The organism is Mycobacterium sp. Aquia_213 (assembly GCF_026625985.1).
In the GTDB taxonomy this organism is placed as follows: Bacteria; Actinomycetota; Actinomycetes; order Mycobacteriales; family Mycobacteriaceae; genus Mycobacterium.
Map to the genome: position 1 here is coordinate 4,981,373 of NZ_CP113116.1, position 55,183 is coordinate 5,036,555.

The 55,183-nt window shown below is 66.1% G+C and carries 65 protein-coding genes and 1 pseudogene (2 of these 66 cut by a window edge); 14 read left to right on the top strand and 52 right to left on the bottom strand.

Annotation, left to right across the window (positions count from 1 at the left end; genetic code table 11):
• Positions 1-895 carry the 5' portion of an alpha/beta hydrolase fold domain-containing protein gene (locus LMQ14_RS23095; protein ID WP_267731963.1) on the bottom strand. 14 nt of this gene lie to the left of the window's left edge, so the window shows 895 of its 909 coding nt (coding positions 1-895); the start codon lies at positions 893-895; its stop codon lies off the left edge, out of view.
• A 94-nt stretch (positions 896-989) separates the two neighbouring features.
• Here LMQ14_RS23095 and LMQ14_RS23100 point away from each other — a divergent pair, with 94 nt between their 5' ends.
• Complete coding sequence (locus LMQ14_RS23100; RefSeq protein WP_267731964.1) at positions 990-1,583, top strand: TetR/AcrR family transcriptional regulator; 594 nt, start codon at positions 990-992, stop codon at positions 1,581-1,583.
• Here the strand turns inward: LMQ14_RS23100 and rplO are convergent.
• From rplO to LMQ14_RS23165, 13 genes are all read right to left on the bottom strand, one after another.
• The gene (rplO, locus tag LMQ14_RS23105; RefSeq protein WP_267731965.1) at positions 1,580-2,023 is read right to left on the bottom strand and encodes a 50S ribosomal protein L15; all 444 of its coding nucleotides are present in this window, start codon (positions 2,021-2,023) and stop codon (positions 1,580-1,582) included. The two genes, LMQ14_RS23100 and rplO, sit on opposite strands and share 4 nt — an antisense overlap.
• The gene (gene rpmD, locus LMQ14_RS23110) at positions 2,020-2,202 is read right to left on the bottom strand and encodes a 50S ribosomal protein L30 (protein ID WP_267731966.1); all 183 of its coding nucleotides are present in this window, start codon (positions 2,200-2,202) and stop codon (positions 2,020-2,022) included. Before rpmD ends, rplO begins: the two co-directional genes overlap by 4 nt.
• The gene (gene rpsE, locus LMQ14_RS23115; RefSeq protein WP_267731967.1) at positions 2,199-2,888 is read right to left on the bottom strand and encodes a 30S ribosomal protein S5; all 690 of its coding nucleotides are present in this window, start codon (positions 2,886-2,888) and stop codon (positions 2,199-2,201) included. Before rpsE ends, rpmD begins: the two co-directional genes overlap by 4 nt.
• Before the next feature lie 22 nt (positions 2,889-2,910).
• Positions 2,911-3,312, bottom strand: a complete 402-nt coding sequence (gene rplR, locus LMQ14_RS23120; protein ID WP_267731968.1) for a 50S ribosomal protein L18 — start codon at positions 3,310-3,312, stop codon at positions 2,911-2,913.
• A gap of 2 nt (positions 3,313-3,314) precedes the next feature.
• Positions 3,315-3,854 carry a 50S ribosomal protein L6 gene (gene rplF, locus LMQ14_RS23125; RefSeq protein ID WP_267731969.1) on the bottom strand — a complete coding sequence of 180 codons (540 nt, stop codon included), beginning with the start codon at positions 3,852-3,854 and terminating at the stop codon, positions 3,315-3,317.
• A 10-nt stretch (positions 3,855-3,864) separates the two neighbouring features.
• On the bottom strand, positions 3,865-4,263 hold the full coding sequence (rpsH, locus tag LMQ14_RS23130; RefSeq protein WP_066818230.1) for a 30S ribosomal protein S8: 399 nt from the start codon (positions 4,261-4,263) through the stop codon (positions 3,865-3,867).
• Positions 4,264-4,349: 86 nt separating this feature from the next.
• Positions 4,350-4,535 (bottom strand): type Z 30S ribosomal protein S14, encoded by a 186-nt coding sequence (locus tag LMQ14_RS23135; protein WP_090600437.1) that lies wholly within the window; start codon positions 4,533-4,535, stop codon positions 4,350-4,352.
• A 4-nt stretch (positions 4,536-4,539) separates the two neighbouring features.
• Positions 4,540-5,103 carry a 50S ribosomal protein L5 gene (gene rplE / locus LMQ14_RS23140; RefSeq protein WP_267731970.1) on the bottom strand — a complete coding sequence of 188 codons (564 nt, stop codon included), beginning with the start codon at positions 5,101-5,103 and terminating at the stop codon, positions 4,540-4,542.
• The gene (rplX, locus tag LMQ14_RS23145; RefSeq protein ID WP_267731971.1) at positions 5,103-5,420 is read right to left on the bottom strand and encodes a 50S ribosomal protein L24; all 318 of its coding nucleotides are present in this window, start codon (positions 5,418-5,420) and stop codon (positions 5,103-5,105) included. Before rplX ends, rplE begins: the two co-directional genes overlap by 1 nt.
• Complete coding sequence (rplN, locus tag LMQ14_RS23150) at positions 5,421-5,789, bottom strand: 50S ribosomal protein L14 (RefSeq protein ID WP_085233453.1); 369 nt, start codon at positions 5,787-5,789, stop codon at positions 5,421-5,423.
• Positions 5,790-6,083: 294 nt separating this feature from the next.
• Positions 6,084-7,037: a DUF4436 domain-containing protein gene (locus LMQ14_RS23155; protein WP_267731972.1), complete on the bottom strand. Its 954-nt coding sequence runs from the start codon at positions 7,035-7,037 to the stop codon at positions 6,084-6,086.
• 135 nt (positions 7,038-7,172) lie between these two features.
• Positions 7,173-8,072: a formylglycine-generating enzyme family protein gene (locus tag LMQ14_RS23160; protein ID WP_267731973.1), complete on the bottom strand. Its 900-nt coding sequence runs from the start codon at positions 8,070-8,072 to the stop codon at positions 7,173-7,175.
• A 30-nt stretch (positions 8,073-8,102) separates the two neighbouring features.
• A complete protein-coding gene (locus tag LMQ14_RS23165) occupies positions 8,103-8,984 on the bottom strand; it encodes a DUF4436 domain-containing protein (protein ID WP_267731974.1) in 882 nt (293 codons plus the stop codon).
• A gap of 486 nt (positions 8,985-9,470) precedes the next feature.
• On the opposite strand from LMQ14_RS23165, the gene pstS reads away from it, so the two are divergent.
• Entirely contained in the window at positions 9,471-10,598 is a 1,128-nt protein-coding gene (pstS, locus tag LMQ14_RS23170) for a phosphate ABC transporter substrate-binding protein PstS (protein ID WP_267731975.1), read from the top strand.
• Positions 10,599-10,611: 13 nt separating this feature from the next.
• Here pstS and LMQ14_RS23175 read toward each other — a convergent pair whose 3' ends face one another.
• The 14 genes from LMQ14_RS23175 to rpsJ all read right to left on the bottom strand — a co-directional run bounded on the left by LMQ14_RS23175 (position 10,612) and on the right by rpsJ (position 20,331).
• Positions 10,612-11,541, bottom strand: coding sequence for a DUF4436 domain-containing protein (locus tag LMQ14_RS23175; protein WP_267731976.1), 930 nt, complete (start codon positions 11,539-11,541; stop codon positions 10,612-10,614).
• 87 nt (positions 11,542-11,628) lie between these two features.
• Positions 11,629-12,285, bottom strand: a complete 657-nt coding sequence (locus LMQ14_RS23180) for a hypothetical protein (RefSeq protein WP_267731977.1) — start codon at positions 12,283-12,285, stop codon at positions 11,629-11,631.
• A 43-nt stretch (positions 12,286-12,328) separates the two neighbouring features.
• Positions 12,329-14,689, bottom strand: coding sequence for an arylsulfatase (locus tag LMQ14_RS23185; RefSeq protein WP_267731978.1), 2,361 nt, complete (start codon positions 14,687-14,689; stop codon positions 12,329-12,331).
• A 142-nt stretch (positions 14,690-14,831) separates the two neighbouring features.
• Positions 14,832-15,176, bottom strand: coding sequence for a 30S ribosomal protein S17 (gene rpsQ, locus LMQ14_RS23190; protein ID WP_267731979.1), 345 nt, complete (start codon positions 15,174-15,176; stop codon positions 14,832-14,834).
• The gene (gene rpmC / locus LMQ14_RS23195; protein WP_267731980.1) at positions 15,176-15,421 is read right to left on the bottom strand and encodes a 50S ribosomal protein L29; all 246 of its coding nucleotides are present in this window, start codon (positions 15,419-15,421) and stop codon (positions 15,176-15,178) included. The genes rpsQ and rpmC overlap by 1 nt, the downstream gene beginning before the upstream one ends.
• On the bottom strand, positions 15,421-15,837 hold the full coding sequence (gene rplP, locus LMQ14_RS23200; protein ID WP_096284779.1) for a 50S ribosomal protein L16: 417 nt from the start codon (positions 15,835-15,837) through the stop codon (positions 15,421-15,423). The genes rpmC and rplP overlap by 1 nt, the downstream gene beginning before the upstream one ends.
• 3 nt (positions 15,838-15,840) lie before the next feature.
• Positions 15,841-16,671 (bottom strand): 30S ribosomal protein S3, encoded by an 831-nt coding sequence (rpsC, locus tag LMQ14_RS23205; protein ID WP_267731981.1) that lies wholly within the window; start codon positions 16,669-16,671, stop codon positions 15,841-15,843.
• The gene (gene rplV / locus LMQ14_RS23210; protein ID WP_267731982.1) at positions 16,671-17,219 is read right to left on the bottom strand and encodes a 50S ribosomal protein L22; all 549 of its coding nucleotides are present in this window, start codon (positions 17,217-17,219) and stop codon (positions 16,671-16,673) included. Before rplV ends, rpsC begins: the two co-directional genes overlap by 1 nt.
• The gene (gene rpsS / locus LMQ14_RS23215; protein WP_025738376.1) at positions 17,216-17,497 is read right to left on the bottom strand and encodes a 30S ribosomal protein S19; all 282 of its coding nucleotides are present in this window, start codon (positions 17,495-17,497) and stop codon (positions 17,216-17,218) included. Before rpsS ends, rplV begins: the two co-directional genes overlap by 4 nt.
• Before the next feature lie 18 nt (positions 17,498-17,515).
• A complete protein-coding gene (gene rplB, locus LMQ14_RS23220) occupies positions 17,516-18,358 on the bottom strand; it encodes a 50S ribosomal protein L2 (RefSeq protein ID WP_267731983.1) in 843 nt (280 codons plus the stop codon).
• Positions 18,359-18,387: 29 nt separating this feature from the next.
• Positions 18,388-18,690, bottom strand: coding sequence for a 50S ribosomal protein L23 (gene rplW / locus LMQ14_RS23225; RefSeq protein ID WP_108925332.1), 303 nt, complete (start codon positions 18,688-18,690; stop codon positions 18,388-18,390).
• Positions 18,690-19,358: a 50S ribosomal protein L4 gene (gene rplD / locus LMQ14_RS23230; protein ID WP_267731984.1), complete on the bottom strand. Its 669-nt coding sequence runs from the start codon at positions 19,356-19,358 to the stop codon at positions 18,690-18,692. The genes rplW and rplD overlap by 1 nt, the downstream gene beginning before the upstream one ends.
• Positions 19,358-20,011, bottom strand: a complete 654-nt coding sequence (gene rplC, locus LMQ14_RS23235) for a 50S ribosomal protein L3 (RefSeq protein WP_036466700.1) — start codon at positions 20,009-20,011, stop codon at positions 19,358-19,360. Before rplC ends, rplD begins: the two co-directional genes overlap by 1 nt.
• A gap of 14 nt (positions 20,012-20,025) precedes the next feature.
• Positions 20,026-20,331, bottom strand: a complete 306-nt coding sequence (rpsJ, locus tag LMQ14_RS23240) for a 30S ribosomal protein S10 (protein ID WP_003873519.1) — start codon at positions 20,329-20,331, stop codon at positions 20,026-20,028.
• A gap of 104 nt (positions 20,332-20,435) precedes the next feature.
• Between rpsJ and LMQ14_RS28190 the strand changes: the two are divergent.
• Positions 20,436-20,618 (top strand): annotated as a pseudogene (locus LMQ14_RS28190) (hypothetical protein); the annotation flags it as partial.
• 161 nt (positions 20,619-20,779) lie between these two features.
• On the top strand, positions 20,780-22,030 hold the full coding sequence (locus LMQ14_RS23245; protein ID WP_267731985.1) for a cytochrome P450: 1,251 nt from the start codon (positions 20,780-20,782) through the stop codon (positions 22,028-22,030).
• On the opposite strand, the gene LMQ14_RS23250 is transcribed toward LMQ14_RS23245, so the two are convergent.
• Entirely contained in the window at positions 21,996-22,604 is a 609-nt protein-coding gene (locus LMQ14_RS23250; protein WP_267731986.1) for a TetR/AcrR family transcriptional regulator, read from the bottom strand. The genes LMQ14_RS23245 and LMQ14_RS23250 overlap by 35 nt on opposite strands.
• 186 nt (positions 22,605-22,790) lie before the next feature.
• Between LMQ14_RS23250 and LMQ14_RS23255 the strand changes: the two genes are divergently transcribed.
• Positions 22,791-24,329 carry an MFS transporter gene (locus LMQ14_RS23255; protein WP_324291078.1) on the top strand — a complete coding sequence of 513 codons (1,539 nt, stop codon included), beginning with the start codon at positions 22,791-22,793 and terminating at the stop codon, positions 24,327-24,329.
• A 160-nt stretch (positions 24,330-24,489) separates the two neighbouring features.
• Positions 24,490-25,449, top strand: coding sequence for a 3-keto-5-aminohexanoate cleavage protein (locus LMQ14_RS23260; RefSeq protein WP_267731988.1), 960 nt, complete (start codon positions 24,490-24,492; stop codon positions 25,447-25,449).
• Between the two features lie 22 nt (positions 25,450-25,471).
• Here LMQ14_RS23260 and mftG read toward each other — a convergent pair whose 3' ends face one another.
• From mftG to mftA, 7 genes are all read right to left on the bottom strand, one after another.
• Positions 25,472-26,905 carry a mycofactocin system GMC family oxidoreductase MftG gene (mftG, locus tag LMQ14_RS23265; RefSeq protein ID WP_267731989.1) on the bottom strand — a complete coding sequence of 478 codons (1,434 nt, stop codon included), beginning with the start codon at positions 26,903-26,905 and terminating at the stop codon, positions 25,472-25,474.
• 8 nt (positions 26,906-26,913) lie between these two features.
• Positions 26,914-28,326, bottom strand: a complete 1,413-nt coding sequence (gene mftF / locus LMQ14_RS23270; protein WP_267731990.1) for a mycofactocin biosynthesis glycosyltransferase MftF — start codon at positions 28,324-28,326, stop codon at positions 26,914-26,916.
• The gene (gene mftE, locus LMQ14_RS23275; RefSeq protein ID WP_267731991.1) at positions 28,323-29,054 is read right to left on the bottom strand and encodes a mycofactocin biosynthesis peptidyl-dipeptidase MftE; all 732 of its coding nucleotides are present in this window, start codon (positions 29,052-29,054) and stop codon (positions 28,323-28,325) included. The genes mftF and mftE overlap by 4 nt, the downstream gene beginning before the upstream one ends.
• A gap of 253 nt (positions 29,055-29,307) precedes the next feature.
• The gene (gene mftD, locus LMQ14_RS23280; protein ID WP_267731992.1) at positions 29,308-30,498 is read right to left on the bottom strand and encodes a pre-mycofactocin synthase MftD; all 1,191 of its coding nucleotides are present in this window, start codon (positions 30,496-30,498) and stop codon (positions 29,308-29,310) included.
• A gap of 2 nt (positions 30,499-30,500) precedes the next feature.
• Complete coding sequence (mftC, locus tag LMQ14_RS23285; protein ID WP_267731993.1) at positions 30,501-31,691, bottom strand: mycofactocin radical SAM maturase; 1,191 nt, start codon at positions 31,689-31,691, stop codon at positions 30,501-30,503.
• Positions 31,688-32,017 (bottom strand): mycofactocin biosynthesis chaperone MftB, encoded by a 330-nt coding sequence (gene mftB / locus LMQ14_RS23290; RefSeq protein ID WP_267731994.1) that lies wholly within the window; start codon positions 32,015-32,017, stop codon positions 31,688-31,690. Before mftB ends, mftC begins: the two co-directional genes overlap by 4 nt.
• Positions 32,002-32,091 (bottom strand): mycofactocin precursor MftA, encoded by a 90-nt coding sequence (mftA, locus tag LMQ14_RS23295; protein WP_267731995.1) that lies wholly within the window; start codon positions 32,089-32,091, stop codon positions 32,002-32,004. The genes mftB and mftA overlap by 16 nt, the downstream gene beginning before the upstream one ends.
• A 98-nt stretch (positions 32,092-32,189) precedes the next feature.
• Here mftA and mftR point away from each other — a divergent pair, with 98 nt between their 5' ends.
• From mftR to LMQ14_RS23315, 4 genes are all read left to right on the top strand, one after another.
• Positions 32,190-32,786, top strand: coding sequence for a mycofactocin system transcriptional regulator (gene mftR, locus LMQ14_RS23300; protein WP_267731996.1), 597 nt, complete (start codon positions 32,190-32,192; stop codon positions 32,784-32,786).
• Complete coding sequence (locus LMQ14_RS23305) at positions 32,783-33,844, top strand: DUF2332 domain-containing protein (RefSeq protein ID WP_267731997.1); 1,062 nt, start codon at positions 32,783-32,785, stop codon at positions 33,842-33,844. Before mftR ends, LMQ14_RS23305 begins: the two co-directional genes overlap by 4 nt.
• A gap of 67 nt (positions 33,845-33,911) precedes the next feature.
• The gene (locus LMQ14_RS23310; RefSeq protein ID WP_267731998.1) at positions 33,912-34,433 is read left to right on the top strand and encodes an RNA polymerase sigma factor; all 522 of its coding nucleotides are present in this window, start codon (positions 33,912-33,914) and stop codon (positions 34,431-34,433) included.
• Entirely contained in the window at positions 34,430-35,704 is a 1,275-nt protein-coding gene (locus LMQ14_RS23315) for a VOC family protein (protein WP_267731999.1), read from the top strand. Before LMQ14_RS23310 ends, LMQ14_RS23315 begins: the two co-directional genes overlap by 4 nt.
• Here LMQ14_RS23315 and LMQ14_RS23320 read toward each other — a convergent pair.
• From LMQ14_RS23320 to LMQ14_RS23365, 10 genes are all read right to left on the bottom strand, one after another.
• Positions 35,701-36,684: a D-2-hydroxyacid dehydrogenase family protein gene (locus LMQ14_RS23320; RefSeq protein ID WP_267732000.1), complete on the bottom strand. Its 984-nt coding sequence runs from the start codon at positions 36,682-36,684 to the stop codon at positions 35,701-35,703. The two genes, LMQ14_RS23315 and LMQ14_RS23320, sit on opposite strands and share 4 nt — an antisense overlap.
• Positions 36,685-36,689: 5 nt before the next feature.
• On the bottom strand, positions 36,690-37,862 hold the full coding sequence (locus LMQ14_RS23325; RefSeq protein ID WP_267732001.1) for an NAD(P)/FAD-dependent oxidoreductase: 1,173 nt from the start codon (positions 37,860-37,862) through the stop codon (positions 36,690-36,692).
• 25 nt (positions 37,863-37,887) lie between these two features.
• Complete coding sequence (locus tag LMQ14_RS23330; RefSeq protein ID WP_267732002.1) at positions 37,888-38,715, bottom strand: mycofactocin-coupled SDR family oxidoreductase; 828 nt, start codon at positions 38,713-38,715, stop codon at positions 37,888-37,890.
• 78 nt (positions 38,716-38,793) lie between these two features.
• Positions 38,794-39,618: an SHOCT domain-containing protein gene (locus LMQ14_RS23335; RefSeq protein ID WP_267732003.1), complete on the bottom strand. Its 825-nt coding sequence runs from the start codon at positions 39,616-39,618 to the stop codon at positions 38,794-38,796.
• Between the two features lie 95 nt (positions 39,619-39,713).
• Entirely contained in the window at positions 39,714-40,499 is a 786-nt protein-coding gene (locus LMQ14_RS23340; protein WP_267732004.1) for a PE family protein, read from the bottom strand.
• Positions 40,500-40,670: 171 nt separating this feature from the next.
• Positions 40,671-41,861: an elongation factor Tu gene (gene tuf / locus LMQ14_RS23345; protein ID WP_267732005.1), complete on the bottom strand. Its 1,191-nt coding sequence runs from the start codon at positions 41,859-41,861 to the stop codon at positions 40,671-40,673.
• A gap of 100 nt (positions 41,862-41,961) precedes the next feature.
• Entirely contained in the window at positions 41,962-44,067 is a 2,106-nt protein-coding gene (gene fusA, locus LMQ14_RS23350; protein ID WP_267732006.1) for an elongation factor G, read from the bottom strand.
• Positions 44,068-44,155: 88 nt separating this feature from the next.
• Positions 44,156-44,626, bottom strand: a complete 471-nt coding sequence (gene rpsG / locus LMQ14_RS23355) for a 30S ribosomal protein S7 (protein WP_267732007.1) — start codon at positions 44,624-44,626, stop codon at positions 44,156-44,158.
• Entirely contained in the window at positions 44,626-45,000 is a 375-nt protein-coding gene (gene rpsL / locus LMQ14_RS23360; protein WP_007167812.1) for a 30S ribosomal protein S12, read from the bottom strand. The genes rpsG and rpsL overlap by 1 nt, the downstream gene beginning before the upstream one ends.
• A gap of 279 nt (positions 45,001-45,279) precedes the next feature.
• On the bottom strand, positions 45,280-45,927 hold the full coding sequence (locus LMQ14_RS23365) for a TetR/AcrR family transcriptional regulator (protein ID WP_267732008.1): 648 nt from the start codon (positions 45,925-45,927) through the stop codon (positions 45,280-45,282).
• Positions 45,928-46,117: 190 nt separating this feature from the next.
• On the opposite strand from LMQ14_RS23365, the gene LMQ14_RS23370 reads away from it, so the two are divergent.
• Together LMQ14_RS23370 and LMQ14_RS23375 are read left to right on the top strand one after the other, a co-directional pair.
• On the top strand, positions 46,118-46,495 hold the full coding sequence (locus LMQ14_RS23370; protein ID WP_267735648.1) for a DUF3060 domain-containing protein: 378 nt from the start codon (positions 46,118-46,120) through the stop codon (positions 46,493-46,495).
• A 38-nt stretch (positions 46,496-46,533) separates the two neighbouring features.
• Positions 46,534-47,007, top strand: a complete 474-nt coding sequence (locus LMQ14_RS23375; protein ID WP_267732009.1) for a DUF3060 domain-containing protein — start codon at positions 46,534-46,536, stop codon at positions 47,005-47,007.
• A 17-nt stretch (positions 47,008-47,024) separates the two neighbouring features.
• Here the strand turns inward: LMQ14_RS23375 and LMQ14_RS23380 are convergent, their stop codons facing one another.
• The 5 genes from LMQ14_RS23380 to LMQ14_RS23400 all read right to left on the bottom strand — a co-directional run bounded on the left by LMQ14_RS23380 (position 47,025) and on the right by LMQ14_RS23400 (position 52,169).
• Positions 47,025-47,792, bottom strand: coding sequence for a crotonase/enoyl-CoA hydratase family protein (locus LMQ14_RS23380; RefSeq protein ID WP_267732010.1), 768 nt, complete (start codon positions 47,790-47,792; stop codon positions 47,025-47,027).
• Positions 47,789-48,511 carry a PaaX family transcriptional regulator C-terminal domain-containing protein gene (locus LMQ14_RS23385; RefSeq protein WP_267732011.1) on the bottom strand — a complete coding sequence of 241 codons (723 nt, stop codon included), beginning with the start codon at positions 48,509-48,511 and terminating at the stop codon, positions 47,789-47,791. The genes LMQ14_RS23380 and LMQ14_RS23385 overlap by 4 nt, the downstream gene beginning before the upstream one ends.
• Positions 48,512-48,513: 2 nt before the next feature.
• A complete protein-coding gene (locus LMQ14_RS23390) occupies positions 48,514-49,452 on the bottom strand; it encodes a crotonase/enoyl-CoA hydratase family protein (protein WP_267732012.1) in 939 nt (312 codons plus the stop codon).
• An 8-nt stretch (positions 49,453-49,460) separates the two neighbouring features.
• Positions 49,461-51,089 carry an acyl-CoA dehydrogenase family protein gene (locus LMQ14_RS23395; protein ID WP_267732013.1) on the bottom strand — a complete coding sequence of 543 codons (1,629 nt, stop codon included), beginning with the start codon at positions 51,087-51,089 and terminating at the stop codon, positions 49,461-49,463.
• A 321-nt stretch (positions 51,090-51,410) separates the two neighbouring features.
• A complete protein-coding gene (locus LMQ14_RS23400) occupies positions 51,411-52,169 on the bottom strand; it encodes a deoxyribonuclease IV (RefSeq protein WP_267732014.1) in 759 nt (252 codons plus the stop codon).
• Between the two features lie 118 nt (positions 52,170-52,287).
• On the opposite strand from LMQ14_RS23400, the gene LMQ14_RS23405 reads away from it, so the two are divergent.
• Positions 52,288-53,184: a nucleoside phosphorylase gene (locus LMQ14_RS23405; RefSeq protein WP_267732015.1), complete on the top strand. Its 897-nt coding sequence runs from the start codon at positions 52,288-52,290 to the stop codon at positions 53,182-53,184.
• On the top strand, positions 53,181-54,956 hold the full coding sequence (locus tag LMQ14_RS23410) for a hypothetical protein (protein ID WP_267732016.1): 1,776 nt from the start codon (positions 53,181-53,183) through the stop codon (positions 54,954-54,956). Before LMQ14_RS23405 ends, LMQ14_RS23410 begins: the two co-directional genes overlap by 4 nt.
• 128 nt (positions 54,957-55,084) lie before the next feature.
• Here LMQ14_RS23410 and LMQ14_RS23415 read toward each other — a convergent pair whose 3' ends face one another.
• Positions 55,085-55,183, bottom strand: the end of a protein-coding gene (locus LMQ14_RS23415; protein ID WP_267732017.1) for a DNA-directed RNA polymerase subunit beta'. 3,852 nt of this gene lie beyond the right edge of the window; 99 of the gene's 3,951 nt are visible here — the last part of the coding sequence; its start codon lies off the right edge, out of view — the gene reads right to left on this strand; it ends in the stop codon at positions 55,085-55,087.

Sequence of the window (55,183 nt, forward strand, 5' to 3'; positions counted from 1 at the left end):
TTTTGCGCAGCCAGTCGCCGATCTCGGCGATCGCTTCGTCGACCTCGGGCACCCAGCCCGCGCCGATGATGAAGGAGTGCTGGCCCCCCTCGACCTCGCGCACCAAGACGTCGTTTCCGGCCGCTTCCAGGCGGCGGGCGAACTCGGCGTCCTCACCGGCGAGCAGTTCGTCGCTGCCCCACGACACCGCGATCGGCGGCAGCCCGGACAGGTCGGCGAACAGCAGGCTCACCCGCGGATCTTCGGGGCTCACGCCGGTTCCGTCCAGCCAGGACGACCGGAAGAACTGCGCCAGCGGAAGCGAGAGCAGCCGGTCGGAATCCGCATTGCTGGTGTAGGTCTCGTTCGTCAGCGTCAGGTCGACCCACGGCGAAATCGACACGATCGCACCCGGCAGCGCGGACCCTTCGTCCCGCAGCGCGATCGCCAGGCCGACCGCGAAGTTCCCGCCGACCGAATGCCCTACGCTGGCAATGTTTTCCGGCCGGTAACCCTGCTGCAGCAGCCAGTTGTAGGCGTTGCGCACATCCTCGAGCTGGGCGGGGAATTTGTTTTCCGGCGAGCGCCGGAAGTTGAGCACCAGGGACCGCGCGCCCGCCGCCTTCGCGATGTGCGCCGCGGCCTTGCGGTCAGAATGCATGGACGCGACGACGGTGCCGCCCAGGTGGTTGTGCAGCAGCACGCGGTCCGGGTCGGCATCGACGGGAATGCACCACAGCGCCTGCACGCCGCCGGCGTCCACTTCGGCGTAGGTGACACCCTCGGGTTCCTTGGTGGCGACGTGCATGGTCTCGATGACGTCCCGGATCGTTTCCAGGTCGAAATTGGGGTTGGCGGACCGCGCGCTCAGAGCGCCGAAGAATTCGGCGAACTCTTTCGCCTGCGTGCTGACCATCGGGATGCCTTTCGCCGGATTATTGAATAACGATCGTTATCGTAACGGACGTTATCCTATGATGGTGTGAGCGTCAAGTAGAAGGGCGGGACCAGTGCGATACCCACCAGGCCAGAAGGCACGCGCGCGCGACGCACTCGTGCGCGCCGGCACCCGCTCGCTCAAGACGAGCGGGTTCAACGGCATCGGCGTGGACGGGCTGGCCGCCGCCGCGGGCGTCACGTCGGGCGCTTTCTATTCGAACTTCCCGAACAAGACGGCGATTCTCGAGGCCGTCATCGAGGCGGGGCTGGGCGAACCCTTCGTCACGGACACGGACGCAATGACCCGTACCGAGGCGCGGGCGCACATGATCGCGTTTCTCCACGAATACATGAACACCGATCACAGCCTCGATGTGGCGGGTGGGTGCGTGATGCCCGCGCTGAGCGCAGACGTGTCCCGTGCCGAACCGCCGGTCAAAGAGGCTTACCAGCGCAAAATGATCGCACTGATCGACCGAATCACCGAACTGCTCGACGGAGAGGAATCCGACCGCCGGCAACGGGCATGGAGCATCGTCGCCTTGATGGTCGGATCGGTCCTGATCTCGCGCGGTATGCCCGAAGACAGCGAAAACCGAAGCGCGCCACTAGATTCCGCGCTCAGTACGGCGTCCGCACTAATGGACGCCGAACCGCAGGGCTAGGAGAGCTCGGTGGCCGAGCCGCCCGCGGCGGTGATCTTCTCGCGGGCGCTGCCGCTGAACTTGTGCGCCGACACGTCGACCTTGACGGCCAGGTCGCCGTCGCCGAGGACCTTCACCAACGAGTTCTTGCGAACCGCACCCTTGGCAACCAGCTCGGCGACGCCGATGGCACCGCCCTCGGGGAACAGCCGACTGATGTCACCGACGTTGACGATCTCGTATTCGGTGCGGAACCGGTTCTTGAACCCCTTGAGCTTGGGCAGCCGCATGTGGATCGGCATCTGACCACCCTCGAAGGTCACCGGCACGTTCTTGCGCGCCTTGGTTCCCTTGGTACCGCGACCGGCGGTCTTACCTTTGGAGCCCTCACCGCGACCGACGCGAGTGCGCGCCTTCTTCGACCCGGGGGCCGGCTTCAGGTCGTGCAATTTGATGGTCATTTGGTCTCCTCCACCTCAACCAGGTGGCTCACCACCGCGATCAGCCCGCGGGTCTGGGGGTTGTCCTCGCGAACCACCGACTGGCGAATCTTTCGCAACCCCAGGGTGCGCAGGGACTCGCGCTGTTTCCAGCGCGCCCCAATGATGCCGCGCACCTGGGTGATCTTCAGCTGGCTCATTGCTGTGCCGTTCCTTCTCGCGCGGCACTGGCGGCCAGCGCTTCGCTTTCCCGTCGCGCCCTCAGCATCCCGGCCGGGGCGACATCCTCGATCGGCAGACCGCGGCGAGCGGCCACCTCCTCCGGGCGCTGCAGCAGCTTGAGCGCGGCCACCGTGGCGTGCACCACGTTGATCGCGTTGTCACTGCCCAGCGACTTGGCCAGGATGTCGTGCACCCCGGCGCATTCCAGCACGGCGCGCGCCGCACCACCGGCGATCACACCGGTACCCGGACTGGCCGGGCGCAACAGCACCACACCCGCGGCCGCCTCACCCTGCACCGGGTGCGTGATGGTGCCGCCGATCAGCGGGACCCGGAAGAAGCCCTTGCGTGCTTCCTCGACACCCTTGGCGATCGCGGCCGGAACTTCCTTGGCCTTGCCGTAGCCGACACCGACCATGCCCGCGCCGTCACCCACGATGACCAGAGCGGTGAAGCTGAATCGCCGACCACCCTTGACCACCTTGGAAACACGGTTGATCGCGACGACCCGTTCCAGGTAGTTGCTCTTGTCTCCGTCGCGGTCACGGTCGCGCCCGCGGCCACCGCCGCCGTCGCGCCGACCCCGGCCGTCACGGGAATCGCGGGAATCGCGGCCGTCACGGCTGTCCGGGGCGCCTTGCCCCCCAGCGGACTGCTCCGCCATTATGCGGTCCTTCCAGTTGTCATCAGAATTTCAATCCGTTCTCGCGGGCAGCGTCAGCCAGCGCCGCGATCCGTCCGCCATAGGTGTATCCGCCACGGTCGAACACCACGCTGTCGATGCCGGCCGCCTTGGCGCGCTCGGCGATCAATTGACCGACCCGCACGCTGTGGGCTTTCTTGTCGCCGTCGACGCCGCGAACGTCCGCCTCGATGGACGACGCGGCGGCCACCGTGGTGCCGGTGAGGTCGTTGACCAGTTGCACGTGGATGTGCCGGGCCGACCGGTTCACCACCAGGCGCGGACGCTCCGAGGTGCCGGCGATCTTCTTGCGCAGCCGCGCGTGCCTGCGCAGCCGCGCGACCCGTCGAGTGGCGGAGATGTTCTTACCCGCCGGCTTTTGGGCATCAGCCTGTGTTTTCGCCATGACTACTTACCTGTCTTTCCGACCTTGCGGCGGACCTGCTCACCCTCGTAGCGCACGCCCTTGCCCTTGTACGGGTCGGGACGGCGCAGCCGGCGGATGTTCGCCGAAATCTGGCCGACTTTCTGCTTGTCGATCCCGGTGACGCTGAACTTCGTCGGCGTCTCCACCGCGAACGTGATGCCCTCGGGCGCCTCGATCAACACCGGGTGGCTGTATCCGAGCGCGAACTCGAGGTTGGAGCCTTTGAGCTGCACCCGGTAGCCGACGCCGAAGATCTCCATCTTGGTCGTGTAGCCCTGCGTGACGCCGGTGACCAGGTTGGACACCAGCGTGCGCGACAGCCCGTGCAGCGAACGGTTTTCCCGCTCGTCGTCCGGGCGGTTGACCACGATCGCACCGTCTTCGCTGCGTACCACCGTGATCGGCTCGGCGACGGTCAGGTCGAGGGTGCCCTTGGGACCCTTGACCGAGACCTTTTGGCCGTCGATCGTTACGTCGACTCCGGCGGGAACCGGAATCGGCTTCTTACCAATGCGCGACATGGTTACCCCCTCACCACACGTACGCGAGGACTTCGCCGCCCACGCCCTGTCGAGCAGCCTGGCGGTCGGTTAGCAGCCCCGAAGATGTCGAGATGATCGCCACGCCCAGGCCGCCGAGCACGCGCGGCAGGCCAGTGGATTTCGCGTACACCCGAAGACCGGGCTTGGAGACCCGGCGCAGGCCGGCAATGCTGCGTTCCCGGCTGGGCCCGTACTTGAGCTGAACCACCAGCGACTTGCCGACCCGAGCATCTTCGGTCCGGAAATCGCTGATGTATCCCTCGCTCTTGAGGATCTGGGCGATGTTGGCCTTGATCTTGGAGTGCGGCAACGTCACTTCGTCGTGATACGCCGAATTGGCGTTGCGCAGACGTGTTAAGAAGTCTGCGATCGGGTCCGTCATTGTCATGACAGCGTCTGTAACCTTCCTCGCGATGGTTCCCGTTAGGGGCCTGTCGCGGACCTGTTCTGGGTTGGTCTCTCGTCCTGTGCCTGTTACCAGCTGCTCTTCTGCACGCCGGGCAGTTCGCCCGCGTGCGCCATTTCGCGCAGGCAGATCCTGCACAGCCCGAACTTGCGGTAAACCGCACGCGGACGTCCGCACTTGTTGCAGCGTGTGTAGCCACGCACCGCGAAGCGCGGCTTGGCGTTGGCCTTGTTAACGAGTGCCTTCTTAGCCATCTACTCAGTTCTCCTTGAACGGAAAGCCGAGGGCCCGCAACAGCGCTCGTCCTTCGTCGTCGTTCGTCGCCGTAGTGACGACGTTGATGTCCATGCCGCGGACCCGGTCGATCTTGTCCACATCGATCTCGTGGAACACCGACTGCTCGGCCAGTCCGAAGGTGTAGTTGCCGACGCCATCGAACTGCTTGGGCGATAGCCCGCGGAAGTCACGAATACGCGGCAGCGCAATGGAGGTGAGCCGGTCGAGGAACTCCCACATCCGGTCTCCCCGCAGGGTGACCCGCGCGCCGATCGGCATGCCCTCGCGCAGCTTGAACTGGGCGATGGACTTGCGAGCCTTGCGGATTTCGGGCCGCTGCCCGGTGATCAGGGCCAGGTCGCTGACCGCGCCGTTGATCAACTTGGCGTCCCGGGCGGCGTCGCCGACGCCCATGTTGACGACGACCTTGGTCACGGTCGGGATCTGCATGACGTTGCCGTAGCCGAACTCCTTGTGCAACGCATCGCGAATCTCGTTGCGGTAGCGCTCTTTCAGGCGCGGCTGCACTTTCTCTGCAGTGGTCATCAGATGTCCTTGCCGTTGCGCTTGGAAATACGGACGCGCTTACCGGTCTCCTCGTCGACCCGGTAGCCGACGCGGGTCGGCTTACCGTCGGAGTCGACCACCATCACGTTGGAGATGTGAATCGGCGCTTCCTGGGTGACAATTCCGCCCGAGCGGGCGCCGCGCTGGTTGGTCGAAACCGCGGTGTGCTTCTTGATCGCGTTGACACCCTCGACCAGCACGCGGTTGCGGTCCGGGTAAACCTTCAGCACTTTGCCTTTGGCGCCCTTGTCCTTGCCCGCGATCACCAGGACGGTGTCGTCCTTCTTGACCTTCATCTACAAAACCTCCGGAGCCAGCGAGATGATCTTCATGAATCGCTTCTCGCGCAGTTCGCGCCCGACCGGCCCGAAGATGCGGGTACCGCGCGGGTCGTTGTCGGGCTTGATGATTACCGCGGCGTTCTCGTCGAACTTGATGTAGCTGCCGTCGGAACGCCTGCGCTCCTTGACGGTGCGCACCACGACGGCCTTGACGACGTCACCGCGCTTGACGTTGCCACCCGGGATGGCGTCCTTGACGGTGGCGACGATGACGTCACCGATGCCGGCGTAGCGTCGCGACGAGCCACCGAGCACCCGGATGCACAAGATCTCCTTGGCGCCGGTGTTGTCGGCGACCTTCAGTCGCGATTCCTGCTGAATCACTCGATCTCCTGACTGAGTTCACGTGTGCACGGCAGGAGAACACCTCGGTAAACCTTCACAAAGCAAGGCCCACCACAAACCTGACGTGCGCGGTCTTTGTTACCGAAGGGCACGCGGGGCCTGTGACGCTTGCACGCACCGGCCGAGGTCTGCCCAAGGCAACCCCTAGAGTCTAGGTGAAGACCTGCTCAGCGCCAAATTCCGGCTGCGGCGAATCCCGCCGGGTGCCCAACCTGCCGGCGCCGCACCGCCGCACCCCTATCTAGCAGCGGCGATACCGGCCGTCACGGGGCTTTAGTCCCCTTGCCGGACCCAGGCGAGAATGTACAAGGTCATCGCCACCACCAACGCGATCAGCACCCACTGCACGATGGCCTGGTCGATCCAGGAGCCCGGCGGTGGTGAACCGGGCAGGATATTTCGCAGCGGGACGATCGCGAACAGCATCGCGGCGTACCACGTTCCGAAGGGCGGCACGAACTTTCTGCGGCCCATCACCATCGGAATCGCCACCGACAAGCCCACGATCGGCAGGGTGATGAGGACGATGCAGATGAAGAGGTCGAAGACCAGCGGCCCCTTCGCCCGCTTGAGCGTGATGACCAGCTGCGCGTCGTCGAGACCCCGCGAGTTGACGTTGCTGGTTTCGTCGACGCGGCTGACGTCGACATCCCAGCCATCCAAACTTCCGGTCACTTCGACCCGGGCGGGCAGTTTCTTGCGCTCGTCGCCGGAGCCGATCAAGGTATCGGCCGAGATTTTCTCGGTTCTGTACGTGTCGAGCGGCCAGTTGGCCGGGTCGCCGTGCGTCTCGATGGTCGTTTCGACCTGCGCGGGCGCCTTGCCCTTCGGGAATTGCAGATCGCCGAGGTCACTCGTGGGGTACAGACGCACCGCGACGTCGGTGCTCAGGACGTCGAATCGCTTGTCGTACAACGAATCCGGCGGGTAGACGAGCACGTCGACCTTGAGGCGATTAGCGGTGGTTTTGAAGTCGTCGAGGCGCAACTGCACGATGGTGTCGTTGCCGCCGCCCTGGCTCAGGTCCAGCGGTGGCAGTGGTCCCGCCGATCGCTGCAGGTAGTGCACGCCGAACAGGGAGAAGGCGTAGACGCCGATCACACACGCCAGGATGAACGCGCCGAGGGACAGGCGCGGCCGGTGCCTGCTGAGAAAGCCGCCGGCGCCCGAATTCGGCGGCTTGTCCGGCTCTGGGGGCGCGACTGTCGGCGGTGTTTCGGTGGTCATCGGTCCCGGCCAGCAACTCGCTGGCGAAATCCAGCTTGAAGGGGCGCCACGGGCAGATGGTAGCGAACATCCGCACCGCCCGCGCAACTAAATTCGGTGCCCCGGGGAGTTCTGTCACCTGCCCGAAAGCCGTCGTTAACGCGCGGCGGCGGATCCGGGGTCGGCCACGCAGCGAAACCCGATGTGGGTGGTGGCGGTGTCTTGGGACTGCGGTGACCGGGCGGCCGGGCGGTAGCGGTGGCAGTACTCCGGCGCGCACAGGTGCGAACCACCCTTCAAGGCCTGGCTGACGGTCGGGTCTGCGGGTCCCGACGGTGCACAACACGACTTCGGGGGCGCATCGAGGCGATGGTGCGCGGCGAATTCGGTGGCGGTCCACTCCCAGACGTTGCCGATCATGTCGTGCAGTCCGAACCCGTTCGGCGGAAACTCCCCCACCGGCGAGGTCCCCACCCAGCCGAGCGCACCGTCGTTGCGGTACGGAAAGTTGCCCTGCCACGTGTTGGCCATCAGTTGCCCGCCGGGATCGGGCTCGTCGCCCCAGGCATAGGTGCTCGCGCGTCCGCCGCGGGCGGCGTACTCCCACTCCGCCTCCGTCGGCAGCCGCCGCCCGGCCCAGCGCGCGTAGGCGGCGGCATCCGGATATGCGACCTGAACGACCGGATGATCGGCCCGGTCCTCGACACCGCTGGCCGGTCCGAACGGATGGCACCAACTCGCGCCCGGCACCCAGTCCCACCACTGCCGCCAGTCGCGCAGGTCGACCGGACCCGGCGTGGGACGGAAAACCATTGCGCCCGCGCTCAGCTCACCGGGATCCATCCCCGGGTACAGCGCCGGGTCGATCGGCTGCTCGGCGACCGTGACATAGCCTGTGGCAGAGACGAATTCGGCAAATTGCGCGTTGGTCACCGGGTGCCGCTCCACCGCGAAGGGCCCCACGGTCACGGTGTGGATCGGCGCCTCTTCGGGGTAGAAGGCCGTCGATCCCATGCGGAAGGTGCCGCCGGGGAGATCGACCAGCTCGGTGAGCACCGTTTCAGGGTAGGCCGACCGCGGCGCGCGCTAATCCGATCGCTTGTACCAGGTGAACATGTAGGCCATCATCGCCGCGACGAGTGCGATCAGCACCCAGATCACGAGTGCTTGGTCGATCCAGGCACCCGGCGGTGGCGCCCCCGGCAGGAAGTTGCGGATGGGGATGACCGCGAACAGCAACGCGGCGAACCACCCGCCGAACGGAGGCACCAGCTTCCGCTTGCCGAGCGCCATCGGAACGACGACCGCCAACGCCATGGTCGCCAGCGCGAAGAGGACCAGGCAGATGCCCAGATCGAAGATCAGCGGGGCCTTGGACCTCTCCAGGGTGATGATCACGCTGTCGCCGCCTTCGCCGACCCGTTGAAGCCTGACGTCCCAGCCTTCCAATTTTCCGGCCACCTCAACACGGGCCGGTTTGTACTTGCGATCGTCGCCGGACCCGCCCATCACCTCGGCCGAGAGCGTGTCGGTCTCGTAGGAATCGAAGGGCCAGATCTCGGGGTCGCCGTGCGCCTCCACCGTGGTGGCCACCATCGCCGGTGACTTGCCCGCCGGGTAGGCGAGGTCACCCGCGTCGTTGGGAGGATCCATGCGCACCGCGGTGTCCGTCTTGAGCACCTCCAGCTTCGGGTCCCACATGTTTTCCTGGGGGTACACCAGCACCTTCACCCCGAGGCGATTGGCGACGGTCTTGAGCTCCTCGATGCGCACCAGTACGACGGTGTCGTCGGCCGCGTTGAGATCCGGGGCCTTCAGCGGTGCCGCCGATTCGCCCAGCAGATGAAAGCCGAACAACGACAAGGCGTAGACCAAGAAGAATGCGAACAGGATGAGCAGCCCGAGCAGCAAGCGGCTCTTCTGCTTGGGGGGCGGGGCGGCGTGGGATGGCGGGGCTTGGGTGGTCATCGGTCACCTCCAGGGCGGCTAATTTGGGGTGGACTCACATTCGCTGAGCGATTCCAGCTAACCGGAGACGACACGAACTCAGATGGTAATCATCCCGCGCCAATCGCGCTGGAAATGCGAGTTTTCGCAAACTGCTGTATTTGTCCCGTCACCGGCGGTCGGTGTTGCAAACTTTCAATTCACCTGATGTTTGTTTGCGCGTCGCTTCGATAACTGCAAATCTCGACGTGTGTCGAAAGCGGGGTGGGCATGCACCCCGAAACCGGGCTCGCCGCCGATGCCGGGCGCCGTCTTCGTCGTCCAGGCTACGTGTACCAACCTGCCCGAGATCTATGCAGCCGGAGACTGAGTGCACCCCTGCCAGCCCTCAATCCAGTTGATGCGCTTACCCCAGGTCACCGCTGCCATGAACAACGCCGCATCGCTAGACTTCGGTCACAGCCCAAGGCCGTCTCACCAGCTGCCGTTACCAAGGAGGCAATCAACGTGAAGCACAACAGACCGGCTGCCGCCCTAAGCGTGCTGACCGCAGCCGCACTGGTGCTCTCGGGATGCGGAAAACCCCACACCTCGCTGTCGTACGCCAACGGAGCGCGAGTGGATTGCGGTGGTAAACAAGAAATCTCCGCCAGCGGTTCGACCGCGCAGGCAAATGCGATGAAGCGATTCATCGATGCGTACACGAAGGCCTGCAAGGGACAAAGTCTCAGCTACACCGCAAACGCATCCGGCCCGGGTGTCGCCGACTTCCTCGCGGGCAAGACCGACTTCGCCGGATCCGACCTACCGCTATCGGGCGACCAGTACGCAGCCGCCAAACAGCGCTGCGGCGGCGCCGATGCCTGGAACCTGCCCGTGGTGTTCGGCCCGATCGCTATTACCTACAACCTCAACGCGATTGACTCGCTGGTGCTCGACGCGCCCACGCTGGCCAAGATTTTCAACGGCACCATCACGCGCTGGGACGACCCGGCCATCACCGCGATGAACGCGTCGATGCCGCCGGAGAACATCCACGTCGTCTACCGCGCCGACCCCTCCGGCACCACCGCCCACTTCCAGTCCTACCTGCAGGCGGCTTCCGGCGGGGCCTGGGACAAGGGCACCGGCAAGACCTTCAACGGCGGCGTGGGCACCAGCGCCCACGGCAATGTCGGCACCTCGGCGGCGGTGAAGAACACCGAGGGCGCGATCTCCTACAACGAGTTGTCGTTCGCCATGGACCAGGGATTGTTCGCCGCCCAGATCAAGACGCCGGCGAGCCGGAAATCGTTGCGGCCGGTGCGCATTGGGACCGACACCGTCGGCAAGACCATCGCCAGTGCCAAGATCATCGGCAAGGGCAACGACCTCGTGCTGGATACCGCGCCCTTCTACAACCCCACCCAGCCCGACGTGTACCCGATCGTGATGGTCACCTACGAGATCGTCTGCTCGAAATACCCCGACCCGGCCGTCGGCCAGGCGGTCAAGGCGTTCCTGCAAGCGGCCGTCGGCCCGGGCCAGGCCGACCTCGACAAGAACGGCTACATCCCGTTGCCGCCCGACTTCCAATCACGGGTATTCACCGCTATCGACGCCATCACCTCGGCGTCGATAGAGAATGTGCGCTAAGGCTTTTCGAGTCCTAGCTCTTTTTCGGCGTTTTTCGATCTCGGTGCCGCCACCAGGCGGACACGAATATCGTCATCGCGGCGACCAGGCCTATCAATACCCATAGGACTACGGCTTGGTCGATCCAGGAACCGTACGGTGGATTGCCGGGCAGGATGTTGCGCAGCGGGACGATGGCGAACAGCATCGCGCCGTACCAGGTGATGAACGGCGGGATGAACGAGGTCCTGCCCAACGCCATCGGAATGGCCACCCACAACGCCAGAATCGGCAGGGTGATGAGCACCAGGCACACACCGACGTCGAAGATCAGCGGACCCTTGGCCCGGTGCAGCGTGATGACCACATCGTCCATCACATTGGGATCGGCATCGTCGGAGTCGTGAACGCGGGTGACGGTGGCGTCCCAGCCGTCCAGCCTTCCGGTCACTTCGATACGGGCCGGCAATTTTTCGCGGCTCTGGCCGGTTCCGGTGAACACGTCGGCCGCGATGACACCCGTTGTGTACGAGTCGAATGGCCAGTTGCCGGGATCGCCTTGAGCCTGGATGGTGGTGGCGACCTGCGCGGGCGCTTTTCCGACCGGGTACTGCAGATCGCCGAGGTCGTTGTCGGGATACAGTCGCACGGCGGCGTCGGTGGTCAGCACACCGAAGTTCTTGTCGTACAACGAATCCTTCGGGTAGACAAGCACATTCACGGTCAGCCGATTCGCCACCGTTTTCAGCTCGCTCAGGTTGACCTGCACGACGCTGTCCTCGGCCTCGACCTTGCTGAAGTCCACCGCGGGTAGCGGCGGTGCCGATTTGGCCATCAGGTGCATAGCGATCAGGGAGAGAATGTAGACACTAATGAGGGCTACGAGAATCCCGAAGGCTATTGCGATCTGCCGTCCGCGCGATTCTGGTTGCGACGGCGGCAGCGGCGGAGCTTCAGCGGTCATCGGACATCACCACCACTAATAGAACGGATAGTTCGACGCCTTTCCCGGCAGGCACGGGGTCAGATGCTAGCAGTCGGGCGCCCCGTTTCAGGGGATAACGACCGCGAATTGCTGCATTACCGTGGACTTCGCCGCGCTGAACCCGGGCGCGCTCGCGGGGCCCTCCAGATGGACGACGACCAGAAAGGCCTTGGTGTTCGTCCAGATGTGGGTGATGCGGTCGGCGAAGGCGACCCCACCGGCTGCTCCGATGTTGCCGCTGAGCAACTGGCTGCTGTAGCCACAGAACTGAGCCGCTTCCACGCTGACTTGGACGCCGGGATTGGCGGTGTGCAGGTCGGCGCCGTAGCGCAAGAACGCCCCGCCGGCTTCGAGGTCGGTCGGGGTGATGGTCACCTTCGCCGACAACCCGTCGGGCCCGGTCGCGGTCAAGGCCAAGTCACCGGCGCCCGGCGCCGAGTTCCAGCCGTCGGGTAGCGGCACGGTGAGCCTGGGCGCCACCGGATCCGAGACCGAAGCCGCGGCCATCCGGCCGTTGCCGGTGGCCGCCGGCAGGCAGGCCAGGGCGTTGGGGGGAATGTGATCGGGCGGTGTGGCCTCGACGCCGGGCACCGGCTCGGCCGGATCGTATCGGCGCGTCGTCGTCGAGGTCGGCGTCGACGACGCCGTCGTGCTGGCCCGAACGGCGTTGCCGTCGGTGGTTTTTCCGCATCCCGCGACCACCCACACCAGCACACAGATCATCCCCGCCATGGCAAGCGGGACATACCTGGTTCGTCGCGCGCGTTCAGTCGCGCGAAAATGCAAGCGCAAGTTCGGATTCCACGTCTTGGTAGGGCCGGCCGGACAAGTCGATAGTGACCGCGGCGATGGTGCCGCCGGTGAAGATGAACGGCGCCTTGTACTGGCTGGACACTCCGGACCCGCCGTTGCGGCCGACGGTGATGCCGGCACCCGCCAAACCGAAGGTTCCGGGGTGGGTGGTCACATCCGCGAGCGTGCCGACCACCTCGTCGTCAATGAACAGGGTGACGTCGCCCAGCGGCGTATGACTGTTCGGCACGGTTCCGGTCCGCGCATAGTTGGCGCCGAAAAGGTGTCTGCCCAACGGCACCGCACCCGACGAGGACACCAGCTGCTGGCGCTCGCCGAGGAAGTTGTAGACGTAGTGCAGGCGTCCGTCCTGGATGAACAGCACATGCCCGCCATGCGCACCGCCCTGCTTGAACAGCACGCCTTCGGCGCCGGTGGTATCCACGGTCACGTCGGCCAGCAGCGCGAACGAGCGGCCGCGGATTTCGGCCGCGGCACCGATTCCGACATCGGCGCAGTCCGGGTAGTAGATGTAGCTGGTCCGCTCCCCTACCAAGTGGGGCCGGAAACGGGTCAGCGTCTCCATCAGGTTGAGATCGGCCAGCGGCAGGCCGTTGTACTTTGCGGCTTCGGAAAACCACAGCGCCTTAAGCTCTTCCAGTTTCTCGGGTTGTTCGGCGGCCAGGTCGTGGCACTGGCTGCGGTCGGCCTCGATGTGGAACAGCTCCCAGCGATCGGCGTCGAAGTGCGACCAGCCGGCCGGCGTGGCGGCGTGCACGGTGTTGGCGAACCAGCCTTCGTGCCAGATGCCGCGGGTGCCCAGCATCGTGTAGAACTGCGTCTTCTTACCGGTGTCAGCGGCCGGATCCGCAAGGGCCACTTTGAAACTCACGCCTTCCAGTGGCTTCTGCGTAATGCCTTTGACCGTCTCCGGTGCGGTGATGTCCAGCAGGTCATAGATCGTCGGAGTGATGTCGGAGACGTTGACGTAGTTGTCGCGAACCTCGCCGTGCGCCGCAATTCCGTTGGGCCACGAGATGATTGCCGAGTCGGCAATGCCGCCCTCATGCGAGGCATAGCGCTTGTAGAGCTTGTAAGGAGTGTTGAAAGCCATCGCCCAGCCGATCGGGTAATGGTTGTAGGTCTCCGGTCCACCCAGGTGATCGAAGAGCTTCATGCTCTCCTCGACGGTGTCGATGTACCCGTTGAAGAATTTGCCCTCGTTCACCGATCCGTTCGGACCGCCCTCGCCGCTGGCGCCGTTGTCGGAGATCACCACGATGATGGTGTTGTCCAGCTGGCCGGACTCCTCGAGATAGTCCAGGATTCGGCCGATCTGGGCATCGGTGTAGCTCAGGAAGCCGGCGAACACCTCGGCCATCCGCGAAAACAGCTTGCGCTCTTCGTCGTTCAGCGAGTCCCAAGGGCGAACCGTATCCTGCAGCGGCCACGCCTCACCGTTGGGCCCCTTGACATCCAGGTACGGATTGATCGGGGACAGTTCGGTGTCCGGCGGCACGAGCCCCATCGACTTCTGCTTTTCCAGCACGACCTCGCGGTAGCGTTCGTAGCCCATGTCGAACTTGCCGGCGTACTTGTCGGCCCATTCCTTGAAGACGTGATGCGGCGCGTGTCCGGCGCCGGGGCACACGTAGCTGAACCAGGGCTTCTCGGGCGCAATCACCTTGGCATCGCGGATGAATTCGATTGTCTTGTCGGCGATGTCCTTGGACAGGTGGTAGCCGTCCTCGGGGGTGCCGGGCGCGTTCACCGGGTGGTTGTCGTAGACCAGGTCGGGGTACCACTGGTCGGTCTCGCCGCCCATGAATCCGTAAAATCGCTCGAAGCCGCGCGAGGTGGGCCAGTGCCGTTTCGTCGAGGCCATGCTGCACTCTTCGAGCGGCGTGAGGTGCCACTTGCCGACACAGTAAGTGTTGTAACCACGTTCGGCGAGCACCTCGGAGACCAGCGCGGTATCGGTCGGGATCCGGCCGTTGCAGTTCGGGAAACCGTCGGTGAATTCTTCGATGGTGGCCATACCCACGGTGGTGGCGTTGCGACCGGTCAGCAGCGATGCCCGGGTCGGTGAGCACAGCGCGGTGGTGTGAAACTGCGACAGCCGGATGCCGCGCTCGGCAATCCGCGTCATCGCGGGCATCTCGACCAGGCCGCCGAAGCAGTCCCAGGTCGCGATGCCGGTGTCATCCCAGACCAGATACAGGATGTTCGGCGAATTCTCCGGGGCGGTCGGCGCCGCGTACGGACCCCAGTCCGGCTCCGAATCGCGAATGTCCAGTTCGATCTTGCCGTTAAAGTCAGGGGAGTCAGGAGACATGGGCCGAGCGTAACGCCATGGCGAAAATTCCGACCTTGTTTCGCCGTGGCGTTACCCCCGCAAGCGGGCGTTGCCCACGATTCACACCGAACGACAAACGCCCGAAACCGTGAGGTCTCGGGCGTTGCTTGTCGCTCGGGAGTTACTTGGCCTTTTCCAGCACCTCGACGAGACGCCACCGCTTGGTGGCCGACGTCGGGCGCGTCTCCATCAGCGAGACACGGTCGCCGACGCCGGCGACGCTGTCCTCGTCGTGCGCCTTGACCTTCTTGGTCGTCCGGATGATCTTGCCGTACAGCGCGTGACGCATACGGTCTTCCAGCTCGACCACGATGGTCTTCTGCATCTTGTCGCTCACCACGTAGCCGATGCGCGTCTTGCGCCGGCCACGCGTCTTCGGGTTCGCCGGGGTGTGCTGGGGGCCCTTCTCCTTCGAAGCGCCATCCTTCGCAGCGGCCTGCTTGGGGGCGGCCTTAGCTTCTGCCATCACGATTCCTTATTTCCGTCGGATCCGTCAGGACCACTTGCCAGGCCCAGCTCTCGTTCACGCAGCACCGTGTAGACACGGGCGATTTCCGAACGCACCGTGCGCAGCCGGCGGTTGTTGTTGAGCTGTCCGGTCGCCATTTGGAAGCGGAGGTTGAACAGCTCCTCCTTGGATTCACGCAGGCGTTCGGTCAGCTCCTCGTCGGTGAGCTCGCGCAGTTCGCCAGGCGAAATACCCACTGCCATCAGAACTGATCCTCTCGGGTGATGATGCGTGCCTTGATCGGCAGCTTGTGAATTGCTCGGGTGAGCGCCTCGCGGGCGGTCTGCTCGTTGGGGTAGCTGAGCTCGAACAGCACCCGGCCCGGCTTGACGTTGACGACCCACCACTCCGGCGAGCCTTTACCCGAACCCATGCGGGTTTCCGCGGGCTTCTTGGTCAGCGGACGGTCGGGGAAGACGTTGATCCACACCTTGCCGCCACGCTTGATGTGCCGGTTGATCGCGATACGAGCCGACTCGATCTGCCGGTTGGTGACGTAGGCGTGCTCGAGGGCCTGGATACCGAAGTCGCCGAAGTTCACCTCCGTGCCACCGCTGGCGATGCCGCGCTGGCGGGGATGGTGTTGCTTGCGGTGCTTAACTCTGCGGGGAATCAACATGATTCAGCTCTCCGTGCTCTGCGGTTCGGGTGCAGGCGCAGCGTCGGCCGGGGTGGCGTTCTCCTCGGCGCCCGCGGCCCGTCCAGCCTCAGTGCTGGTGGCCGTGGTACCCGACGCGCCGCTGCGGCGTGGGCGGGTGCCCGTCGGCCGTTCGCGGCGCGGACGGTCGGCGCCCGCCGGTGCGGCGGCGGGCGATTCGCGCTTGCCGCCGACGATGTCGCCCTTGTAGATCCACACCTTCACACCGATCCGGCCGAAGGTGGTCTTGGCCTCGTACAGGCCGTAGTCGATGTCGGCGCGCAGCGTGTGCAGCGGAACCCGGCCCTCGCGGTAGAACTCCGAGCGGCTCATCTCGGCGCCACCGAGGCGGCCCGAGCACTGCACCCGGATGCCCTTGACGTTGGGCTGACGCATCGCCGACTGGATGGCCTTACGCATCGCGCGACGGAACGCCACGCGGTTGCTCAGCTGCTCGGCAACACCCTGGGCCACCAATTGTGCTTGCGACTCCGGGTTTTTGACCTCGAGGATGTTCAGCTGGACCTGCTTGCCGGTCAGCTTCTCCAGGTCCGCGCGGATCCGGTCAGCCTCGGTGCCGCGGCGGCCGATGACGATTCCGGGACGCGCGGTGTGGATGTCGACCCGGACGCGATCGCGGGTGCGCTCGATCTCCACGTCGGCGATGCCGGCGCGTTCCAGACCGGTGGACAGCAGCCGGCGGATCGCCACGTCTTCCTTGACGTAGTCGGCGTACTGCTTGTCGGCGTACCAGCGGGACTTCCAGTCGGTGGTGATCCCCAGCCGGAAGCCGTGCGGATTGATCTTCTGGCCCACTAGTCTGAGCCTCCCTTCGCGTCAGAAGTCTCAGACGTCTTGGCTTCAGATTGGGGCGCAGCCTTTTTCGCGGGCGCCTTCTTGGCGGCCGGCGCCTTCTTCGCGGGCGCGTTGGCCGGCGCCTTCGCGGCGGCCTTGCTGCCCTCGGCGCGGCGAGTCCGCGACGACTTCGACGACTGCTGGTCCTTGCTCGGGCGGCTTTCCACCACCACGGTGATGTGGCTGGTGCGCCGGCGGATCCGGAACGCACGACCCTGGGCGCGCGGACGGATTCGCTTGGCGGTCGGGCCCTCGTCGGCGTAGACCGAGGCGACCACCAGGGTCGCCGGGTCCAGGCCGTCGTTGTTCTGCGCGTTGGCCGCGGCGCTGGCGATCACCTTGGCGACCGGCTCACTGGCGGCCTGCGGCGCCCAGCGCAAGATGTCGAGCGCGTCGGCCACCGACTTGCCGCGCACCAGGTCGATGACCCGGCGCGCCTTTGTCGGCGAAACCCGCACGAACCGTGCTTTGGCGACGGCCGACGGATATTCCGTCGTCGTGGTGCTCATCGGCGCTTGGCCTTTCGGTCGTCCTTGATGTGGCCCTTGAAGGTGCGCGTCGGTGCGAATTCACCGAGCTTGTGGCCGACCATCGCCTCGGTGACGAACACCGGGACGTGCTTGCGGCCGTCGTGCACCGCAAACGTGTGGCCAATGAAGTCGGGAATGATCGTCGAACGGCGCGACCAGGTCTTGATGACCTGCTTGCTGTTCTTCTCGTTCTGCACGTCCACCTTCTTGAGCAGGTGGTCGTCCACGAACGGTCCCTTTTTCAGGCTGCGTGGCATCTGTTACTCCTCGACTTCCTAGCGACCGTGCTTCTTGCCGGTGCGCCGGCGTCGGACAATGAGCTTGTTACTGGCCTTGTTCGGCTGACGGGTACGGCCCTCGGGCTTACCCCACGGGCTGACCGGGTGACGACCACCGGAGGTCTTGCCCTCACCACCACCGTGCGGGTGGTCCACCGGGTTCATCACGACACCTCGGACGGTCGGACGCTTGCCCTTCCAGCGCATACGACCGGCCTTGCCCCAGTTGATGTTCGCCTGCTCGGCGTTGCCCACCTCGCCGACGGTGGCGCGGCAGCGCACGTCGACGCGGCGGATCTCACCGCTGGGCATACGCAGCGACGCGTAGGTGCCCTCTTTACCGAGCAACTGGATGCTGGATCCGGCCGACCGCGCCATCTTGGCGCCCCCGCCCGGGCGCAGCTCCACGGCGTGGATCAACGTACCGGCCGGGATGTTGCGCAACGGCAGGTTGTTACCCGGCTTGATGTCGGCGTTGGCGCCCGACTCCACCACATCGCCCTGCGAGAGGCCCTGTGGGGCAATGATGTAGCGCTTCTCCCCATCCAGGAAGTGCAGCAGCGCGATGTTCGCGGTGCGGTTCGGGTCGTACTCGATGTGCGCGACCTTGGCGTTGACACCGTCTTTGTCGTTGCGCCGGAAGTCGATCACCCGGTAGGCACGCTTGTGACCCCCACCCTTGTGACGAGTGGTGATGCGGCCGTGGGCATTACGCCCACCGTGCCCGTGCAGCGGGCGCACCAGCGACTTCTCCGGCTCCGAACGAGTGACCTCGGCGAAGTCGGACACGCTCGCGCCGCGACGACCCGGGGTCGTCGGCTTGTATTTGCGAATTGCCATGTCTTATCAGGTCTTTCTCTCGGGCGCGGCTAGGCCGGTGCTCCGAACAGGTCAATCGGCTTGCTGCCCGGGGCCAGGGTGACAATCGCGCGCTTGGTGCCTTTGCGCTTGCCAAACCCGGTCCGGGTGCGCTTCCGCTTGCCCTGCCGGTTCGCGGTGTTCACCGATGCGACCTTGACGGAGAAGATCTTCTCGATAGCGATCTTGATCTGCGTCTTGTTCGAATCGGGATGCACCACGAAGGTGTACACGTTGTCGTCGAGCAGGCTGTACGACTTCTCCGAGATGACCGGAGCCAGGATGATGTCGCGTGGGTCAGTGACGGTCGCCATCAGGCCGAAACCTCCACATCATTGTTGTCAGCGTTGCCCGTTGCCGCGGCGATGTAGGCGTTGAGCGCCTCGACGCTGAACACCACATCATCGGAGCGCAGCACGTCGTAGGTGTTGAGCTGACCGGGCGCCAGGATGTGCACACCCGGTATGTTGCGCACGCTCTTGGCACCGGCCTCGTCGGTGCTGCCGATGACGACCAGCACCTGCTTGCGATCGGTCAGCGTGTTCAGAAACGCCTTGGCGCTCTTGGTCGACGGAGTCTGACCCGACACCAGCTCGGTGATCGCATGGATGCGGCCGTTGCGGGCCCGGTCGGACAGCGCCCCGCGCAGTGCCGCCGCGATCATCTTCTTCGGCGTGCGCTGGCTGTAGTCGCGCGGCTTGGGACCGTGCACGACACCACCACCGGCGAACTGCGGGGCGCGCGTCGAACCCTGCCGCGCGCGTCCGGTGCCCTTCTGCCGGTAAGGCTTACGGCCACCACCGCTGACCTCGCCGCGCGTCTTGGTCGAGTGCGTGCCCTGGCGGGCTGCCGCGCGCTGCGCGGTGACCACCTGGTGCATCAACGCGATATTGGCTGGGGCGTCGAACAATTCGGCGGGCAGCTCGATGGAGCCGTCGACCTTGCCGTCCGGCGTCTTTACGTCAATCTTTACCGCTGCCATTACTTCTCACCTCGTTTGATCGCGGTGCGAACCACAACGAGTCCGCCGGTGCGGCCGGGGACCGCACCCTTGATCAGCAGCACGCCGTTCTCGGCATCGACCTTGTGCACCACCAGGTTCTGCACGGTCACCCGGTCGTTACCCATCCGGCCCGCCATCCGCGTGCCCTTGAAGACGCGCGCGGGAGTGGCGCAGCCGCCGATGGAACCCGGACGACGGTGCACCGCCTGGGCACCGTGGCTGGCGCCCTGGCCACGGAAGCCGTGGCGCTTCATGGTGCCGGCGAAGCCCTTGCCCTTGGAGGTACCGGTCACGTCGACATAGGCGCCGTCGGCGAAGATCTCCGCCGTCAGCTCCTGGCCGACCTCGTATTCAGCGGCCGCCTCCGGGTTGTCCAGACGCAGCTCCGCCAAGTGACGGCGCGGGTTCACGCCCGCGGCGGTGTACTGGCCCGTGACGGGCTTGTTGACTTTCCGTGGGCTGATCTCGCCGTAGGCCAACTGCACGGCGCTGTAGCCGTCGAGTTCCGGGGTGCGGATCCGCGTGACCACGTTGGGTCCCGCTTTGACCACCGTCACCGGCACGACCCGGTTGTTCTCGTCGAACACCTGCGTCATGCCCAGCTTGGTACCCAGAATGCCTTTTCTTGCCATGAGTTCTGGATCTCCTACTGGATGTTGACGTCGACACTGGCCGGAAGATCGATGCGCATCAGCGCGTCAACGGTCTTCGGCGTCGGATCAAGAATGTCGATCAACCGCTTGTGGGTGCGCATCTCGAAGTGCTCCCGCGAGTCCTTGTACTTATGCGGGGAGCGGATGACGCAATACACATTCTTCTCGGTCGGCAGCGGCACCGGCCCTACGACGCTGGCACCCGTGCGGACGACGGTCTCGACGATCTTGCGCGCCGAGGCGTCAATAGCCTCATGGTCGTAGGCCTTAAGCCTGATGCGGATCTTCTGTCCCGCCACGCTTCTCCTACCCTCACTCCTCTGGAGGCCCGGGTGTCCGGGCCTGGTGCCCCCGGCGCGCTTCGACTCGGCCGTCTGCGGCCGATCGAGCGTCGCGCCGGTTAATGCGCCGCTGTTTACCTGTCGTGGTCCACCGGCCCCCGCGCTCGGGTGTGTCACCCGCACGCAGCCTCAATCGCGGCCAAATTCGTCGCCAATAAGGGTGGGACCGGACGCGCCCGTTTGGGCGCTGGTCGTATGCCCGGCCAGGCGCGAACCCGGCTCAAGGCAACCCGAACAGTATGCCCTAGATCATGGCCCAAACAAAATCCCGCCCAAATCCCGGGCAGAATCTCGCGACCAGGTCAGATAGGCAATTTCGAATAGTAGCGAGGACAGCGGTCCTTCGCCGATGGTCACCCCGCACTTAGCGTCGGATTAGGAGGCAAATCCGCGCAAAAGGGGGGCCATGAGCACGCCGATTGTGGATGAAGCCGCGAAGGTGCTGATCGACCCCATCGCCTACACCGACGAGGCTCGCTTTCATGCGGCGCTGACCCACTTACGCGCACACGCGCCGGTGTCCCTGGTCGACCAGGCGCCCTACCGGCCGTTCTGGGCCATCACCAAGCATGCCGACATCATCGAGATCGAGCGCGCCGATCACTTGTTCATCAACGAAGCCAGGACGGTGCTGGCTACCGCCGCTGTCGACGCCGTCGAGCGCGCCCGGCTCGACGCCGGGGTGGGCCTGCGCACCCTGGTCCACATGGACGACCCCGACCACCGGGTGTTTCGCGCCATCGGTGCGGACTGGTTTCGGCCCAGGGCGATGCGAGCGCTGCAGGCTCGCATCGCCGAGCTGGCCACGATCTATGTCGACAAAATGGCGGCCGCCGGCGACAAATGTGACTTCGTGAAAGAGATCGCGGTGAACTACCCGCTCTATGTGATCTTGTCGCTGCTCGGTCTGCCGGAATCGGACTTTGGTCGCATCCTCGCGCTGACCCAGGAGCTCTTCGGCCGCAACGACGCCGAACGTCGCCGGGGCAGCACACCCGAGCAGCAGGTCGAGGTGGTGCAGGATTTGTTCGCCTATTTCACCGCACTCACCGCTTCGCGGCGCGCACAACCAACCGACGACCTGGCCTCGGCGATCGCCAACGCCAAGATCGACGGCGAGCCGCTGTCCGACATGGACGCCGCGTCCTACTACGTCATCGTCGCCACCGCCGGCCACGACACCACCAGCTCGACGATCGCCGGCGGTCTGCAGGCGTTGATCGAAAACCCGGATCAGCGCGAGCGATTGACCGACAACCCGGGCCTGATGCCACACGCCGCCGAAGAGATGATCCGCTGGGTCACTCCGGTCAAGGAATTCATGCGCACCGCCGTCGATGACACCGCCATCCGCGGAGTGCCGATCGCCAAGGGGGAATCGCTGTATCTGTCCTACGTGTCGGCCAACCGCGACGAGGACGTGTTCGACGATCCGTTCCGATTCGACATCGGCCGAAACCCGAACAAGCACTTGGCATTCGGCTACGGCGCGCATTTCTGCCTGGGCGCGACGCTGGCCCGCATGGAGGTGAAAAGCTTCTTCGCCGAACTGCTGCCGCGGCTGAAATCCATTGAGCTCGATGGAGAACCGGAACTGATCGCCACGACGTTCGTCGGTGGGCTCAAGCACCTGCCGATTCGATGCTCGCTGCGCTAGCCCTGCCCTGCGCGCGCTGCACGTGCAGGAAACCGTCGACCGCCGCGAGCGCGCATTCCCGATAGTCGAAATCCGGCAGCGTGGACAGACGCCCCAGCACCAGCGGACCGATCAGCAGGGCGATGGCCCGGGATCGGTCCACCTCACCCAGTTCTGCGGCCTCCGGGCTGTCGAATAAGGCGTCGAACGGCGCCGCGTACTGCGCGGCGATGCGTTCGCGAAGCGTGGTGATCGCCGGGCTGTCGGTGGAGGTGGCGTGGTGGGGTTCGGGCAAACCGTCCAGATCGCGGCCCAGGGCCAACCAGGACATGGCCGTCATGACCGCGGGCGCTTGGGCCACCGATTCGGCTTGGGCAAGCACCAGGGCGACAAGGCGATCCCGCAGCGAGCCCTCGTCGGGCGGTGTCGGCGACGGCGGTATCAGGCTGTTGAACGCCGCGGCCAGCAAATCATTTCCACTCGGGAAGTGCCGATAGAGGGTGGCGCGCGCGACGTTGGCGGTACGGGTGACCGCTTCCACGGTCACCGCACTGGGGCCCCCGGAGTTCAGCAGCGCCGCGGCGGCTTCGAGCAAACGAGCCCGCGACCGCGCGGGCCGGGGATCCGTACTTCCCTCGGTGATTGTGACCCACCTCCCTGTTTGAAAACAAGACTATCGGTCTACCTACGAGACTATTGGTCTCGAAACCTCGTACGCCCCCGAAGGGAGGCGCATCTCATGGTCGATGTCCTGATCCGGCCTGACCAGCGTACTGATCCAGTGAGCATTGGCGGTAGCCCTCGGGCGCGTGCCTGGACACTGGCGGTCGCCTGCATGGGGGTCGCGCTGGTGGTCGCGTCGATGACGGCGCTGAACACCGCGCTGGGCGACCTGGCGGTGGCCACCTCGGCGACGCAGTCGCAGCTGAACTGGATCGTCGACGGCTACACCGTGGCGCTGGCCTGCCTGCTGCTGCCGGCCGGGGCGATCGGTGATCGCTACGGCAGGCGGGGCGCCCTGCTGACCGGTTTGGTGGTGTTCGCGCTGGGCTCGGTGGCACCGGCGATCTTGCACACTCCCCTGCAGATCATGGCGGGGCGTGCGGTGGCCGGTGTGGGCGCGGCCTTCGTCATGCCCGCGACGCTGTCGCTGCTGACCGTGGCCTACCCGAAAGACGATCGGATGAAGGCCGTCGGCATCTGGGCCGGCACGGCCGGATCCGGTGGGGTGTTCGGCTTGATCGGTTCCGGCCTGCTGCTTCGCTTTTGGGACTGGCACGCGATCTTCTGGTCACTGGGCATCGCCGGGCTGGTCATCTTCGCCCTGGCGTGCACCATCTCACCGTCGCGCGACAGCGCCGCTCCCCGCATCGATGCGCTGGGCGCGGTCCTGATCGGAGCCGCGGTCGCGATCGCGGTGGCCGCCATCCTGGAAGCCCCCAATCGGGGCTGGGAGGATCCCGTGGTGTGGGGCGGCATAGGCGGCGGGGCGATCATTGCGGCGCTGTTCGGTGTCGTCGAATTCAGGCGACAGCACCCACTTTTGGACGTGCGGCTGTTCGCCGACCCCAACTTCGCCACCGGGGTGGCAGCGATCGTCGTACTGTTCGGCGCGACGTTCGGGTTCTTCTACATCGGCATGCAGTACGTCCAGCAGATCATGGGCTATTCACCGCTGGCGACGGCAATTGCCTTCGGCCCCTTTATGATTCCGTTGGGCATCTTCTCGGCGTTGTCCTTTTGGTATGTGCCGAAGCTCGGTCTGCGACTGGTGCTGTTCATCGGCACGCTGCTGATGGCGGTCGGTTTCGCGTGCATGTACAGACTGGACCTGCACTCGAGCTACACCGAATTCGCCTGGCCGACGCTGATCCTGGCCACGGGTATCGGGATATGCACGGCACCAACGACTTCGGCGATCATGGGCGCGGTTCCCGACGAAAAGCAGGGGGTGGCTTCCGCGGTGAACGACACCTCACGCGAGATGGGTGGGGCGTTGGGCATCGCCGTGGCGGGCTCGATCCTGGCCGGACGCTATTCCCACGAGCTCGCGCCACAATTGGCGAGCTTCCCGCCGGCGGTGCGGGGCCCGGCCACCGACTCACTCGCCAAGGCCGTCGAGGTGGCCGGCCAGCTCGGGCCGCAAGGGGCCAAACTCGCCGAGCTCAGCAAGACCGCCTTCCTGACGGCCATGCATGCGTCGACGATCGCGATGGCCGTGATCGTCGCCGCGATTTCGATCCTGATCGGGCTGTGGGCTCCCGGGCGGGACGGAAAGCAGCTGCGGGTGGTGCGGCGGATTCTCGCCGGCCGCAGGTAGCAGCGGCCTGAATTCGAAACATGCCGTGGCATAACGGCATCCAACGGCACCCGACCCCAGAGGCTGTCGCGGTGTCCCCCGATTGAGTGACACCGTGTCGTCCGGCAACAGGACCGATCGGAGGAGTGCCGCACCGAGAAATGTGACTAGCTTCACACCTATGAGCGCACCCGGAATCATCCTTCCCAGCTACGAGATGCCCATGGACCGGCCGGTGATCATCACCGTGGCGCCGACCGGTCACCTGACCCTGCGAGAGCACGGAGTGCCCGTCCCCTACACACCGGAGGAGATCGCCGAGGAGGCCGAGCGTTCGTTTTGCGCGGGTGCCGCGGTCTTGCATCTGCACGTCCGGGAGGACGACGGATCCGAATGCCTGCGGGCCGCGCGCTACATCGAGACGATCGAGGCGGTCAAGGCGCGCGTCCCCGAGATGCTCATCGAGGTCTCCACCCGGGGCACGGCAATCAACGGCGGGGTCGACAAGGGCGCCAGCATCCCGCTGACGCCCGCCCTCTGGGGCGGCCGGGCCGAACTCAAACCGGAGATGTGCGCCGTGAATCCGTGCTCGTTCAATTACCCGGGGCATGCCTTCATCAACGATCCGAATGCGGTGAACGAGCAGTGCACCCGCATCTACGACGCCGGCTTGGTTCCCGAATTGGACGTCTTCGACCTAGGGCATCTTCAGCACGTGATCAGGATGGTCAACGCCGGCGTGCTGCGCCTGCCCCTGTCCGTGCTGATCGTCGTCGGCAGCAGTGGTGGCATGGCGGCCGATCCGGCCACCATCGTCCACGTCGCCAACCAGATCCCCGCCGGTTTGAACTGGACGATTCTCGGCGCCGGGCGGTTCAACTTTCACGCCGCCACGCTCGCCATGAGCCTCGGTGGCCACGTCCGCACCGGAATGGAGGACACGACGTATCTGGCGCCGGGGCGTAAGGCGCGATCGAACGCCGAACTGGTCGAGAAGGTGGCGCGCATCGCCCGCGAATACGGCCGGCCCATCGCCACCCCGTCGCAGGCGCGCGATCTGATCCTGCCGGCTGACAATCACCGCACTCACCCCGCTATCCGCGGTGTTCGGGCCGCCACCGAATTTCAACTCGTCTCATAGCGAACTTCTGCTGAAAGCCCACTCAGGCAACGAATTCCGCCGCGCGGTGCCCGAGCATCACGATGGTCGCGTGCGGCCCACGGCTGGTGATGGCGGGCAGGATGGAGCCGTCGATCACCCAGAGGTTGTCCATCCCGCGCACGCGGCACCGAGGGTCGACGACCGCGTGCGGGTCACCGTCGGAACCCATCGGGGCGCTGGCGCACAGGTGCTGCGACGTCGCCCATGCCGGCGGCCCGACATATGTTGCCGCACTGGCGAGTTCACGTGCGAGCTCGCTGCCGCGGCGCAACGCGGCGACATCCTCGGGCTCGCTGTCGTAGCGGTGCTCGATTTGCGGGGGCACCGCCGGATCCGCCGACACCAGCCAGACGCGTCCGCGGGCCCGCGGCTGCATCAGCGCGACCCCGAGATGCGGCCAGTCGGGATGCCCCGCGGTGCCGTCACCGGTCATCGCGACGAACCCGCCGGTGTACGGTCTGATCTCGATGTCGTCGGCGGCGTTGAGCACCACCTCCAGCACGGGCCGGCCGGTGGCCACCGCCCAGTCGGTGGGCAGCACCCATTCGGGGTGATCGCTGCAGGACATCCCCACCGGAAGTGGTGCCACCACCGGCACACCAACTGCCCGCAACATTGCCTCATCGCCGATTCCGGACACCATCAGCAGATGTGCTGATTGAATAGCGCCGGCGCACAAGACGATTCGGTCGGCGGTCAGCGTCGTCGGGCCTTGCGGGCCCGCCGCGTCGACGCCCGCGGCGGCGGTGCCGTCAAACCGCAATCGCACGGCCCGCGTCTGCGACAGCAGGGTCAGGTTGGATCGCCCCAGCGCCGGCAGCAGATATCCGGCGCCCGACCCGATGCGCACGCCGTCGACGATGTTGAGCGGCACCGCACCGATACCCGGGACCAACTGGGGCCCACAATCATTGAGGTCGGCGATCCAGGAAAACCCGGCAGCCTGCGCCGCTGCGATGAAACGTTCAGTGGCACCAGTCATTTCGTGCGTCCGGCGCACCAGAATCGGTCCGCTGTCGCCGTGCGCGGGACCGGTGAAATCCAGGTCGGTCTCGATGGCCCGGAAATGGTCGACAACGTCGGACCACGCCCAGCCCGGTATCGCGGCCCGATCGAAATCGCGTGGCAAGCCGCGACAGAAATATCCGCCATTGACCGCCCCCGAACCGCCGACCGTCGCCCCCCGCACGATCGGCAGCTCGCGTACGGGGTGATCGGTGATTCGACTCGCATAGCGCTGCACCAGCGGGCTGCCCGCCCCGATCGGCAGCTGCAGCCCGTTGGTGGTTCGGGCCAGCAGCGCCGGGTCGGCCAGCGCGGGCCCGGCCTCGAGGACGGTCACGGTGCGGCCGGGATCGGCGGAAAGACGTTCGGCAACAACCGATCCAGCACTTCCGGCGCCGACGATCAGCACATCGCTGTGCGTGGTGGTCAAGGCGGCGGCTAGGTCCGGATCTGCGGTTTGAGCGCTCGCAGGTTGCGTTCGCGGACCACGCCCCACCACAGCCCGAGGCCGTAAGCCAGGTCGTCGACCCGCTTGAGCAACAGATAGGTCAGCAGTCCGATCGGCTCGGCCTCGTCGCCGGTGGCGTCCCGGCGGCGCAGCCAGTCGACGACTCCGTCCATCACGGCGGCGACCACCACGACGTGTCGGCAATGGCGCGACATGACGGCCGCGAGCAATGCCACGGGCCAGTAGTGCCGACAGATGGCCGAGGCCAGCTGCAGCGCCGCCGACCACAGACCGCGCGCCGCGATCACCACGACGTCGGTCAGCGAGGTCTCGGCGCTGCGCATGGCTTTGGCGATGCGCCGGCCGGTCACGATCGCGATCACGATCGAGGCCACTTGGGACAGGCTGGTGCCGAGGGCCATCAGTATCCACGCCATCAGCGCCCACCCGGAGATCACCACCGGGGCGGTCTTGTCGGGGTGACGCACCGACAGCGGGGCCGCGGAACCGCCATAGAATGCCTTGCGCGCGAGCCAATCCCGCAATTGCGTGCGGTGATCGTGCGCGACCAGCGCGATCGGCTCGTAGCGCAGCCGGGCGCCCGCCTCGATCAGCCGCCAGCACAGGTCGACGTCCTCGCCGGACTGCATGGTCTCGTCGAACCCGCCGACCTCGCTGATGGCCGAGCGGCGGCAGATGATCGCCGCGCTGGGCACGTAGGACACCGTGCTGTGCGGCAACACCGGCGCTTCACGCTGCCCGAGGTCCAGTGAGGAGTGCACCGCCTCGTACCGGGCCACCACGTTCTCGCTGTGCGCCAGGCCCACGATGCGCGGCGCCACCAGCGCCACGGTCGGGTCGCAGAAGTGACCGAGGAGAGCTTCCAGCCAGCCTCGGCGCGGCGTGACGTCGGAGTCCATGAACGCGACGAAGTCGGTGGTGCACGCGGCCAGGCCGGTGTTGCGCGCTGCCGCCGGACCCTTGCTTCGCGGGTGGTGCAACACCTCGATATCGCAGTGGGTACCGGCGAAGTCTTCCTGCCCGATCGGCGACAACGAACCGTCGTCCACGACGATCACGCGCAGACCGCGCAGCGAATTCAACAGGTGCCTAACACCAGAAACGTTGTCCCGCACCGGGATTACCACGGTGACGTCGCGGTGCGACGGGCCGCCGGCCGGGCGCGGATGGGCAACGGTGGCGTCCAGCAGGGTGCGGGCCAGCTGGGCGCTGAGGTCGTCGCGGACCTTCAGCCGGCCATCCGAGAGCATGCCCTGGGCGGCGGGAGCCAGCTTGAGTAGCCGGGTCGGTGAGCCGCCCAGCAAGGCCGAGCCGTCGCCGAGCACCCGCACGCGGCGATCGACCTGAACGGCGAACCCGTCCGGCAGTCGAGGTTGACTCATGTCAACATTCCGTCGGGGCCGGGCGACCAACGCACGATGCGGCGCACACAACCGTCGACCATCTCCGAAAAGATGCGCTTGCCCTCCGCCGCGGTGGCGGTGGTCGGGTCCCCCAGCACCCCGACCGGGCTGACCGCCGCGACACCGCCGGCGCGCATCGTGGGGAGCAACTCGGGCAGCGGCGCCCGGTTCCCGGCCAGCCACCGGTCGGTCAGCACATCCGACGGCGAGATATGCAGCAACACCGATGTTTCGGTATGGCCGGCATGGGCGTCGGCGCCGGCGATCGCGCAGGGGGACCAGGCGACGTCGCGACCTTCGGTGCGAAGTGTGGTCACCGCGCGGTGCAACGCCTCCGCGTTACCGCCGTGGCCGTTGACGAAGACCAGGCGCTGCGCCCAGCAGGCGGCCGACCTGCCGTACTCGACCAGCAGCATCGTCAGGGCGTCGGTGCCGATGGAGATCGTTCCGGCGAAACTCTGGTGCTCGCCGCTGGCGCCGTAGGCGATGGCCGGCGCCACCAACCACGCCTGCTCGAGGCTCGCCGTGGCCCCCCTGGCGACCGCCATCGCTATCCGGGTGTCGGTGTCCAGCGGCAGGTGCGGACCATGTTGCTCGGTGGATCCCAGCGGGATCATTATCGACGGCGAGGTGCTTAATAGCTCGTTCGACGTCGCAGCTCCTAATTCGCCGAGTACGGGCACTCGGTGATGGTAGGCCGAATTCACCTGGCGTGCACCAATTGTTGAGCGGTCAAAGTTATTTTTTTTCTGGGCTGTTCATCGAAGCGCCGAAATTCGGCTCGTCCGTCACGGTTGCCACGCGCGTATCACAATTTTCGCACATGTTCATTTTCGCTGGCAATCGCAGATCCGTGCGATTTCGGCGGCAGTGCGCCGAGGTCCCGCCCGGGACCCGGTCCCGAAATTGGGCAAAGCCGCCCAACGTGCCCAGAATTCACCCGGGCACCGCCGGGATCGACTAAGCCCGTCCGCCCCCAGGCACGCCCAGTGCCCGGGTGAAGCCGTCCGGCACCAGGATGTCGTCCGGGCGCAAGTCATGGACCGAGGCGTGCCCCAGCCCCATGAGCGCCGAGTCGATACCCCCGCGCAGGACGTCGAGCACGTTCTCGACGCCGGCCTGACCATTCGCGGCGAGACCCCACAGATAGGCACGGCCGATCATCACCGCCCGCGCTCCCAACGCCACGGCCTTCACCACGTCACTCCCGCGCCGGATGCCGCCGTCCAGCAACACCTCGACCTGGTCGCCGACCGCCGCCACCACCGGGGGTAGCGCGCGGATCGACGCGGGCGTCCCGTCCAGGTTGTTGCCGCCGTGGTTCGACACCGAAATCGCCGAAACACCGGCATCCACAGCTCTTTTCGCATCGTCGACGCGCATGATGCCCTTGAGCATGAATGGCCCGCCCCACAGTTCGCGCAGCCAGGCGATGTCTTCCCAGGTCGGCGGGGGCGTGCCCATCCACTCTCCGTAGGCCTGGAAGAAAGGCGGACCGGCCTCGCCGCGCGCCGCCTGGTTCGGCACCGACAACGCCGGTGGACGCATGGTCTTCGCCCACTTCAGGAACCACCGGGGCTTGAAGGCCGCCTCCGGGGACAGCCGCAGGATGGTCCGCAGGTTCATCTCTTCGGGGATCTTGGGGCTGCCCCAGTCACGCCCGTGCGAGAAGGACCAGTCGGTGGTGACGATCAAACCGACCGCACCGGCCGCGCGCGCCCGCTCGACCCGCTCGGCGATCGCGTCGCGCCCGCCCAGCCAGTACACCTGGAAGAACAGCTTGGAGTTTGCGGCGATCACTTCCTCGATCGGCTTGCTGGCGAACGACGACAGACCCATCGCCGTTCCCCGTGCCGCAGCGGCCCGGGCGACGGCGACCTCACCGTCCGGGTCGACCGCCTGAACGCCGGTCGGTGAAATCACCACCGGCATGGAAATATCTTGTCCCATAACGGTTGTCGATAAGTCGCGCTTTTCCTGCACGCCTACGACGTGTGGTGCAAAACCGAGTTCACCGAAAGCTTCGACGTTGTCGGCGACCGTAATTCCTTTTTCGCTGGCCGCAACCAGCGCTGCATAAACGGATTTCGGAAGCCGGCGCTTTGCGCGCTGCTGAGCGATGGCAACGGTTTCAAACCACTCGTCGGCCACGACTACACGGGGCTTTCGTTACACAGCCGCGCCGGCGGTTGCTGGGGCGGCCGCACCGACAGGGTCAGCGGCACCGGCTGGCGCACCCGCTGGCCACGCGAGTGGTCGGCACGCGGGCGCGGGGTCTCCCGGTCGCGAGCCAGGGCCGACGCGCTGTGCCCCTGGACGCATTCGGGATCCGGCCCGTCCATCGGCAGGCCGGTAAAGAACTTGGCCGCCATGCAGCCGCCACGGCAGCTGTCGTAGTGCCCGCAACTGCCGCAGGCGCCCGCCGATTGCGGCTCGCGCAGTTCGCGGAAAAGCGGAGCGTTCTTCCAGACGTTGTCAAAACCGCCCTCGGACAACACGTTTCCCGCGAGGAAGCGGTCGTGGATGGCAAACGGGCAGGCGTACACGTCGCCCACCGGGTCGATCAGGCACACCACCCGGCCGGCTCCACACATGTTCAGGCCGGACAGCGCACCGGAGGAGCCGAGTGGGGCCAGGTGGAAGAAGGAGTCGCCGGTGAGCACCCGCTCCCCCTTGGCGACCAGCCAGTCATACAGCTGAACCTGCTGGGCCGCGGTCGGGTGCAGGTCTTCCCACACATCCGCGCCGCGCCCCGATGGCCGCAATCGGGTGATCCGCAGTGTCGCACCGTAACGGCTTGCCAGGGCGGCGAATTCGTCGAGCTGGTCGACGTTGTGCCGGGTGACCACGACGGAGATCTTGGCGTCGGAAAATCCGGCCGCGGCCAGGTTCTCCAGCGCACGCACCGCCATCGCGAACGACCCGGGCCCGCGGACCGCGTCGTTGACCTCGGCGGTGGCGCCGTCCAGTGAGATCTGGACATCCACGTAATCGCTGGCCGCCAGTCGCGCGGCGACCTCCGGCGTGATGCGGACGCCGTTGGTCGAGAACTTCACCCCGACATGGTGCGCGGTCGCGTAGTCGACCAGCTCCCAAAAGTCCGGGCGCACAGTGGGTTCCCCGCCACCGATGTTGACGTAGAACACCTGCATGCGTTCCAGCTCGTCGATGATGTCCATGCACTGGCGGGTGGACAGCTCGCGGGGGTCGCGCTTACCCGAGGAGGATAGGCAGTGCACGCAGGCCAGGTTGCAGGCGTAGGTGAGCTCCCACGTCAGGCAGATGGGCGCATCCAGCCCGTGCTCGAATTGCTCGATGAGCCGGGGTACGGCCGCTGTTGTCATTGATGGTCCTCCTGGGGCACCAGCATGTGGGAATCGACCAGCACACCCAACGCGTGCAGGTACGGCCCCTGCTCGGAGTCGTCGACCCCCTCGGCCCGCAAGGCCGACCGGACGTCGGGATGGTCGGCCAGCGACCGCACCACCGCAAGGATGGTGCGGTTCTTCAGAAAGGAAAGCTTGCGGGTGCCGAAGTGATAGAGCAGTGCGCCAAACGGTTCCGGTCGAACCGCGACCTGCGGGTGCAATCGCCAACCGCGATCAGGGTCGAATCGGCTTCCTGTCTGTCCAGCCCTCGCGGGCGCGGACACGGTCAGTAAACCCCGCACATTCCGTCGATGGACACTTCTTCAACCAAAGTCTCGGTGACGAGCTCGGTGTCGGTTTCGATCTCGCGATCCATCTGAATTACCTCTCCTACGGTCTCGACAACGATGGTCGATCTTGTCACAATCGTCGTCAGAATATGGCATCGAGTGCCGAAACGGAAGGGCGGGTCTGATGCTTCCGCAGTCGCGAGTCGGCCGGCGCCGCTCGACGACACCGGACCACATCACCGACGTCGCGATCGAGCTGTTCACCGAGCGGGGCTTTGCCGAGGTGAGCGTCGATGATGTCGCGCAGGCCGCCGGGATCTCGCGCCGCACGTTGTTCCGCTACTACGCCTCCAAAAACGCCATCCTCTGGGGCGAGTTCGACAGCCACCTCGCGCGTCTTCGCGAGCTGCTCGACAAGGTCGGCCCGCGGGTCCCGCTGGGTGCGGCGCTGCGATCAGCGCTGTTGGCGTTCAACACCTTTGACGACTCGGAGACCGTCCAGCACCGGCAGCGGATGCGGGTCATTCTGCAGACCGCCGAACTGCAGGCATATTCGATGACGATGTACGCCGGATGGCGTGAGGTGATCGCGGAATTCGTCGCCCGGCGCTCGGGTGCCAAGACAACCGACCTGCTGCCCCAGACCGTCGCATGGACGCTGCTCGGGGTCGCGCTCTCGGCCTACGAGCATTGGCTGCGCGACGAGTCCGTCACGTTGCCGACCGCACTCGGCAACGCCTTCGACGTCGCCGGCGCCGGGCTGAACAGGCTGAAACCATGACCGTCGACACCGAGCACCTGCTGCACACACTGCGGTCGCAAGGACGGTTCTGCGGCGCGTCGGGCTCCCGGATGTACGACGAGCTGTTCGAGCTGGTGGCCTCCGACGTCGAAGCCGGCGGCATCTTCGCGACGATCCTGTCCGGCCACGAGGACGATCCGTCGCGCGAGGCGGTGCCGCTGCGGCTGCTGGGCGGCTTGCACCGGTTGGTGCTCGACGGCCGGGCAGCGGTGTTGCGCCGCTGGTATCCCAGCACCGGCGGCAGCTGGGATGCCGGCAGCGCGTGGCCCGAGATCAAGCTCGTCGCGGCCGGCCATGCCGAGTCGCTGCGCGCGGCGCTGGGACAGCCGCCGCAAACCAACGAGGTCGGCCGATCCGCCGCGCTGATCGGCGCGCTGCTGCGTATCAACCACGAAATCGATTTCCCGATACGGCTTTTCGAGATCGGATCGAGCGCCGGACTAAACCTGCGTGCCGACCACTACCACTACCGCTACGGCGGCGGGCAGTGGGGACCGATCGACTCACCGGTGATCATCGACGACGCGTGGCAGGGTCGAGTGCCGCCGACCGGTTCGGTGCGGATCGCCGAGCGGCGGGGGTTCGACATCGCGCCGTTAGACGTCACCGGCGTCACCGGTACCGACGGCGAGATGACCGCGCTGAGCTATGTCTGGCCGGACCAGGCCGCCCGGCTGCAGCGGCTGCGCGGCGCGATCGCGGTGGCCCGCAAGTTACCGGCGCAGCTGGTGCGCCAGAGCGCCGGCGCCGCGGTCGCCGGCCTGGCACTGGCCGACGGCGCCTTGACCGTGCTGTGGCATTCGATCACGTGGCAGTACCTGTCGCAGGACGAGCGTGGCGCCGTGCGCGCTCACGTCAACGCGCTGGGCGAACGCGCCGATGCCGCCGCACCGTTCGCACACCTGACGATGGAACCCGCACGCGACGGCCCGGACAGTGCGCTCAAGTTCCTGGTGCGCGCCCGGCGCTGGCCCGGCGGCGACCTCGTGGTTCTGGGTGAATGCCATCCGCACGGCCCACCCGTGAACTGGCAATAGACGCAATCGGCAAAAATTTTCGCGCACAACCCGTCGGAGTTCGCGTTGCCGCGGCGACGATAAGAGTGTGAGCGCCGAATCGGATCACCAATCCGACGCTCGACGCGCGCTTTTGGCGCTCTACGACGAGGCGTTGCCGGTGGTTTACGGGTACTTCGTGCGACGCTGCGGCGATCGCGGCGCGTCGGAGGACCTGACGTCGGAGACCTTCCTCGCGGCGATGGACGCCGCGCGCAAGGTCGAGCCGCCGCCGGTCACGATCGCGTGGTTGCTCGGCGTGGCACGACACAAACTGGCCGACCACTATCGGCGCGGTCAGGACCGGCTCAGCGTGCCGGTGGCCGAGCCGCCGGAACCCGTCGACACGGCCGACGACTGGGACGCCGAGCTGGATCGCCTGGTCGCCGAAGCCGTGCTGGCCCGGCTGGCCGAGCCGCACCGCACGGTGCTGGTGCTGCGCTACATGGACGACTGCAGCGTCGGCGAATGCGCCGCGCTGATCGGGCGTACGGTGCACGCCACCGAAGCGCTCCTGGTCCGGGCGCGCCGCGCATTCAAGAAGCACTATCCGGAGGGAGGCATGTCATGAACCGGCGCAACCACAGCGATCCACTCGGCGTGCTGCGCACCGATGACCTTCCGGTTCAACCTGATCCGGCTTTCGCCGCGCGGCTGCGCCGGCAACTAGAAGCCGGACTTTCCCTACCAGAAGGAGTTGTCATGAGCGGCACCACAACTGCCCTTGCCGACCTGGCCGAACCCGATGCGCCGCGGGCGCCGCGACCGGCGGCACTGCCCTATCTGAGTGTGGCGAACGCACGCGCGGCCATCACGTGGTACACCGAGGCGTTCGGCGCCGTCGTGGTCGGTGATCCAATCATCATGGACGACGGGCGAATTGGGCATGCCGAGATCGCGATCGACGGTGGTGTGCTGTACCTGGCCGACGAGTATCCGGAGCTTGGCTTGAAAGCACCTGCACCGAAAGCTGTTTCGGTCAGCCTGATGTTGCACGTGGCCGACACCGATGCGGCCCTGCACCAAGCCCGCGAACACGGTGCGACCGTCGAGCGGGAGGTCTACCAGAACTACGGAACGCGCAACGCCACCATCATCGACCCCTTCGGGCACCGCTGGATGTTGTCCGGGCCCACGGCTGCGCCCGTCACCACCATCGCGCACGGCGACATCGGCTACATCTCGGTGTGGACTCCGGACGCCGACCGCGCGGCGGCCTTCTACGGGCATGTCCTGGGCTGGACATTCGACCCCGCGTCACACCAGGTGACCAACACCGACCTGCCGACCGGAATTTTCGCCACCGCAGCACCCGCCACCTTGTTCTGCTGCTACGCCGTCGACGACGTCGAGGCCGCCCGCATCGCGATCGCCGAGGCGGGTGGTGTCCCGGGCGAAATCCGGGACACCGAGTACGGCGTCCTGCTCGACGCCACCGACCCGCTGGGCACGGCGTTCGCGGTTCACCAACCCACCGCCGGCCGAAAGCGCCCAGAACTCAACGGTTCCGGGCCCGGTGAACTGTCCTACGTCACTTACGAAGTGGCGGATTCGGCCGGGTTCCGCGAGTTCTACGGCCGACTGTTGCGGTGGAGCTTCGAGCCGGGCCGCGTGACCGATGGCTGGCAGGTGGTGGGATCGCATCCGATGGCCGGGGCCGCCGGGGGCAGCGCGCGCCCGACCACCGTGCCGATGTGGACAGTCGCCGATATCGACGCGGCGGTCGCACGGGTCCGCGAAGCCGGCGGCACCGTACTTGCCGAGCCGGCCCGCCAGCCCTACGGCATCAGCGCCGAGTGCACCGACGACCAGGGCGCGCGGTTCTACCTGGGGCAGCTCTAGGTCAGTGCCTCGGGGTTGGCGATCCGGACCGGCGCGCCGTCCAGCCAGGCCACCACGGCTTCGATGCTGTCCGAATAGAAAGCGCCCAGCATCTCGCGGGTGACGTACCCCAGGTGGGGAGACAGCGTCACATTCGGCAGCCGGCGCAATGGATGGTCGGGCGCGGGAGGTTCGACGTCGAAGACGTCGAGCCCGGCGCCGGCGATGCGCCCGGCCTGCAGCGCCGAGATCAGCGCCGCCTCGTCGACGATCGGGCCCCGCGACGTGTTGATCAAGTAGGCGTGCGGGTTCATCAGGGCCAGCTCGGGTCCGCCGACCAAGCCTCGCGTCCGCTCGGAGAGCACCAGGTGGATGGAGACCACATCGGCGGAGTCGAACAACGCCGCTTTCTCCACCCGGCGCGCACCGGCAGCCGTCGCGGCCTCCTCGGTGAGATTCTGGCTCCACGCAATGACTTCCATGCCAAACACGCCTCCGTACTCGGCCATCCGCTTACCGGTCCGGCCCAGGCCCAGCAGCCCGAGAGTCTTGCCGGCAAGCGTTACGCCGGCGCTGCTCTGCCATCCACCATCGCGCATCCGCCGATGCTCTTCGGCCAAGTTGCGCACCGTCGCGATCAGCAGGCCCCAGGCGAGTTCGGGCGTGGCGTCGTGGACCGCCCGGAATCGGGGGTTGGCGAAATCCGAATGGGCGACCAGGACGCCGGATTCGCTGGCCGCGGCCATGTCCAGGTTCGGCAGGCTCATGCCGACGATCGTGATCAGCTTCAGGTTTCCCAGCCGCTCGATCAGCGTGCGCGGCAACGCCATCCGTTCGCGCACGGTACAGATCACGTCGAACGGCTGCAGTACTTCTGCCGCTTCCGCTTCGGAGAGATGCCGGTCGAAGACGGTGATCTCGGATCGGCTCTGCACCGGCGACCAGTCGGCGAGCTCGAGTGCCATACCGGCGTAGTCATCGAGTATCGCCACCCGGGGCATGGGCGTCAGCCCAGCATTTCCGAAATGGGTGTTGCGGCAGCGATTTTGCCGCGGGCCTTCATGACTTTGCCCGGCAACCCGCCGCCGACCACGCCGACCACAACTCCGTCGCGCTCGTAGTAGGCCAGGAACTTTCGCCCGTCGTCCTCGACCAGGTGCACGATGTCGGTGGCCTCCGGCTCCCCCAGGCACTGGATCTTGACGTCGTACTGGTCGCTCCAGAAGTACGGCACCACCGTGACCGACGGCACCTCCTGGCCAAGCATCGCGGGCACCACCACCCGGGCCTGGTCGGCAACGTTGCTCCAATGTTCTACGCGTGCTTGATGTCCCGTCGCATCGCGCCACGACGCGACGTCGCCAAGGGCCCACACATTGGGCGCACTGGTGCGGCCGGCCTCGTCGCAGATGACACCGTTGTCGACGTCGACGCCGCTGCCCTCCAGCCATTCGGCGGCCGGCCGCGACCCGATACCGACGACCACCAGGTCGGCCGCCAGCTCGGTGCCATCGGACAGCACCACCGTCTCGACACGGCCGTCACCGCGCACCTCGGCCACACCGATGCCGGTACGCACGTCGACGCCTTCGCCGCGATGCAGCCGCGACACCAGCTCGCCGATCTGTTCGCCGAGCACCGAGGCCAACGGCGTGGGCTGCGGCTCCACCAGCACCACGTCGACCCCCAGGCTGCGCAGGCTGGCCGCGACCTCGCAACCGATGAAGCCGGCGCCGACCACCACGGCGTGCCGCGCCTGGGAAGCGTGCTCGCGCAGCGCCATGCTCTCGTCGAACGAGCGCAGCACGCGAATTCCCTCGAGATCCGGGAACGCCGGGATGCGCCGCGGGACCAAACCCGTCGCGATCACCAGCTCGTCGTAACCAAGCGATGTTCCGTCGGAAAGGGTCAGGGTCTGAGCGGCGGTGTCCAGGCCGGTGGCCGCCGCCCCGAGCCGCAGCGTGATGTCGTTCTCGTCGTAGAACTCACGCGGCTTGAGGGCGACGTCGTCAACCTCTTTGCGCAGCACTTCCTTGGACAGCGGCGGCCGATCGTAGGGCAAATGGACCTCGTCGCTGACGATCGTGACTGGCCCGGTGTATTCCGACCGACGCAATTGCTCGGCCGTGCGCGCAGCCGCGAGCCCGCCCCCGACGATCACGATTCCTTTATTGCTCACGTGGAGTTCATAGCACGCGGGGCGGTCAGTACTTTAGGGCACCCTTATCGACGGGGATCTGCATGCCGGTCACCGTGCCCGCGCCGTCGCCGGCCAACCAGGCGACGACATCGGAGACCTCTTCGGCCGCCATGAATCCCTTGTACTGCATCGGCATTGGCGGGAAGCTGTGCACGAAGCGGGGATGCTTGGCGAAGATCTCCATCATTGCTTCCGGTTCGATCATCGGGGTGTCGATCGAGTAGGGATGGATGGAGTTGACCCGGATGCCGTATTCGCCGAGCTCGATCGCCAGGGTGTTGGTCAGCGCGGTCAGCCCGAACTTGCTGGCCGAGTAGTGGCCGTTGCCGGGCGTGGCCTTCAGTCCGGCCGACGAGCTGACGACGACGATCGATCCGCCGTTGCCGGCCTCGATCATCGCGGGAATCGCGGCACGCAGGGTGCGCCAGGTGCCGGTCAGGTTGACCCCGATGACGGTGTCCCACTGCTCGTCGGTGAGTTCCCAGACCCGGCCCCAGCCCAGCACACCGGCGTTGGCCACCACGATGTCGAGCCGGCCGAACTGCTCCACGCCGTCGGCCACCAGTTGGCGCACGGTGGGGTCGTCGCGAATGTCGCCGGCGCGCGCCAGGATCTTGCGGCCCTCGGCCTCCACCAGACGGACGGTCTCGCTGAGATCTTCGGGGGTGGCCGGCGTGTACGTCACGGTGTCCGACGCCGATGCGCAGATGTCGAGCGCGATGATGTCGGCGCCCTCGTGAGCCAGCCGCACCGCGTGCGCACGCCCTTGCGCGCGGGCGGCGCCGGTCACGAATGCCACTCGTCCTTGCAGTGATCCTTCACGTCCCGACACGGCACGCCCCTTTCGCCGAATCACAGGCTAGCAGCGAAACTGAAACGTGTTCTAACTCGGTTCGAAGAGTCGACGAGCTCAGATCTCCGAGATGATCTGGGTCCGCCGCGCGTTGTACTCCTCGTCGGTCAAGGCGCCACTGGCGCGCAGTGTCTCGAGCTGTTGGAGTCGCTCGCCGATCGATGCCGGTGGGGGTGAGCCGACCGGTCCCGCGCCGGCCGGGGCCCCTTGCGCCGCGGGCGCCTGCTCGGCAGCGCGGCGCACCACCGCTTGGATCTGCTGACGTAGCCCCGGGTTTGACCGAATGTCGACCATCCGGTTGAGCGGAACATTGTTGTCCTTGAGGATCTGCAGGATCTCCATCAGCGGCCCGGCTTGCCCGCTGAGGTCATAGGTCCTGTTGTCCTCGGCCACGGTAAACTGCGCTGGCACCAGCCCGTTAACCAAAGCGCTTCGCTCCCAGTCGATTTGGTATTCTTGGGTGGTGGGGTCGAGCAGTACCACGAGTTTGCGCGCGGTGAGATTGCCCAACCTGGTGACGTTGGCGATGACCCGGTCTTGACTGTCGAACGGCGTGAAACCCGGTCCGGCGATGTGCAAGTCGACCTTCACCAGCGGCTGGTCGTTGATCCGGGTCCCCGTCTCGGCGAGCCCGGTGATTTGGGCGAGCGCCAGCACCCCGTGTTGCTCCAGCAGCGCCGATTTGGCCGCCGACTTCGCGCCGTAGTTGGTCAATGCGAGCGCGATCAGCACGTCGGCCACCGTGATGAGTAGGCCGACATAGAACATCCACTGCAGCACGCTGCCCAGGCCGAGAGTGAAGTAGACGACCAGAAAGATCGGCCCGACCAAACCGCCGCACAGCAGAACCACTAACTGCGTCTTGAGATAGCGCGCCAACACGTGTGTCTCCTCGCCTAGCCGGGAAGTTCGTGTCAGATTAGCGCTGTCGCGTGCGCGTTATCCATAACCGGCGTCCGGGCATCGGCCCAGGCCATTCAACGCGAGGGTGTCGGCGGACGGCCTTTGGGAGCGGCGGGCGGGGGCGGCGTGGCTGGCCCAATCGACGCCGCCGGGATCGCCGCGGGCAGCATCGTGGCCGACGTGAGTTCCGCGGCCGCGACGTCCGCCGGGGCCGTCGAGGCGGTCGCCGGGCCGGTCACATCCGCCGACGGGGCCGCCGGAGCCGGCGTAGAGACTGGTGTTTCCGCGCTCGGCGCCGCGGCCGCGGGGGCCGAAGCCGCCGATCCCGCCGGCGCGGCCGCTGCCGCGGTGGTCGCCGCCATCGGTGTGGCCGTCGCCGCCACCGGTGCGGCCGTCGGCGCTGCCACCGCGGCCGGCGCTGCGACACCCGGCTGCACAGCCGCTGCCACCGGCACCCCGGACGCCACGGAACCTGCCTGTGCCGCAGCGCCGAAGATCGACTGCTGGGCGCTCAGTGCCTGGCCGGATGAACTGGCCGCGCCGAGCACAGGCTGTGCCGCCGCCTGCAGCGGCGCGGCGTTGACGACCTCGGTGTCCGCGTACTGCGTCGCGCCACCGCTCATGAGCTCGACAAATTGCTGATGGAACATCGCTGCCTGAGCGCTGATGGCCTGATAGGCCGCGGCGTGGACGCCGAACAGGTGCGAAATGCTTGCGGACACCGCATCGGCGCCAGCGGCCTCGACCGCCGAGGTCGCGCCCGACGCCGCCGAGTTGGCGTAGTTGATGGCGGACCCGATTTTGGCCAGGTCGGATGCCGCGGCCGCCACATACTCCGGCGTCGCATTTACGAACGACATCCGAACCTCCCGGCCAGGCCTCGACGGTCAACTTCCCCAACCGTTAATTTCAGACTGACATCGACAGATCTTACCGGAAATTAGCAAATCAGTTGTGCAGCTTCTGCGGGGCCGAAATGCGCAAAGCCCGGACCGCCGAAAATCGGCTAGTCCGGGCTTTGTGCTGTAGAGCTAGGTGATGATCTTCACGACCCGGCCGGCGCCGACGGTACGGCCACCCTCGCGGATAGCGAACCGCAGACCGTCATCCATGGCGACGGGCTGGATCAGCTTCACCGAGATGTTGGTGTTGTCACCGGGCATCACCATTTCGGTGCCCTCCGGCAGCGTCACCACGCCGGTCACGTCCGTGGTACGGAAGTAGAACTGCGGACGGTAGTTGTTGAAGAACGGCGTGTGCCGGCCGCCCTCGTCCTTGGACAGGATGTAGACGCTGCCCTCGAACTCGGTGTGCGGCGTGGTGGTGCCGGGCTTGACCACAACCTGGCCGCGCTCGACGTCCTCACGCTTGATACCACGCAGCAGCAGCCCGACGTTGTCGCCGGCCTGGCCCTGGTCCAGCAGCTTGCGGAACATCTCCACACCGGTGACCGTGGTCTTGGTGCTGGTCGGCTTGATGCCGACGATCTCGACTTCCTCGTTCACGTTGATCACGCCGCGCTCGACACGACCGGTGACCACGGTGCCACGACCGGTGATCGTGAAGACGTCCTCGACGGGCATCAGGAACGGCTTGTCGGTCTCGCGAACCGGGTCCGGAATCGACTCGTCGACGGCGTCCATCAGCTCCTCGACGGACTTAACCCAGTCCGCGTCGCCCTCGAGCGCCTTGAGCGCCGAGACCCGGATCACCGGAGCCTCCTCGTCGAACTCCTGGGCGGCCAGCAGCTCGCGTACCTCGAGCTCGACGAGCTCGAGCAGCTCCTCGTCGTCGACCATGTCGGCCTTGTTCAGGGCGACCAGGATGTAGGGCACCCCGACCTGACGGGCCAGCAGCACGTGCTCACGGGTCTGCGGCATCGGTCCGTCGGTGGCGGCAACCACCAGGATCGCGCCGTCCATCTGGGCCGCACCGGTGATCATGTTCTTGATGTAGTCGGCGTGACCCGGGGCGTCCACGTGGGCGTAGTGACGCTTCTCGGTCTGGTACTCCACGTGGGAGATGTTGATCGTGATACCGCGCTGACGCTCCTCGGGCGCGTTGTCGATCTGGTCGAAGGCGCGCGACTCGTTGAGGTTCGGGTACTTGTCATGCAGAACTTTGGTGATCGCCGCGGTCAGCGTGGTCTTGCCGTGGTCAACGTGACCAATGGTCCCGATGTTGACGTGCGGCTTCGTCCGCTCGAACTTCGCCTTCGCCACTTCTGTGTCCTCCTGGACTAATTGGTGCTTTTGAAAAGCAGTGTTGATGTTGTTGTAAGTGCCGCGGTGGTAACCGGGCCAGGTTACTCCGAGCTGATGTTCACTCGCCCGTCGCCTTGGCGATGATCTCCTTCGAGACGTTCGCCGGGACTTCGGCATACGAGTCGAACACCATGGAGTAGTTCGCCCGGCCTTGAGTCTTAGACCGCAGGTCGCCGACATAGCCGAACATCTCCGACAGCGGCACGTGCGCCCGAACGACGCGCGCACCAGCCCGCTCCTCCATGGCCTGGATCTGGCCACGGCGGGAGTTCAGGTCGCCGATCACGTCACCCATGTAGTCCTCGGGTGTGGTCACTTCGACCGCCATGATCGGCTCGAGGATCACCGGCTGGGCTTGCTGCGCAGCCTTTTTCAGCACCTGTGACCCTGCGATCTTGAACGCCATTTCCGAGGAGTCAACCTCGTGGTAGGCACCGTCAAGCAAGGTGACCTTCAGGTTCACCAGCGGGTAGCCGGCCAGCACGCCGTACTGCATCGCGTCCTGGGCACCTGCATCCACCGACGGGATGTACTCCCGCGGGATGCGACCACCGGTGACCTTGTTCTCGAACTCGTAGGTCGCGCCGTCCTCGCCGGTGAACGGCTCGAGGTTGATGAGCACCTTCGCGAACTGGCCCGAGCCACCCGTCTGCTTCTTGTGGGTGAATTCGACCTTTTCCGCGATCCGCTTGATGGTCTCCTTGTAGGCGACCTGCGGCTTGCCGACGTTGGCCTCGACCTTGAATTCGCGGCGCATCCGGTCCACCAGGATGTCCAGGTGCAGCTCGCCCATCCCGCCGATCACGGTCTGGCCGGTCTCGTTGTCCTGGTGCACCTTGAAGGTCGGGTCCTCCTCGGCGAGCTTCTGGATCGACAGCGACAGCTTCTCCTGGTCGCTCTTCGTCTTGGGCTCGATGGCCACCTCGATGACCGGGTCGGGGAAGGTCATCGACTCGAGCACGATCTGCTGGTTCGGGTCGCTCAGGGTGTCACCGGTGGTGGTGTCCTTGAGCCCGATCACCGCGTAGATGTGCCCCGCCGAGGCCGTCTCCACCGGGTTCTCCTTGTTGGAGTGCATCTGGAACAGCTTGCCCAGCCGCTCCTTCTTGCCCTTGGTGGCGTTGATGACCTGGCTGCCGGAGTCGACCTTGCCCGAGTACACCCGGACGTAGGTCAGCTTGCCGAAGAACGGGTGCGTGGCGACCTTGAACGCCAGCGCCGAGAAGGGCTCGTCGGTCGACGGCTTGCGGACGATCTCCTCGTCCTCCTTGCCCGGCGGGTGGCCGACGGCCGGTAGCACGTCCAGCGGCGAGGGCAGGTAGTCGATGACCGCGTCCAGCATCGGCTGCACGCCCTTGTTCTTGAACGCGCTGCCGCACAGCACCGGGTACGCCTCGGAGCTGATGGTCAGCTTGCGGATGGCGCCCTTGATCTCCGCGACGGTGAGCTCTTCGCCACCGAAGTACTTCTCCAGCAGTGCCTCGTCGGTCTCGGCGACGGCCTCGAGCAGCTTGGTGCGGTACTCGTCGGCCTTCTCCTGCAGTTCGGCGGGGATGTCGATGGTCTCGTAGGTCTCGCCGAGCTTGGTCTCGCCCCGCCACACCTTGGCCTTCATCTCGACCAGGTCGACGATGCCCTCGAAGTCGCCCTCGGAGCCGACGGGCAGCTGGATCGGGATGACATTGGCGCCGAGGCGCTCTTCCATCGTGCGGACCGAGAAGTAGAAGTCGGCACCGATCTTGTCCATCTTGTTGACGAAACAGATCCGCGGGACGTCGTACTTGTCGGCCTGCCGCCACACCTGCTCGGACTGCGGCTCGACGCCCTCCTTGCCGTCGAACACGGCAACGGCACCGTCGAGAACACGCAGGCTGCGCTCCACCTCGACAGTGAAGTCGACGTGCCCGGGTGTGTCGATGATGTTGATCTGGTTGTCATTCCAGAAGCAGGTGGTGGCGGCGGAGGTGATGGTGATTCCGCGCTCCTGCTCCTGCTCCATCCAGTCCATGGTGGCGGCGCCGTCGTGGACCTCACCGATCTTGTAGCTGATACCGGTGTAGTAGAGGATGCGCTCCGTCGTCGTGGTCTTGCCGGCGTCGATGTGCGCCATGATGCCGATGTTGCGGACCTTGGTCAGGTCGGTCAGCACGTCCTTCTGTGCCACAGAAGTCTTCCCACTCTTTCGATTGCGTAGTTAGTTCGCTGTCGGTTTACGCCCGGCGACTCTGCCGATCTACCTGCCTGGCGGCTATCTACCAGCGATAGTGCGCAAAGGCGCGGTTGGCCTCGGCCATCTTGTGGGTGTCCTCACGCCGCTTGACGGAAGCCCCGAGGCCGTTGCTGGCGTCCATGATCTCGTTCGCCAGCCGCTCGATCATCGTCTTCTCCCGGCGCTGCCGCGAGAAGCTGACAAGCCAACGCAGCGCCAGCGTGGTGGACCGGTCCGGACGCACCTCGACGGGCACCTGGTAGGTCGCACCACCGACACGGCGGCTGCGCACCTCCAAGGCAGGCTTGACGTTGTCGAGAGCGCGCTTGAGCGTGATGACCGGATCGGTGCCGGTCTTGTCGCGAGCCTGCTCGAGCGCACCATAAACAATGCGCTCAGCGACCGATTTCTTCCCTTGCAGCAGAACTTTGTTCACCAGCTGGGTCACCAGCTGCGACCCGTAAACCGGGTCGTTGACCAGCGGACGCTTCGGCGCGGGCCCCTTGCGCGGCATTAGCTCTTCTCCTTCTTGGCGCCGTAACGGCTGCGAGCCTGCTTGCGGTTCTTGACACCCTGGGTGTCCAACGAACCGCGGATGATCTTGTACCGCACACCGGGCAGGTCCTTCACACGACCACCGCGCACCAGCACCATCGAGTGCTCCTGCAGGTTGTGGCCCTCACCCGGGATGTAGGCGGTGACCTCGACCTGACTCGTCAGCTTCACACGCGCGACCTTCCGAAGCGCCGAGTTCGGCTTCTTCGGGGTGGTGGTGTACACGCGGGTGCATACGCCACGGCGCTGCGGGCTGCCCTTCAGGGCCGCGGTCTTGACCTTGGCGATCTTGTCGCGGCGACCCTTGCGGACCAGCTGCTGAATGGTTGGCATCTACCGGCTTTCTGTGTTCGAAGTCTTCGTGCTGCTCTTAAGTCTCTGTACTGCTGTTATGCCCCGCCGCACTACCCCGCGGCCGGGTGTGTCGCACCCGCTCGGCATCAGAATCATCCGATGCGTGGTGGACATGCGAATTCGCCCGGCATCCACTTCCTTACGTCAGGCGCCGTAAGCCGCCAGGCACGAGCCACCACAATACCCGCCGCTGGTCTGGCAGGTCAAAGCGGCCGCTGGGCGCAACCGCTCACCTCGCCGCACGCGTCCGGTGGCCCGCTATTTCGACGCAGCGCCGTCCGGTGCGGTGCGCCTGTCCAGACCGGTTGCCAGCCGCAACACCATCTCGGTGAACAGCGCATCGGTGTCGATGTCATCCATGACACCGGTCATTTCCAGCAGGACGAATCCGTGCAGTGCCGACCAGAACTCGAGCGCGGCGAAAAAGGCCTCCTCGCCGTCGAGCCCGTAGGAGGTCAGCACCGAGATCACCGGACCGGCCGCGTCCCTGGTCGCCGCGGTGTATTCGGGGTCATCGCCGCCCAGCGGCATCCGGGTGAACGCCGAGTACCGCCCGGGGTGGTGATGGGCGTAGCTGCGGTAGGCACCGGCCATGACCAGCACCGCGTCATCGCGGAAGCGCCCCTCCCCGACCCGGTTCAGCATCGTGATGATGTCGTCGATGACCCGGATCCGAACGGCGCGACGCAGATCCTCCAGGCTGTCCACGTGGTTGTAGAGCGACGGCCCCTTGGTGCCCAGCTGCATCGCCAGCGCGTTGATGGTCAGCGAGTCCCAGCCCTCTCGGTCCAGGAACGTCAGTGCGCCATCGACGATGCCGTCGCGGCTCAGCTTTCCCGGCCGGGATCCGGACCTGCCGCCACGTTGGCGCCCTCCCGCCGACGGCTGTTCAGGATGAACTGCCATGGCGATCGCCCTTCGATTGCGGTGAATTGGTGAAGGTCAACTAATGACTCTAGTTGACAGAGTCGCCAATCTACTCGGACGGAACCGGCGCGGGTCGCGGTTGGCCGCGAACGAAAAACATTTGCCATCGAGCAGGCAAATGCACGTAGGCTCAGTCGAGCAGATACCCGCTGACGCGAAGGGGGCCGCGGTGCACTGGAGAACCGTCGCCGGGTCGCTTGCAACCTGTGTCATCACGATTGCGGCCACGCCCGCCGCGCCGCCGCCGGCCGCGCACGCCAAGAACGGCGACACCCACATCACCGGGGAAAACACCACGCAGACCCTGGACTGCGGTGACGGGACCCTGATCGTCAACGGCACCGGGAACTACATCAACGCAATGGGCAACTGCTATGCGGTGACGGTGATGGGCTCGGGCAACACGATCATCGCGGACACGGTCACGCACGACATCACGGTGTACGGCTACGACCAGACCGTCTTCTTTCACAACGGCGCGCCGATCCTCTGGGACCGCGGCCGGGAACTGGGAATGGTCAATCGACTGCAACAGGTGCCTGCCTGAGGCACTGCCACCGCAGTTGCCGTACCGAAAAGGGGAACATGCGCGTCCACATCACTGACCATCCGTCCAAGCTCGCCGTACTCGCCCTCGCGGCCGTAGTGCTGTCCGGTTGCAGTTCGACCGCCAATCCTCCCGGGGGCCCCAGCACGACGACGAAGAGCAGCGCACCCACCACGACGAGCGCCGCGGCGGCCCCGACGACTTCGAGTGGCGAAAGCACCACGGCTTCCGTCGAAATCGGGAACACGCTGAACTACGGATCGGTGGGGACGACGGCCACGCTCGACTGCGCCACCGGCAAATCGCTGAATGTCGCCGGCTCCAACAACACCCTGACCGTCACCGGCAGCTGTGTGACGGTGAACATCGGCGGCGCCAGCAACAAGATCACCATCGACAAGGTCGAGACTCGCATCACGGTGCTGGGTCTCGACAACACCATCATTTACAAGGATGGTGAGCCGAAGGTGGACAACCTCGGCTCGGGCAACACCATCAACAAGGGCAGCTGATCGGCTTGCCGGCCCTTCTAGCTGGCGGACGCGCCGTGCCGGCCGGCGCCGGCCGCGAACCGCCCCGCGCCTTCATTGGCCTCGGCCGCAACTTTCCAGATGCTGGCGAATTCCTGGTCGATTGCCGCTGATTCGGGCAACCCCCACTGTTGTAGCGCCGAAAGCCGGTCCGCTCGCAGGCATTGCTGGGGCAGGGCGGCCAATTCGGCGGCCAACGCCTCGGCGGCCTGTCGCGCTTCCCCTTTGGGGACAACGCGATTGGCCAGTCCCATCGCGAGCGCTTCGTCGGCCTTGACGCCGCGGCCGGTGAGGATCATGTCCATCGCCCGGCTGTGCCCGATCAGGCGCGGCAGCCGCACGGTGCCGCCGTCGATCAGCGGCACTCCCCAACGGCGGCAGAACACACCGAACTCGGCATCCTCCTCGGCCACCCGCAGATCGCACCACAGGGCCAGCTCCAGACCCCCCGCGACGGCGTAGCCGCTCACCGCGGCAATCACGGGTTTGGACAACACCATTCGCGACGGGCCCATCGGGCCCGGGCCGGTCGTGTGGATCGAGTTGGCCTCCGATGTGCCGAAGGCCTTCAAATCGGCTCCCGCACAGAAGGTTCCGCCGTCGCCCCACAACACGGCCACCGAAGCGGAATCGTCGCGGTCGAATTCGTCGAACGCCGCATACAGCGCGGCGGCCGTTGGGCCGTTCACGGCGTTACGCGCGCCCGGCCGGTTGAGGATCACCGTAGTCACCGGACCCTTACGCTCCACTCGCACCGGATCAGTCATCTCGCCTCCAGAAGTTGAGTTGCATCGCGCCGCTGCAGCAATTCGGTCGCGAAGTCGTGGTAAGCGCCGCGCAGCCGCGCGCCCGGCCAATCGTCGGGCAGCAGTTCGGCGGGCAGCATCGGGTCGGTGAGCAAGTGCCGCACGATCGCGGCGGCCACCACAAACCGGCCGGGAATGTCGCAGGCTTCGGCCATCTCGTCCAGCAACCGGCGACCGGCGTTCACCCACTCGGGCAGGTCCCACAGCTCGGCGACCAGCTGCTCGGGTGCGTCGTCGCGCGCCTTGAGCACCCGCACCCGGTCGGCAACGTCGGGCTCCAAGTCGAGGTCGAGATTGTCGGGACGCATCCAGACACCCTCGCGCAGTTCACCGAAACGCTTGCGGTACATACTGGCTCGCTGCGCGGCCCGGGTACGGGCATCGGTGCCCACACTGGTGACGACCACGACGTGCCAGTCACCGCGCCAGGCCCGGGTCGGTGGCCGCATCGCCTCGTCCTGGCGGTCCTGGCGGGCCAGCAGCCGATCCGAGAGCCGGTACCCGTCGGCGGACCGGATCAGGTCCCCGGCGCCCACCATGCGGGTCAGCGCGACCCGCAGCGTCGTCTCCTTGATCCCGAAATCTGCTGTCAGCCTGATCAAGTCGCTCGCGGTCGCCCAGGCGGGGTGAGCGCCGAGCAGCACGCTCAGCACCACGGACCGGGCCGTCATGTTCGGCATGGCTACACCTCGGAGGTGCGGCGACCGTAGTCGCCGAACGGCTCGTCGCGATGGCGGACCGCTTCGCGGAAGCCGTGCTCGACGGAGTCGGCGACGAAGTCGTGCCCCTCCTGGGTGTGCCGGGCGACACCGTCGAACACCGTGCTGACCATCCGGCTGGTGGCCACACCCTGTTGCAGCAGAGCGGAATTCAGCGCGAGCTTGACCATGATCAGCTGATTGACCGGAACCGCGGCGATGCGCTGCACCAGGCGCTCGGTGCGCTCGTCGAGGTCTTTCGGGTCCGGCGCCTCGACAGCCAGTCCCCACTCCGCGGCCTGCGCGCCGGTGATCGAATCACCGGTGAACAGAAGACGTTTGGCGCGCTGGTCACCGAGCCGGTGCGCCCACAGGCCCGCCGCCGGGACACCCCACACCCGGGTGGGCGGGTAGCCGATCTTGGCGTCGGCGGCGGCGATCACCTGGTCGGCGTGCAACGCGATGTCGGTGCCGCCGGCCACGCAGTAGCCGTGGATCTTGACCACCGTCGGTTTGTCGGCGTGCATCAGGCTGGAAAACCCACGCACGAATCGGCTCATCATCTGGTAGTCGATCATCGGGTCCCACGGTCGGTCCGGCATGTGGTTGATGCCCTGGGTTTTACCGTCCAGCACGGTGCCCGCGTACGCGCCGGTGCCGCCGGCCGAGGAGGTGCGGTCGGCGTAGGCGGACAAATCGAAGCCCGCGCAAAAGCCTTCGCCGCGACCGGCCACCAGAATGACGTGCACGTTCGGATCGAGATCGGCCCGCTCCACCAACGCCGAGAGCTCCAGCGGGGTGTCCGCGACGATCGCGTTGCCCTTCTCCGGCCGATTGAAGGTGATCCGGGCAACCCGGTCGGTGACCTCGTAGGTCATCGTCTTCAAATTGTCGAAATCGACCGGCCTGATCGCATGAGTCATGTTGTGACTCAGCCCTTTACCAGGGCTCGCTCCAGGATGGGCGCCAGATCCAACCCGGTCGGCATGGTGCCGAACGCGCCGCCCCACTGACCGCCCAGCCTGGTCGCCAGGAATGCCTCGGCGACGGCGGGGTGGCCGTGCCGCACCAGCAGCGAGCCCTGCAGAGCCAGGCAGATGTCTTCGGCGACCTTGCGGGCGCGGTACTGGATGGTCTCGAAGTCGCTCAGGTCTTGACGCAGCCGCTCGACGTGGCTGCCAAGCCGTGGATCCTGGCGGGTGCTCTCGTCCAACTCGGCGAAGAGCACCTCGACGCATTCCGGACGAGTCGCCATGGCGCGCAAGGTGTCCAGCGCGCTGACGTTCCCGGAACCTTCCCAGATACCCATCAGCGGGGCCTCGCGGTACAGGCGCGGCATCCCCGACTCCTCGACATAGCCGTTGCCGCCCAGGCATTCCAGCGCTTCGGCGGCGTGCGGGGTGGCACGCTTGCACACCCAGTACTTACTTGCCGCCAGGCCGATCCGGCGCAGCAGGGTTTCTTTCTCGTCGCCGCGCAGCGCGCTGTCGGTGGCTCCGGCCATCCGCATCGCGACGATCGTGGCGGCCTCGGCCTCGACGGCCAGGTCGGCCAGCACGTTTCGCATCAGCGGCTGGTCAATCAGGTACGCGCCGAACGCTTTCCGATGTTGGGCGTGGTGGATGGCCCGAGTCAGGCCGGTGCGCATGCTGGTGGCCGAGCCAAGGGTGCAGTCCAGCCGGGTGAGGTTGACCATCTCGATGATGGTCGGCACGCCGCGGCCCTCCTCGCCCACCAGCCAGGCGACGGCGCCGTCGTATTCGACCTCACTCGAGGCGTTGGCGTGATTACCGAGCTTGTCCTTGAGGCGCTGCAGGAACATCCGGTTGCGACTGCCGTCGGGCAGGATGCGCGGCAGCATGAAGCACGACAGCCCACCCGGCGCCTGCGCGAGGACCAGGAAGATGTCGCACATCGGCGCGGAGGTGAACCATTTGTGTCCGGTCAGGCTGTAGGTGCCGTCCCCGTTGGGGGTCGCCTGGGTGGTGCCGGCGCGCACGTCGGAGCCGCCCTGTTTCTCGGTCATCGACATGCCCGCGGTGATGCCGGCCTTAGTGGTGGCCAGCTTGAGCTCCGGGTCGTACTCGCGACTGGTCAGCAGCGGCTCGTAAACGGCTGCCAACTCCGGGTTGTAGCGCAGCGCCGGGACGACCGCGTAGGTCATCGAGATCGGGCAGACGTGGCCCGGTTCCACGTTCCACGCCGAGGTCTTGGCGGCCCGCACCACATGCGCACCCGGGCGTTCGTCGGCCCACGGCGCCGCGTGCATGCCGTGCGCGATCGCTGCACGCATCAACTCGTGGTAAGCCGGGTCGTACTCGACCTCGTCGACGCGGTGCCCGGTGCGGTCGTGGGTGTGCAGGATGGGCTGATTGCGGTCGGCTAGCTCACCCCAGCGCTGCGCTTCACGACTGGCCGACAACGCCCCGACCGCATGCACCTCGTCCAGACCCCACTGCCCGCCCTCGCGGATCAGGGCCTCGACAAGCATCGGCGACGTTGCGGGGTTGTAGTCCTCCAGCGGTGGAACCTGGTTGGTGACGACATGCGTGTCTGACATGCCACTCATATTACAGTTTTCCAACAACCGCACAAGAGGTGTAATACCGACGGGCTTCTGGTGCACGGCCCCTAAAGTGGCTCGGGTGAGGATCAAGCAGGTAATCGCTGGTTCATTGCTCGCGGGCGCTCTTGGGATCGCCGCGTCGGGCTTCGGTGTCACGGTGGCCAGTGCAGACCCTCCGCCCCCACCGGACCCAGCAGTGCCGGGTCCACCCGTCCCCGGACCGGGCGACCCGGTTCAGCCACAACCGATCAGGCCGTCAATACCGCCCAGACAGTTCATCCCTCCGCCGCCGCGCTGACCCTGGGCTCGGCGTCGTCAGCCAGCGGCCTTGTCCCGCAAGAAGGCGATGTCGTCTTTGCGGCCTTCGTCGGAGGTTTCACAGATCACCGGCGCATCCGCGGCCTTGACCGCCGCGACCAGCAAGTCGGGATCGATCTGGCCGGTGCCTAAATTGGCGTGCCGGTCCCGGCCCGAGCCCGCCTCGTCCTTGGAGTCGTTGCAGTGCACCAGATCGATCCGGCCGGTGATGGCCTTGATCCGGTCGACGGCGTCGACCAGCGCCTCACCGGCTGCCCAGGTGTGGCAGGTGTCCAGGCAGAAGCCAATTCCGCTGTCACCGATGACATCCCACAGCCTGCCGATGGTGTCGAAGTGGCGGGCCATCGCGTGGTCGCCGCCCGCGGTGTTTTCCAGGTACACCGGCACGGTCGATTCCAGCTGATCGAGCGCCTTACGCCAGCGCTGAAAACCCTCGTCGAGGTCGTTGTCGTCGGCGACGTGGCCACCGTGCACGATGACCGCGGCAGCGCCGATGTCGGCGGCCGCATCGCAGGTCTGCTGCAGGATTTTGCGCGACGGGATCCGTACCCGGTTGTTCGCCGACGCGACATTGATCAGGTACGGCGCGTGCACGTAGATCGGCAGCGCCGCGGCCTTCAGCACGGCGGCATCCTCGCGCGGCTTGGGCGCCTTCCAACTCTGCGGGTTGCCGAGGAATATCTGTACTACGTCAGCGCCCTCGGCCTCCGCTGCGGCCAGCGGGTCTTGCGGACTGACGTGCGAACCAATAAGCACGACACCCAGTCTAGTTTCGAGGGCTGACGGACGAGTACACCGCTGGACCCCGCGGCCGGAACGTGAGATGGTCTGAGCAAACACGGATGCTCGACCGATTCGGCGGCGGTGGATTCGATTGCCAAGCACTCAACAGCTCGACGAATCCGAACTCATCCTGAATCCGGACGGCTCCGTCTACCACCTTCAGCTGCGGCCCCAGGATCTGGCCGGCAAGGTGATCTTGGTCGGTGATCCCGAGCGCGTCCCGATCGTCTCGCAACGCTTCGACTCCGTCGAGCTGACCGCCCGCAACCGGGAGTTCTCGACCCATACCGGCTACGTCGGCACCACTCGAATTTCGGTCGTGTCCACCGGCATTGGCGCCGGGAGCATCGACATCGTGCTCAATGAGCTCGACGCGCTGGTCAACCTCGACCTGCAAGCACGCCGGCCGAAGCCCGATCACACCGCACTCGAGATCGTTCGCGTCGGGACCGCCGGAACGCTGCAGCCGGACGTGGCCCTGGACTCCTTCGTCGCCTCCTCCTACGCCGTGGGCCTGGACGGGCTGCTGCTGTTCTACGACCTGCCGTCTCCCCCCGACGCGGGCCTCGAGGAGGCCCTGCTGCGGCACCTCGAACTCCTGGAGATTCCGCTGCGCCCCTACGTGGTGAGCGGCGACCCCGGGCTGCACCGCACCTTCGTCGAGTCGGCCCGAGGCGTCTGCCATAGCGGGATCACCGTGACCTGCCCGGGTTTTCACGCACCACAGGATCGGTTCCTGCGAGCGCCGGCCCGACGCTCGGGTTGGCTGCCGCGCCTGTCCGAGTTCCGGCACGGCCCCCATCGGATCACGAATTTCGAGATGGAGACCGCGGACATCTACGGACTGGCGGGGATATTGGGGCATCGTGCCTGCTCGCTGAGCGCGATCGTCGCCGATCGGGTCGGCCGTAAGTTCAGTTCCCGTCCGGCAGAAACGATTTCGGAGCTGATCGATCTGGCCATCGCACAATTGGCGGAGGCGGTATGACGCCGACGGACGCCGACGCCACGCTGGATCTACTGCTTCCGGTCCGCATTCGCGAACTCATCGAGCGCAACTACTACTCGAAGGTGAACGCGAGCCTGACCCTCGAGGAGGTGGCCAAGGATCCGGCCTTCCTGGAGGATCCGATCAGCCACCTCGCGCTGTTCACCGATCACGGCGTGATGCACATGCGCGACGTCGCCCATCGCATCGTCGACATGATCGCGAACGTGTCGGGAGTCAAGATCGCCGAGCGGCCCCGGCTTCGCCTGGACGTCATGACGAGCTACGGCTGCCTGCTCGCCTACGTCCACGACATCGGGATGTCTGACCTGAATCCCTTTGGGCGAGTGGTCCATGCGGAGTTCGGCGGGCACGAGGCTTTCGGCGGGGCCTTCGACGAGATCGTCGACATTCTGTGGGAGGAGAACATCGGGAACCTGGCCTGGAGGGTGCTGCGCCTGACCAACGCCGGCGTGTTCGAAGGCCCCCCGCAACGGATCCTGCGCGAACTCGCCTCGCTGGGCTATGCCCACAGCAAGAGCTCCGTGCCCGCCGCGATGCTCAACGACACCACGGCGCTGCGCGAAAGGATGCTGCATATCCTGAGCCATCCGCTGGAGGCGCTGTACCACGCGAAGCGACTGAAGAAGAGCCGGACCGACGACCAGCGCGCGCATCACCAGGCCGCACTGCAACGCGCCGCGAGCCCGGCGGCATTGGAAGAGCACCGCGGCCAGCTGCTTGCCCGCCACTACGACGACTTCGAGAGTACGGCCTTCGCCTGGCTGGAAGTCGTTGCACCGCAAGCTCAAGAGTTCGTCGCCGACGTCGTGGACACCATCCGCTGCCTGCGCTGCGCGGATGCGCTGCGACAGCGCGGCACCCACCTGAGGACCTCGGGCAACTACCAGATTTTCATCGATCAGCGGACCGCGAACGCGGTCTATGCCTTGCATGACCGAGAGGGGCGGACATACCTTCTCGAGGGCGACAACCCGATCAATGCCGGCGAGGCCAACCTCGAGGTGTCGGAAGTCACCCACGAAGGCGACCTGCGCTTCGCGTTCTTCCGCGGCAGCTTTGGATCGGAGGAGGCGGTGCACCGCGCGGCGCACAACGCCTCGGTCATTGTCGACGACATTCAGGCCGACGTCGTCGACAGCTTCATCGGCGGCGCGGACGACAATGGCGGCCGGCGCACCTGCGTGCTCCTCGAACACACCGAAGACAATCCCGAATTCGCGGCGCTGGTAGCCGATTTGGTGGTCGCTCGCGCGCCGTCGCTCAAGGATCGCGTCGTCTGCGTACCGGCCTTGCGCAACGCTCCCGAGCCGGAACGGCGGCGTTTCCTGGCAGCCAGCGCGATCGACTGGGACCACGAGAAACGCATGACCTTTCTGCGTAACGTCGCGGGCCGCGGCTACCGCACCGATCACATCGATCCCGACCTCGGCTTCAAAAGCACACGCCTGAGCCATCTTTCGCCGGGCGAATGCCTCACCGAAGTCGGTGCCCGGGCAAGCTTTGTCTATGTCCCACTGACGTCCGGGCTGCGCGGCCGACCGTCGGGCGGTTACGACTACTTTCGGGTTCACCCGTGGGAGCCGTTGGGCGTCACCGGCGTAATCCGGGGCGATTTCCGGAACTCCACGGTCGTCGCGGAGGACGAGGTGGACGTGCTGATCCTGCCGAAGGACGTCTACCTTCGGCACTGGCACCGCAATTACACGCCGGCGGAATTCTCCGATCTCATCCGCAACCTGCCGATGTGATCAGGCGCGAACGTGAAGCTGGCCGCACGTTCGGTGTCGAGTGTGAAGCCAACTTCACGTTCGGCGGCAAGGCGGCCACGGCAACGAAAAAGCCCCGGGCGTGAACCCGGGGCTTTTTCGATTGTTGACTAGCGGTAGTCGCTGTAGCCGTAGTCGTCCAGCGGAACCGCAGCACCGGTGGCCTGACCGAAATCCGGGCTGTAGTACTGATCCTCGTAGGACGGGAT

Bases quoted from the DNA above. Each gene is read 5' to 3' on its own strand.
- rplO (WP_267731965.1), bottom strand. From the start codon at position 2,023: ATGACCATCAAATTGCACGACCTGAAGCCGGCCCCCGGGTCGAAGAAG.
- rpmD (WP_267731966.1), bottom strand. From the start codon at position 2,202: ATGAGCCAGCTGAAGATCACCCAGGTGCGCGGCATCATTGGGGCGCGC.
- rpsE (WP_267731967.1), bottom strand. From the start codon at position 2,888: ATGGCGGAGCAGTCCGCTGGGGGGCAAGGCGCCCCGGACAGCCGTGAC.
- rplR (WP_267731968.1), bottom strand. From the start codon at position 3,312: ATGGCGAAAACACAGGCTGATGCCCAAAAGCCGGCGGGTAAGAACATC.
- rplF (WP_267731969.1), bottom strand. From the start codon at position 3,854: ATGTCGCGCATTGGTAAGAAGCCGATTCCGGTTCCCGCCGGAGTCGAC.
- rpsH (WP_066818230.1), bottom strand. From the start codon at position 4,263: ATGACAATGACGGACCCGATCGCAGACTTCTTAACACGTCTGCGCAAC.
- LMQ14_RS23135 (WP_090600437.1), bottom strand. From the start codon at position 4,535: ATGGCTAAGAAGGCACTCGTTAACAAGGCCAACGCCAAGCCGCGCTTC.
- rplE (WP_267731970.1), bottom strand. From the start codon at position 5,103: ATGACCACTGCAGAGAAAGTGCAGCCGCGCCTGAAAGAGCGCTACCGC.
- rplX (WP_267731971.1), bottom strand. From the start codon at position 5,420: ATGAAGGTCAAGAAGGACGACACCGTCCTGGTGATCGCGGGCAAGGAC.
- LMQ14_RS23155 (WP_267731972.1), bottom strand. From the start codon at position 7,037: ATGACCACCGAAACACCGCCGACAGTCGCGCCCCCAGAGCCGGACAAG.
- LMQ14_RS23165 (WP_267731974.1), bottom strand. From the start codon at position 8,984: ATGACCACCCAAGCCCCGCCATCCCACGCCGCCCCGCCCCCCAAGCAG.
- LMQ14_RS23175 (WP_267731976.1), bottom strand. From the start codon at position 11,541: ATGACCGCTGAAGCTCCGCCGCTGCCGCCGTCGCAACCAGAATCGCGC.
- LMQ14_RS23180 (WP_267731977.1), bottom strand. From the start codon at position 12,285: ATGATCTGTGTGCTGGTGTGGGTGGTCGCGGGATGCGGAAAAACCACC.
- LMQ14_RS23185 (WP_267731978.1), bottom strand. From the start codon at position 14,689: ATGTCTCCTGACTCCCCTGACTTTAACGGCAAGATCGAACTGGACATT.
- rpsQ (WP_267731979.1), bottom strand. From the start codon at position 15,176: ATGGCAGAAGCTAAGGCCGCCCCCAAGCAGGCCGCTGCGAAGGATGGC.
- rpmC (WP_267731980.1), bottom strand. From the start codon at position 15,421: ATGGCAGTGGGTATTTCGCCTGGCGAACTGCGCGAGCTCACCGACGAG.
- rplP (WP_096284779.1), bottom strand. From the start codon at position 15,837: ATGTTGATTCCCCGCAGAGTTAAGCACCGCAAGCAACACCATCCCCGC.
- rplV (WP_267731982.1), bottom strand. From the start codon at position 17,219: ATGAGCACCACGACGACGGAATATCCGTCGGCCGTCGCCAAAGCACGG.
- rpsS (WP_025738376.1), bottom strand. From the start codon at position 17,497: ATGCCACGCAGCCTGAAAAAGGGACCGTTCGTGGACGACCACCTGCTC.
- rplB (WP_267731983.1), bottom strand. From the start codon at position 18,358: ATGGCAATTCGCAAATACAAGCCGACGACCCCGGGTCGTCGCGGCGCG.
- rplW (WP_108925332.1), bottom strand. From the start codon at position 18,690: ATGGCGACCGTCACTGACCCACGCGACATCATCCTGGCTCCGGTCATC.
- rplD (WP_267731984.1), bottom strand. From the start codon at position 19,358: ATGGCAGCGGTAAAGATTGACGTAAAGACGCCGGACGGCAAGGTCGAC.
- rplC (WP_036466700.1), bottom strand. From the start codon at position 20,011: ATGGCAAGAAAAGGCATTCTGGGTACCAAGCTGGGCATGACGCAGGTG.
- LMQ14_RS23245 (WP_267731985.1), top strand. From the start codon at position 20,780: ATGAGCACGCCGATTGTGGATGAAGCCGCGAAGGTGCTGATCGACCCC.
- LMQ14_RS23260 (WP_267731988.1), top strand. From the start codon at position 24,490: ATGAGCGCACCCGGAATCATCCTTCCCAGCTACGAGATGCCCATGGAC.
- mftF (WP_267731990.1), bottom strand. From the start codon at position 28,326: ATGAGTCAACCTCGACTGCCGGACGGGTTCGCCGTTCAGGTCGATCGC.
- mftC (WP_267731993.1), bottom strand. From the start codon at position 31,691: ATGACAACAGCGGCCGTACCCCGGCTCATCGAGCAATTCGAGCACGGG.
- mftA (WP_267731995.1), bottom strand. From the start codon at position 32,091: ATGGATCGCGAGATCGAAACCGACACCGAGCTCGTCACCGAGACTTTG.
- mftR (WP_267731996.1), top strand. From the start codon at position 32,190: ATGCTTCCGCAGTCGCGAGTCGGCCGGCGCCGCTCGACGACACCGGAC.
- LMQ14_RS23305 (WP_267731997.1), top strand. From the start codon at position 32,783: ATGACCGTCGACACCGAGCACCTGCTGCACACACTGCGGTCGCAAGGA.
- LMQ14_RS23315 (WP_267731999.1), top strand. From the start codon at position 34,430: ATGAACCGGCGCAACCACAGCGATCCACTCGGCGTGCTGCGCACCGAT.
- LMQ14_RS23320 (WP_267732000.1), bottom strand. From the start codon at position 36,684: ATGCCCCGGGTGGCGATACTCGATGACTACGCCGGTATGGCACTCGAG.
- LMQ14_RS23340 (WP_267732004.1), bottom strand. From the start codon at position 40,499: ATGTCGTTCGTAAATGCGACGCCGGAGTATGTGGCGGCCGCGGCATCC.
- rpsG (WP_267732007.1), bottom strand. From the start codon at position 44,626: ATGCCGCGCAAGGGGCCCGCGCCGAAGCGTCCGCTGGTCAACGACCCG.
- rpsL (WP_007167812.1), bottom strand. From the start codon at position 45,000: ATGCCAACCATTCAGCAGCTGGTCCGCAAGGGTCGCCGCGACAAGATC.
- LMQ14_RS23365 (WP_267732008.1), bottom strand. From the start codon at position 45,927: ATGGCAGTTCATCCTGAACAGCCGTCGGCGGGAGGGCGCCAACGTGGC.
- LMQ14_RS23375 (WP_267732009.1), top strand. From the start codon at position 46,534: ATGCGCGTCCACATCACTGACCATCCGTCCAAGCTCGCCGTACTCGCC.
- LMQ14_RS23380 (WP_267732010.1), bottom strand. From the start codon at position 47,792: ATGACTGATCCGGTGCGAGTGGAGCGTAAGGGTCCGGTGACTACGGTG.
- LMQ14_RS23385 (WP_267732011.1), bottom strand. From the start codon at position 48,511: ATGCCGAACATGACGGCCCGGTCCGTGGTGCTGAGCGTGCTGCTCGGC.
- LMQ14_RS23390 (WP_267732012.1), bottom strand. From the start codon at position 49,452: ATGACTCATGCGATCAGGCCGGTCGATTTCGACAATTTGAAGACGATG.
- LMQ14_RS23395 (WP_267732013.1), bottom strand. From the start codon at position 51,089: ATGTCAGACACGCATGTCGTCACCAACCAGGTTCCACCGCTGGAGGAC.
- LMQ14_RS23410 (WP_267732016.1), top strand. From the start codon at position 53,181: ATGACGCCGACGGACGCCGACGCCACGCTGGATCTACTGCTTCCGGTC.